Raw genomic sequence first — 47,396 nt, 5'->3', positions numbered from 1 at the left:
CGCGAGCTGTCCGGCGTTGCACCGGACCAGGCGGTGGCCGGACCTCTCATCAGCGTCTCCGACGGCACCTCCCGGGCCCGGTGACACCACCCCCCCCAGGTCATCCGTTCGACAGGGGGCAACAGTCATGCCGGGCCCGGAGGCCAGCGGCCCTCTTGCAGGACCGCGAAAAACATAACGGGGTGATCCCGATGGCCTCAAGGTTCCGCGCCTCCTGACTGGCCGGATCAAAGGGCTTCGCCGCAGTGAGAACGATCCGTGCGTTCTCGGGGGTGACCACCTCCACATCGCGGGTGTTCCAGGGAGTGTCCCGCGGACCGTCGACCGAGTCCGGGCGCAGCGCACGACAGGCCTCCACAAGGGAATCGACCTGGCTGAGCACGCACGAGAAACTGAGGCTCATCGCCGGCGCCTGCTCCGGAACGCTCGCCGCCCGGACGAGGAGTACGTCCTGGAACGCCCACCGGCGCAGATGCACAAGCCTGCCGGGGATGCTGAACAGCTCGAAGAACCCGAGCCCACGAATCCAGAAGTCCACCGACGCCGCCAGATCGGTCGTGGGGATCGTCACGAAAGCGGGCATTCCATAGATGCCACGGAACAGCTCCGGCGGAACCGCATCCGGGCCGGGAGTGGGTACGGGACTCATCTCGAACGCGTTGTAATGGTCGCTCATGCACCCCACCTTCCGGCCTCACGCAACGTGAGGGTCAAGCCGTGTGTGGTGTCGTTCATGCCGACGTCGACCCGCTGCGCGGTGATCCGCACGGGCCACCCCGCCTGGCTGGGCCGCCACACGGCAGTCTCGACCGGCCAGGGTGGTCGGCGAGGCGGCGTGGGCTGAACCGGACGCGGGGCCGTGAGCATCGGCCGACGTGGCGAGAAATCGGATGGAATCCCGCCTATATAAATTTCTGTATAGTTGTTCGCGTGGAACCACCTTGGCGAATCGAGATCGAGCCCGAGGTTCGGCAGTGGCTGGCGCTGCTTGCTGATGCTCAGTACGACAAGGCTGAACGGGCAGCGGACATGCTCGCGGCGAAGCCCACAACTCTGGGCGAGCCCTACGCCAGGCACCTTGGTGGCAAGGTGCGTGAGTTGCGCTTCATCATGGACGGCAGCGCGGTGCGCATCACCTACTGGCTCGCCCCCGAGAAGCGAATCGTGCTGCTGACGGTGTTCCGGAAGACCAAACAGCGTGAGACTGCCGAGGTCGAGCGCGCTCAGCTGGCCCAAAAGGTGTGCGAGGCGGATCATGGTGCGGCCGCGCACACATACGACCGGAGCGAGGAGGCATAGTCGTGGATCACTCCCAGTGGAAGACACGGCAGACCAGAAAGCTTCTGGGGGAGGCAGTCGAGGAGTCGCCTACCTACGTCGAGGCCGGGTACGCCTTTGCGCTGGGGCAGGCTGTCTATGACCGACGGACCGAACTCGGGTTGTCGCAGGCCGAGGTTGCCCGTCGCGCAGGGATGACGCAGCCGCAGATTTCCCATATCGAGGGCGGCGACTCTGTCCCGACCCTGGCTCTCCTGACGCGCCTGGCCAAGGCTCTGGACGCTTCACTCACCATTGATCTGGACGGCGACACCTCGGCGTTCTCCTTCACCGCGCACGAAGGCGGCGGTCCGGGTGGGATCGGAGCGGGCGGGCGCTCCTCGGCCGCCTGACGCAGCTCAGCCCCGGTACGCAGACGGCTCGGGCCCGCCGGAGCTGTTCGGGCTCCAGGCCAGATGCCCTGGTCCGGGGTACGGGCCTCGCTCGTATGCTCGGGTTCATGACCGATCCTCAGCGCGGACGCCCGACCACCAATTCCATGCGGCGCGCCCTCAAGCGGGCCCGCGACGGTGTCGCCCTCGACGTGACCGAGGCCGCCGTTCTGCTCCAGGCGCGGGGCGACGATCTGACGGATCTCGCCGCCTCGGCCGCCCGGGTCCGTGACGCCGGTCTCGAAGCCGCCGGTCGGCCGGGAGTCATCACGTACTCCCGCAAGGTCTTCATCCCGCTGACCCGGCTCTGCCGTGACAAATGCCACTACTGCACCTTTGTCACCGTCCCCGGCAAGCTCCGGCGTGCGGGCCACGGGATGTTCCTGTCGCCCGACGAGGTGCTGGCCATCGCCCGAGAGGGCGCGGCCATGGGCTGCAAGGAAGCGCTGTTCACGCTGGGCGACCGGCCCGAGGACCGCTGGCCCGAGGCGCGGGAATGGCTGGCGGCCGAGGGATACGACGACACGCTCGCGTACGTGCGTGCCATGGCGATCCGTGTCCTGGAGGAGACCGGTCTGCTGCCGCACCTCAACCCGGGCGTCCTGAGCTGGACCGATCTCCAGCGGCTCAAGCCCGTCGCGCCCTCCATGGGCATGATGCTGGAGACCACGGCCACCCGCCTGTGGTCCGAGCCGGGCGGCCCGCACCACGGCTCCCCGGACAAGGAACCGGCCGTACGCCTCCGCGTCCTCGAAGACGCGGGCCGCTCCAACGTCCCGTTCACCACCGGCATTCTGATCGGCATCGGCGAATCGTACGAGGAGCGCGCCGACTCCCTGTTCGAGCTGCGCAAGACCGCCCGCGCCTATCACGGCATCCAGGAAGTCATCGTCCAGAACTTCCGCGCCAAGCCGGACACCGCGATGCGCGGCATGCCGGACGCCGAACTGGAGGAGCTGGCCGCGGCCATCGCCGTCGCCCGGCACATCCTCGGCCCGTCCGCCCGCATCCAGGCGCCGCCGAATCTCGTCGACGCCGAGTACGCGCTGCTCATCGGCGCAGGCATCGACGACTGGGGCGGCGTCTCCCCGCTCACCCCCGACCATGTGAACCCCGAACGCCCCTGGCCCCACATCGACGAACTGGCGTCGAAGACCGCCGAGACGGGCTTCACCCTCCGCGAACGCCTCACCATCTACCCGGAGTTCATCCGGCGCGGTGAGCCCTGGCTCGACCCCCGCCTCCTCCCGCACGTCCGCGCCCTCGCCGACCCGGAGACGGGGCTGGCCCGGGAAGGAGCGGTTCCGTCCGGCCTGCCCTGGCAGGAGCCCGACGAGGAGTTCGGCGCCACCGGCCGCACCGACCTGCACCGCACCATCGACACGGAGGGCCGTACCGGCGACCGCCGCGAGGACTTCGACGAGGTGTACGGGGACTGGGAGGCGCTGCGCGAGGCAGCGGCACCCGGCATGGTGCCGTCCAGGATCGACACGGACGTCAGGTCCGCGCTCGGCCAGGCCGCCGACGACCCGACGAGGCTCACCGATGATCAGGCGCTCGCCCTGCTCCACGCGGACGGCCCGGCGCTCGACGAATTGTGCCGGATCGCGGACACCCTGCGCCGTGACGTGGTCGGCGACGACGTCACCTACATCGTCACCAGGAACATCAACTTCACCAACGTCTGCTACACGGGCTGCCGTTTCTGCGCCTTCGCCCAGCGGCGCACCGACGCCGACGCGTACACCCTCTCCCTGGACCAGGTCGCGGACCGGGCCGCGCAGGCATGGGACGTCGGCGCGGTCGAGGTCTGCATGCAGGGCGGCATCCACCCGGACCTGCCCGGCACCGCGTACTTCGACATCGCACGGGCGGTGCGGGAACGCGCTCCCGGCATACACGTACACGCCTTCTCGCCGATGGAGGTCGTCAACGGGGCGACCCGTACCGGCATGTCGATCCGCGACTGGCTGATCGCCGCGAAGGAGGCCGGGCTCGGCTCGATCCCCGGCACGGCGGCCGAGATCCTGGACGACGAGGTCCGCTGGGTCCTCACCAAGGGCAAACTGCCCACGGCGACCTGGCTGGAGGTCATCAGGACCGCCCACGAGGTGGGCCTGCGCTCCTCCTCCACGATGATGTACGGACACGTCGACCAGCCCCGCCACTGGCTCGGCCACCTGCGGACGCTGGCCGGCCTCCAGCAGGAGACGGGCGGCTTCACGGAGTTCGTCACCCTCCCGTTCATCCACACCAACGCCCCGGTCTACCTGGCGGGCATCGCCCGCCCCGGCCCGACCGACCGCGACAACCGGGCCGTCACCGCCATGGCCCGGCTGCTGCTCCACCCGCACATCACCAACATCCAGACCAGCTGGGTGAAGCTCGGCGCGGAGGGCGCCGCCGAGATGCTGCGCTCGGGCGCCAACGACCTGGGCGGCACCCTGATGGAGGAGACCATCTCCCGTATGGCGGGGTCGAGTTACGGCTCCTACCGGTCGATCCAGGACCTCGTCGCCATCGCCGACCTGGCCGGTCGCCCGGCCCGCCCGCGTACGACGCTCTACGGCGAGGTGCCGCAGGAACGGGTGGCGGCGGCCGCCGCGTCCGACGGCCACCTGCCGCAGCTGCTGCCCGTGCTGCCGGACTGAGCCGGATGCCGCCGGCCCGGCCGGGACGCCGCTCGATGCGGACCACTTCCGAAGGCACGGCCGGCCCGTCGGCGACGCCGGGGCCCGCCGTGTCTGCGTACATGCTGTACGGAGCACCGGATGTGGGACGCCCTCCCGCTCCCCCGCCGCGTCGGGCGAGCGCACCGGGGGATAGCCCTACCCGGAAGTGGGCGGGTAGCGGGATCACTTCGGGCGGCCGCACTCGGAGATGCTGGGCCGTGCACACACAGCCAATTCCCCTCGATTTTGCAGGAGTTGTTTCGTGCACGAGCAGACGTGGCAGAAGTTCCGTTCTCGCACCGGGAAGCAGAGTGTTCGGCGCAGGGTGGTGTCGGTCGCGGTGGCCGCCGGTGCCATGACGGTGGGTGTGCTGGCGCCTCCGTCGGCATCCGCGACGACCAGGCCGGACACCGTCCAGCAGAGCCTGAACGCGCTGGTGCGCAGCGACGGCATGCCTGCCGCGCTGGCGAGCGTCAAGGGCCGCGATGGCCGTACCCGTACCTACACCGCGGGGGTCGGCGACCTGGCCACCGGCTCGAAGGTGCCCAAGGACGGTCAGGTGCGGATCGGCAGCAACACCAAGACGTTCACCGCGGTGGTCATGCTGCAGCTGGTGGGTGAGGGGAAGGTCGGCCTCGACACCGCGATCGACACCTATCTGCCGGGTCTCGTACGCGGGGACGGGATAGACGGACGCCGCATCACCGTCCGCCAACTGCTCCAGCACACCAGCGGACTTCCCAATTACACCAATCATATGGACATCGCCAACCTTCAGCACCGTTACACCGAACCCCGCGAACTTCTCGACATCGCCCTCAAGCAGAAGGCCGACTTCCCCCCGGGCACGAAATGGGAGTACAGCAACACGAACTACCTGCTGGCAGGCCTGATCATCCAGAAGATCACGGGCCGTCCCGTGGGCGAGGAGATCACCCGGCGCGTCATCGACCGCGCCGGACTGCGCCACACGTACTTCCCCGCCCCCGGCGACATGACCATCCACGAGCCCCACCCCAAGGGCTACTTCAGGGATTCGGCGGACGGACCGCTGCGCGACTACACGGAAATGGACCCCTCCTGGGGCTGGGCGGCAGGCGCGATGGTCTCCACCAACACCGACCTCAACCGGTTCCACGCCGCGCTCCTCGGGGGCCGGCTCCTCCCGGCGGCTCAGCTCGCCGAGATGCGCACCACCGTCCCCGCCGACGACCTCGGCACCGGCGCCGGCTACGGACTGGGTCTGGCGAGCGTGCCGCTGTCGTGCGGCGGTGTGTACTGGGGCCACGGCGGCGACATCCCGGGATACGAGACCCGAGGCGGTACCACCGACGACGGCCGCGCCGTCAGTGTCGCGGTGACCACCCTGCCGGCCGACGAGGCAGCCGCGCAGCGGGTGCAGAAGACCGTGGACACCGCTCTGTGCCGCTGATCCGCAGGGCGGGCCGGGGGCCCGCGCTCCGGAAGCTGCCGGTGCGCCGGGCGGGCCGGGAGGCCGCCTAGGAAGGTTCAGCGGAGCCTTCCGGGCGGGCTCCCCGGCACTCGTCCGGCTGGTCCATCTCGTGGGGCTTGTGGGGCTTGTGGGGCTCGTATGACTCGTGCGGCTCGTATGAGTCGTGTGACTCATGCGGCTCGTGTGATTCAGACGATTCAGGCGATTCGTGCGGCTCATCCGGCTCACCCAGCTCACCCGGCTCACCCGGCTCGTCCGGCAGGAAGAAGTCCGTGACGTGTGGCGTGCTGTTCAGCGCGGCGTCGACCCGGCCCCGGATGTATTCGCCGGTCATCGGGCAGGCCAGGGCATCGTCGGTGCGGCAGCCGAGCATATGGCTGAGGACCGCCACGGCATGGTTCAGCTTCTCGATCCGCTGAAGCATCGCGTCCCGCTGGGCGGTGATGAGCCCGAGGCGGTCCTCGACCTTCTCGCTGCCGACGATCGCGCTCGTCTCCGCGAGGGTCAGCATGCCGTCGTCGTGCCAGAGCTGAGCGTAGGCGAGCCGGGCGAGGTCCTCGCGGCTGTAGTAGCGAACGCGTCCCCGGCGCTCGCTGTGCCGGAGGAGCCCGCGTTCCTCGTAGAACCGCAGGGCCGGGACCGTCAGCCCGAAGGCCTCGGCGACCTCGCTGATCGAGTACAGGTCCTTCACGGTCACCTCCGCAGGCACTTGCGCTCAAGCTTACTTGAGCGTGAAAGGTGACAGGGTCGCATCGCCCCGCCACCGGAAGGCTCCCGTGTCCGCTCCCGCTCCCGTTCCCGTCGCCCAGGCCCCCGCACGCACCGCCGACGCCCCGCCCGGCGGAACGGCCTCGGCCGTGATCCTGGTGACCGGCTTCGTCCTGCTCAGCCTGAACACCCGGGTGGCGTTCGGGCAGCTCGGCCCGCTCGCGCCCGTGGCGGGCTTCGGGACCGGGACCGTCACCGTGCTCGGTCTGCTGCCACCGCTCTGCATGGGCGCGTTCGCCCCGCTCGCCTCACTGGTCCGGCGCCGGTTCGGGGAGGAGCGCGGCCTGTTCGCGGCCAGTGTCCTGCTGCTCGCCGGGGCGGTCGTCCGGATGCTGGGACTGCCCGGCCTGTTCGTCGGCACGGTGCTCGTCAGCATCGCCACGGCGGTCGTGAACGTACTGATACCGGTCTTCGTCCGCAGCCGCTTCGCCCACCGCCGGGTCGGCGTCATGATGGGCGTCTACGCCCTGTCCATGGGCGCCGGTTCGGCGCTGGTCGCGGCGCTGATGGTGCCGGTGTGGCAGGCGAGCGGGCACTCGTGGGAAACCGCGATCGGCCTTGCGGTGATACCCGCGGCCCTCGCGGCGGCCGGTATCGCACCGCAGCTGCGGGGGGCCGCCGGCTCCCGGCCGGTCGACACTGCACGGACGACGCAGGAGAGGCCGGAGGCCCGGAGGGCCACGGCAGGGCAGCGGGGCCCGGCCGGTGGAGTCCTGCGCACGCCGCTGGCCTGGAGCCTGGTCGGGTTCTTCGGCTTCCAGACGCTGCTCTTCTACACCACGCTCGCCTGGCTGCCCGCGATCCTCGTCGACGCCGGTGTCTCCGGGGCGGCGGCCGGGAACATGCAGTCGCTGTTCATCGTCGGCGTCGCCGTCGGCGGCTTCACCGCCCCGGTGCTGGCGGCCGCACGCACCGATCAGCGTCCGCACATCGTCGCGGTCATTCTGACCTGCGCGGCCGGTTACGTGGGCCTGCTGACCGCACCCGCATCCGCGCCCGCCGTCTGGGCGCTGGTGCTCGGGACCGGCCTCGGCGGCGGCCAGGCGCTGGCCGGAGTCCTCTACGTCAAACGTGGCAAGGACCACGACCACGTGGCGGCCCTGTCCGCGGTGGCGCAGACCGGCGGATACCTCGTGGCCGCCACGGGCCCGGCGACCGCGTCGCTGCTCCACACGGCGACGGGGGCGTGGACCGTGCCCCTCGTCACCTTCCTGGGCGTGCTCGCGTTGAGCCTCGCGGCGAGTCTTCGTGCCGGTTACGACCGGCGCGCTGTGGGCCGCCGCTTCCGGCACGGTGGTCCACGAACCGACCACGACCGTGGAGCCGGTGGACCGGACCGGGGGCGGTGACGCCTTCAATGCGGGAGTCATCGCAGGACGGCTGTTCGGTGAGCCGCCGCCGGCATGTCTGCGCAGAGGGCTCGACGCGGCGTTGCATGTGATCACGAAGATAGGAGCTCATCCATGGCCAGGTGGCTTGGTGTCGCGCTGCTTCCGTGCGCGGACCACACGCGCTCGGCGATCCGGCTGCAGAAGAACCTGGGAGGCGACCGTCCCCTGCGGCCTCTGCTGAGCGAGGAGGGCAACCTGCCTCATCTGACGGTATTCCAGGGGCCCTTCGCCGACTCCCTCGAACCGGAGCGGGAGCTGGCCAGGATCAGTGCGTCGGTGAGCCTGCCCGACGAACTGTCTCTTGCGTCCGCCGGCATCGTTCACCAGTCGACCGGCTGGCTGTTCATGTCCGTCGAAAGGCCGGTGCTTCTCCAGAAGCTGCAGGAAACCGTGGTGGACCGTCTGGCACCCCACCTCGACCGCGAGGCATTCGACACGTCGAAGGATACGTCGAGGTTCACGGAGGCCGAGTGGGCGAGTTTCGCGCAGTACGGGTACCGCTACACCGGCGATGCCTACGCACCTCACATCACGCTGGGCCGGACAGAAGAGGACACAGCCCTGGAACTGGTTCGGACCGCGCCCGAGCGCATTCATGTCCCCGAGGAGTGGACCTTCGACCGGCTCAGTTTCTACGTGATGGGTGAATACGGTGCCCACGCGGAGAAGATCGCCGAGTTGCCGCTGGCCTCCGCGTGAACCAGCCGCACACCCTGCACCGTGCCGCTCAGGCCGTGCTGGGGGCGGCCGGGCGGGAGTTCACGCCGGGCTCATCGGTTCTGGTCGCGGGCGCGCCGTCGCTCGCCCGCGACCTGATAGCCGTTGGGGAGTCCCTCGTGGTCTGAAGCCCTGCAACGGCCCTCCCGCGGTGAACTCCGCACCGCACCCGGCAGGCCCCGCCCCGCGCGGGTGTCCGGGGCGGGTGGCGTGGGGGGCAGGGATCAGCGCCCGGCGACGAACCCCACGAAGGCGGTCCAGGCGGTGGCGGTGATGACGAGTGCGGGGCCGGTGGGGGTCTTGCTGTCGCGTACGGGGACGAGGCCGGGGTAGTTGTCGGCGACCTCGACGCAGTTCGTGCCGCCGCCATCGCTGAAGCTCGACTTGCGCCAGGCTGCGGTGGAGAGGTCAGGCGTACGCTTCATGATCGGTGCTCCTCCAAGACGCCCCGGATAAACGCCAGCGAGTCCGACGGGGACAGCGCCAGATCTCGGACTCGATCGTAGGACAGCCGATAGTCCGCAACCTTGTCAGGATCTTCGATCAACTCACCGAATTCGTTGCCCTCGACGTAGGCAACGGAACTGCCATCCGGTGCCCACAGCAGCCAGAGGTGGCTGCCCATCAGCCCATGTATGCCCGCGCTGAAGGGGAGTACTTGCAGGGTGACGGACGGGAGCTCTGCAACCTCGATCAGATGGGTCAGTTGGTCCGCCCAGACCTTCGGGTCTGTGGCCTGACGCCGAAGAGCCACCTCGTCAAGGATCACCCGCACTTGTGGAGCCGGACTGCGGTGCAATATCTCCTGACGGCCGAGGCGCGCAGCGACCTGTTCCTCGACCCACTCCGCGTTGCCGTTCGCCGCCGGGGAGGCCGACAACATCTCGCGTGCGTACTCCTCGGTCTGGAGCAGCCCTGGCACGGCCAGTTGGTACATCCACATGATGCGGGCCAGATTCTCCAGCCGCATGAACTCCTTGTACTTGTCCTTGAAGACCTCCCTCCGGGCCACCTTCCACAGCTGAACCAGCAGCCCCCCGGACTCGTAGTGCCGGTCCAGATCCTCCATAACGGCGAGCTTCGAGAGCCGCTGGCCCATCTCCAGCCGGTACAGATAGCTCTTGTCGTACCGTGTCTCCTCGGCGAGTTGGCCGAGCGATCTTCCTGACTTCTCCCGGAGATAGCGCAACGCGCGCCCCAGCGCCGCCCGCCCCGACTCCTCATCCTCTTCGCCGAGTTCAGCCATGTCAGCCCCTCCCTGTTGTCCCCTTCGCGGGCAATTGCGCGCCTCTGCCGAGCGTAGGCCGACGGGCGTGACCATGAGGGCACGAACGGTGATCACCACCCTCCTGTGGTGTTCCTTCCTTTCCCGCCCCCGCCCAACCTCCGCCGCAAGGAGCCGACATGACCGAAGAGAGCCTCCGCCTCCTCCCCTGGACGTCCCCCGAGGGCAGGCCCTGCTACCTCAGCACCGATGACCCCGGCAGCAGGCTCTCGCGGCTGGCCGACGAGATGGAGGCCGATCAACTCGACTGCGGCGAGGACGTGGCTGCCGGAGCCGCAGCCGTACTGGCGGACGAGGCGGCGGGGGAGCTCGCCCTGCGGTTCGCCCTCACCCAGGCCATCGCATCGCTGCGGGAGGTGCTTGTCGTGGCCCGTAGCCGGGGCGGACGTCTGCGCGGCTGAGCGTCGCCACGGGAGGTGCTCGTCGTGGCCGGGTGGCTGGGGTGGAGTCGTGGAGGTTCGTGCCCGCCGAGGTTCAGTGGAGGCCGACCATGCCGGGGGAGTCGATGTCTACGGTCAGGATGCCGGGGGGATAGTCGTCTTCGCGTCCGGTCAGGATGATCGACATGCCGCCGCTCTCCTGGTGAGGCGTTGCCACGTACAGCGCATGACACACGTCCGGCCCTCCCCAGCCATCACGCACCATTCCGCCGACGGTGGCCGCTGCCGCCTGGTCGAGCGGGTCGACGAACACCCCCGGGAGTGCCAGCACATCGCGTGCGAGCCCCTGCGACGCCGATTCGCCCTGCATGAGGCACAGGGCCGGGATGTGCAGCCAGTCTCCGGGTGTGTGGGTGACGTTGTCGGCGAGAAGGTGGGGGTGTGGGACGTCCCTGACCCGTCCCCGACCGGTCAAAAACGACCTGCGGGACGTCCGTCCACATACCCACGTGTACTTGATTCCGTACCTTCAACCGACGGTCCCCGTTCGATTACAGTGCTGCGCAGTCGCAGGCTGCGGGCGGTCGACGGGGGAGGGGCACGGTGAGCACAGGGACCACAGGTGTCTGGGGCCGTGCAGAGCAGCAGGACTTCCGCAGCCGGGTGCGTGGCGCTCTGCTGGGCGGGGCCATCGGTGACGCGCTCGGGGCGGGGGTCGACGGGCTGACGCTCGAAGAGATCCGGGCCGCCCACGGTGTCGACGCCGTCACCGACTTCGTGCCCGCGCACGGCGGGCGCGGCACCGTCACCGCCGTCACCCAGCTCAGTATGTTCACCGTCGACGGGCTGATCCGCGCACAGGTCCGGCGCGACACCGGCGCCTGGCACCCGCCCACCGATGTGCACCGGGCCCATCTCCGCTGGGCGGCCACCCAGCACGACTGGGGGCCCGACGAGCGACGCAAGGACAACGGCTGGCTCGCTCAGCAGGAGTGGCTCTACGACCGCCGCGCACCCACCCGGGAATGCCTTACCGGGTTCGGGGACGCCGTCATGGGCACCCTCGACCAGCCCAAGAACCCCACCGCACGGGACTCGGCGGCCCTCACCCGGTCCGCGCCGTTCGGGCTGCTCGTCGGCTGGGAGCCCCAGCTCGTCCTCCAACTCGCTGTCGAATGCGCCGCCCAGACCCACGGCCACCCCGCCGCGCTGCTCGCCGCGGGCGCCCTGGCCCTCATCGTGCACGGGCTGGCCCGCAGCGAGACCCTGGACGGTTCCGTCCAGCACGCCCTGGCCCTGCTCGCCGAGCGCCCGGGGCACGAACCGGTCACCGAGGCGCTTAAGCAGGCCCTCGGCACCGTGCGCCAGGGCATCCCGGGACCCGCCCTGATCGAGTCGCTGGGCGCCACGGGGGCGGCCGAGGAGGTCCTGGCCGTCGCCGTGTACTGCGCCCTCGTCAGCGAGGACATACGGCACGGGCTGCGGCTGGCCGTGAATCACGGCGGGCCCTCCGCGGCCACCGCGGCCCTGTGCGGGGGGCTGCTCGGCGCGCTGCACGGCGAGACCGCGCTGCCCCCGGCCTGGCTGGCGGAGCTGGAGGGCCGGGCCACTCTCCTCGAACTCGCCGACGACTTCGCGATGGAGATGACCCAGGGCCCGGCTCTGCACAGCCCGTCGGCCGCCGCGCCGGGCTGGCTGGCCCGCTATCCGCGCGGCTGAGCCCTCGCCGCAGGGGGACAGTGGGGGCAGGAAGACGGAAAGGGCGGGGTACCGGGCCGCCGCAATCCGTACCCCGCCCCTCCTCGTACAGCCGTGGGCGTCAGTCCTTCGCACCCCCCGCGACTGCGGTGTCCCCGGGGCCGGCCTGGGCCGGAACCGTCGCCCCGGTATCCGAGCCGCCGTCCCCGTCCCCGTCCGTGTTGATCTTCTCGATGACCGCGTCGCGCTCCGGGGTGTCCTCCGGCTTGATGAAGCCGATCACGACGTAGAGGACCAGCGAGATCGCCAGCGGCAGCGCCACCTGGTACTGCAGCGCGACGTCCGTCTTCACCGAACCGTCGAAGTCGTAGTTGGTGAAGTAGAACGCCAGCAGGCCCGCCGCCCAGCTGGTCAGCGCCGCCGTCGGTCCGGACCTGCGGAAGCTGCGCAGCAGGCCGAGCATGAACGGGATCGCGATCGGGCCCATCAGGCCGGCGACCCACTTGATGACGACGGAGATGATGTCTTTGAACGTCGGTGAGTTGATCTGGGTGGCCAGCGCCATCGACAGGGCGAGGAAGCCGAGGGTGGACAGCCGTGCGGCCAGCAGCCCGGCCCGGCTGCCCCAGTCGCGCGCCGCCTTCGAGAGGATGGGCGCGATGTCGCGGGTGAAGACCGCCGAGATGGCGTTGGCGTCCGAGGAGCACATGGCCATCGTGTGCGAGAAGAAGCCCACGACGACCAGGCCCAGCAGACCGTGCGGCAGCAGCTGTTCGGTCATCAGGGCGTAGCTGTCCGAGGCGTCCGGCTTCTGTGCGTGGACCAACAGCGGGGCGCACCACATCGGGAAGAACAGGACGGTCGGCCAGACCAGCCACAGCACGGCCGAGAGCCGGGCCGAGCGCTTCGCCGCGGCGGCGGACTCCGTGGCCATGTAGCGCTGGGCCTGGTTCCACATGCCGCCGTTGTACTCGAAGGTCTTGATGAAGAGGTACGCCAGCAGGAAGGTCACGGTGTACGGGCCGGCCGTCGGGTCGGTGTGGCCCTCGGGCAGCTTGTCCCAGACCGTCCACAGGGTGCTGAAGCCGTCGAGCTTCGCCATGGCGGTGACGAGCATCGCCACCCCGGCGAAGAGCTGGATGACGAACTGTCCCAGCTCTGTGAGCGCGTCCGCCCACAACCCGCCGACCGTGCAGTAGACGGCGGTGATGCAGCCGGTGATGAAAATGCCCTGGGTGATCGAGATACCGGTGAAGACGGAGAGGAGGGTGGCGATGGCCGCCCACTTGGCACCGACGTCCACGATCTTCAGCAGCAGACCGGACCAGGCGAGCGCCTGCTGGGTCGGGATGTTGTAGCGGTTCTTCAGATATTCGAGCGGGGACGCGACATGCAGCCGTGAGCGCAGCCGGTTGAGCCGGGGTGCGAAGAGCTGGGCGCCGATGCCGATGCCGATGGCGATCGGCAGCGACCAGGTGACGAAGGAGGTGACGCCGTACTGGTACGCGATACCGGCGTAACCGGTGAACATCACCGCGCTGTAGCCGGACATGTGGTGCGAGATGCCGGACAGCCACCACGGCATCCTGCCGCCGGCCGTGAAGAAGTCGCCGACGTTGTCCACACGCTTGTGGGACCAGAGCCCGATCGCGATCACCACGCCGAAGTAGCCGATGAGCACGACCCAGTCGAGACTGTTCATGTGCCCCCTCCTGGGGTCCGCCTTGTGAACGGGTACGCACTTCGTCGGTACGGCCGTTCAGCGGTGCCCCGTGCGGGAGTGGGGACTTCGGGGATTGAACCGCCTGTCCATCCCCTCGGTCAAGGTTTTCGCGATCAGAGATGTGAACGCCGATCAGCAAGTAGAACGAATTTGCTTGTTCTTGACCTGCGTGAGCGTTGTCGCGAACATGGCGGCGGTCACACGATGAGCGGGCACTTCGTCAGGCTGTGCAGAGCACCGGAAGCACCCGAGGAGCGCCGGAGGCATCCGAGGGGCACGGAAGGATGCGAGGAGCGCGGAGGGATGCGAGGAGCACGGAAGGGCCGCACGGGATGCGGGTCCCGCGCGGCCGGAGAGGGGGAGGTGAGGGGGGGAGCGAGGGGGGAGGCGAGGGGAAGTGGCTCCGCGAGGCGGTCCTACCGCATCAGCTCGCCGGCGTTCACCAGCAGGGACTGACCGGTGATCGCCCGCGCCCGGTCCGAGGCCAGGAACGCGACGGCCTCGGCCACATCGCCGTCCGTGGCCAGGTCCGGAAGTGCCATGCGCTCGGTGAGCCTGCCGAGCACCTCGGCCTCGGGTACGCCCTCGGTGTGCGCGGTGAGCTGTACGTACGCCTGCACCGGCGGCCCCCACATCCAGCCGGGCAGCACCGTGTTCACCCGGATCCGGTGCGGGCCGAACTCCCGCGCCATGGAGTACATCGCCGAGGTGAGTGCCCCCTTCGACGCCGCGTACGCCGCCTGCTGCACCTGGGACGGTGCGGCCACCGAGGACTGCGTACCGATGACGACCACCGAGCCGCCCCGTTCCTTGAGGCCGGGCAGGCAGGCGCGGGTCATCCGTAGCGTGCCGAGCAGATTGACGTCGACGACCGACTGCCAGGTGGCGAAGTCGGCGTCCTCGATTCCGCCGAAGTAGCTGTCCCAGGCGGCGACATGGACCACCGCGTCGATCCTCCCGAACCGCTCCAGCGCCAGCGCGGCGAGCGCCTCGCACCGTGCCTCGTCCGTGATGTCGGTGGCCAGATGGGCGGTACGCCGGCCCTCCGGATCGATCTCCGCGGCCGACTTGGCGAGATGTGCCGCGGTGCGCGCCCCGAGCACCGCGTTGCCGCCGTCCCGTACGACCGTTGCCGCGACCTGGTGCCCGAGCCCGGCGCCCACCCCGGACACGATGACGGTCTTCCCCGCGAGCAACATCGGCGGCCTCCCGGCTCTGGCAGTTCTGCTGACGGAGCGTCAGAGTAGGACGCCGCTGCGGAGTACGGAAGGGGAACGGCATGAGCGAGGAGACACGGGGCGACGGTGCGCGGGGTCGCGGGGCAGGCGGCGACGGGGCGCGGGGTGGCGGTGCGCGGGGCGACGGGACGCGGGGCGACAGCGCGCGGGGTGACGGGGTACGGGGCGACGGGACGCGGAGCGACACCTACGCCGAACTGGCCGCGCTGGGGCCGTACGGGGTCCATCCCGGTCACGCGCTGATCACCATGGTCGAACCGCACCCGGGCCATGAGTACGCGTACAACCGCTGGTACGAGGACGACCACTACTACGCGGGCGCGATGGCGATGCCCTGGATGTTCGCGGGACGCCGCTGGGTCGCGACCCGGGAGCTGCGGGAACTGCGCTACCCGGAGAAGTCCGCGGTCGCGCAGCCGGTCGGGGCCGGCTGCTATCTGTCGACGTACTGGGTGACGGAGGGGCGCTACGACGACCACATGAAGTGGACCGTCGGGATCAACAAACGGCTGAACCGGGACGGCCGGGTCTACCAGGACCGCACCCATGTGTTCACGTCGTTCCAGGACCATGAGGCGACGGTCTACCGGGACGGTGCCGCGGGCCCCCGGGATTTCCACGCGCTCGACCACCCGTACCGCGGACTGGTCCTCCAGGTGATCGATGCCGAAGGGGTGCGGCAACGGGCCGAGTTGCTGGAGTGGCTGCGCTCGCGGCACCTGCCGAAGCGGCTGGGCGGCTCTCCGGCGGCGATGGTGACCGTCTTCCGTCCCACGCCGCTGCCGGGCGACCGGATGAGCTATGTGAAGCAGGTCGAGGGCGTCGACACCCGGCTGACCCTGTTGTGGTTCCTCCAGGAGGATCCGCGGGACTGCTGGGCCGGGCATTTCACCGGGCTCGACGCGGTGGTCGTGGAATCCGGGCTGGGGCGGGTGGAGTTGGTGGCGCCGTTCATCCCGACCGTGCCCGGCACCGATCTCCATGTCGACCGACTGCGCTGAGTGGCCGTCCTGGCCGAGGGGGCCCGGAGAAGCATCGAGCCCCCTCGGCCAGGACGGCGGACCAGTCGAGAGGGCTACCGGCAGCACGGGAACATCGATGCTGCGATGCGAACGGTGGGAAGCGTGGATCAGGCGCCGACGGCACCCGTGCCGATGTCACGTACGAAGGCGTTCCACGCGGTGGGGACGAACGTGATCGAAGGGCCCTCGGGGGCCTTCGAGTCGCGTACGGCGATTGCCTGTGCGAGGGGCGACTTGACTTCGACGCAGGCGCCGTTGCCCCCGGAATACGAGGACTTCGTCCACTTGTCCGTAGCACCCTGACGAATGGCCATGTTCACTCCGGTTCAGAGAGTCGTGTAAGGACACCAACAGTGTTCCGGTTGGTGTGATCGACGCTACTCGCCAAGTTCCTTGAGCGAAGGGGGTGTTCACTCGACTGGATGGTATATACCAGCAAAGTCTTCCCCAGCGGGTGAGCGGCGGTGTACCTTGCCGCCGCCCCTCCCGTAACACCGCTTCATCTCCGCATACCAGACTTTTCGTGCTGTCCGCATCTATGCGCCCGAGTGCCCGGCGTAGTCCTTCGCGATGCCGCTGATGAAGTCCCGGGTCTGCTCCACATTCAACGCCTGTGCCCGCAGGTGCTCGTACATGACGCTGTACCGCTGTACGTCATTGGCCTTCTCCAGGTAGAGGTCGCTGGTGACGCCCTCGATATAGACGACACTGGAGTCCGCGGCGTCCGGGAATTCCAGAATGGCGTACTGCCCGTTGATGCCGGGGTGCGCACCCATCGCGAACGGCAGTACCTGCACCGTCACATGAGGCAGGTTCGACAGCTCGACCAGTCGCTCCAGCTGCTCGATCATCACCTGCTTGCCGCCGACCATCCGGCGCAGCGCGGACTCGTCGATCACCGCCCACAGCCGCAGCGGATGCTCCTGGGCGGTGATGCGGTCCTGGCGGCGGGCCCGGACACTGACGCGCTTGTCGATGTCGCTCGGCGGGGCCTCCGGAAGCGCGCCGTTGATCAGCGCCTCGGCGTAACCACGGGTCTGCAGCAGGCCCGGGACCACCTGGGGTTCGTACACCCGCAGCGACTCGGCATCGGTCTCCAGACCGATGTAGACGCTGTACGGGATGTCGCCGAAGGCGTGCCACCAGCCCTGCTGGCGCGAGTCCTTGGCCATCTGCATGAGTGAGTCGACGATCCGGTGATCCTCGACCTCGTACACCCCGCAGAGGTCGCGTACATCGCGCTGACTGATGGAGCGGCGGCCGTTTTCGAGGCGGCTGATCTTCGACTGCGAGACCAGCAGCCGCTCCGCGACCTCCTCGGCCGTCATGCCCTTGAGCTCGCGCAGTCGGCGCAATTCCTGGCCCAACCGGCGTCGCCTGACGGTGGGATTGACATTGGACGGCACGGAAACGGCACCTCCGGCTATGTAGCTGTGCGTATCTACTGCTGAGCAGATTGCCACCCCCGACCCCGTCCGCGCTGGGAAATGGCCACACGCGGGCGCGCGGGGCAGCCGTGAATCCGGCTGCCCCGCGCTTGGTGCGGCTCCCGAACCGGGTCTTGGGGACGACGGTGCGGTGGTATTCGGTTGGTGCTGCGGTGCTGCGGTGCTGCGGTGCTGCGGTGCGTGTGGCGGCGGGTGCGGTCCTAGTGGGCCGCGGTGTGCGCCATGCTGCCGCGGCGTGACTGCGACTGAACTTGCGGTTGCAACGGCATTCCGGCCGCCTGGTTGCGGCGCGGCTGTGCGACCGCGCCGTTCTGGACGTCCATCACGGCGTGCGCCACGAGTCCGCCCATCGGGTCGTGCCTGATCAGGTCCCGGAGCCTGGAGCGCGATGAACGCCCCTCGTTCCCGGGGTACAGGTGCTTGCCGAGTCCGACCGCGTGGGCCAGCGCGGCGAGCGCCGCGGTCCGCGGGTCCGGCGGTACGCCGGTGCGGATCGCACTGTCCAGCCTGGTTTTGATGTCCCGGCTGATCGCCGTGTCCGTCGCCTGGTAGCGAGTTGTCGGCAGTACACCGCACATCTGGCCCGCCACGGCATGCACCATGCCGCACCGCTCCAGATGGGCGAGGTAGATCTGACGCAGCCCCAGGCGGGGTCCGCCGATCCAGTGGACCGCCCGAACCGGGCTGCCGCGTCGGCGCAGCAGTTCCAGTGCGGAGTCCAGAGTCGGATCTCCTGTCGGCCGTGGCATCACCACGGCGATACGATCCCCGTCAGGGGCTATCCGTCCTGCCAGAGCCAGCTCCACTAGCTGAGCTCCGGCGAGGCCGAGGTCGAGCGACTGCGGCTGCGCTGTGGTACCCGTGGCCGGGTCCAGAGCGAGCAGCAGAAGCTCCTCCGGAATTGTTCTGCGGCTCCTGCCCATCCATGCCTCCCCGCGTGGATGAATGACAGGGTGACCCCTCTCACATTGGTCTGTCGAGAGCGCCTGGGTGCTTTGTAAGGGAACCAGTAGGTATGTCGTTCTCGTCTAGCAGCCGGGCCGGTGATTCACACGGGACACTGGTAGATGGTTCGGACAGCGCGGGGGTGTCCCCCGCGCCGCATGGAGGAGGCATCGGTGGCGGGCGAGTCCCCCGGCAAGTCGAAGCAGCAGGAGTCGTCGGGGACGGCTCGGAGTGAAAGCGATCCGCGGCTTGCCGTCTTCCGTGAACCGTCCGCCGATGGCGCGGCCGGCACCAAGACGGACACGGCCACGGCGGTCTTCCGCACGACGCCGTCCGAGAACGGCGAAGGCGCCAAGACGGACACGGCCACGGCGGCCTTCCGCGCGTCGCCGTCCGGGGGCGGCGAGAGCGGCGACAAGGGTACGGGTGGTGACGACTCGGAGCCGTCGGCGGACGCGGGCGCGGACGCGAGCGCGGAGACCGAGGCCGAGCCCGGGGTTGCGGCTGAGGCCGAAGGCTCTGACGGCGCTGTGGGCGCCGAGGAGGCCGCGGACGCCAAGGGAGCCGCGAAGGACGCCGGGCGTCCGGAGAAGGCGCCTGAGGCCTCGGAGAGCGCGGCTGCGGCTGAGCCCGCGGATGCCGCCGCGGACGAGGCGGCGGCGGAGCCCGTCGAGGGCGTCGGCAGCACCGGGGAAGGCGACGCGCGGCTGCGTGCGGCCGTTGCCGCCTGGGTGTCGAAGGACGACGACGCGGACGAGGACGCGAAGGGCGGTGCCTCGAAGGACGACGACGGCGCGAAGGGCGGTGCCTCGGAGGACGGGGCCGCGAAGGACACGGAGACGGGCGCGGCTGCGGAAGGCGGAGCTTCGGACGACGCGGCTGCGGACGCGGCGACCGCGTCGAGCGGTGCCGACGACGCGGACAAGGACGCGGGCGAGCCGTCCGGCGACAAGGCTTCCTCCGACGAGAAGAAGAAGGCCGACGACGCCGACGCCAAGGGCGCCGGCAAGGACAAGGGCGCCGACGAGGCCAAGGGTGCCGGGAAGGCCAAGGGCGCCGACGGCAAGCAGGGCGTCGATCAGCCGACCGCCATCTTCAGGTCCCCCGCCGCACCCAAGGCCGACCAGCCGACGACCGCCCTGAAGATCCCCCCGACCGAGCCAAAGGCCGGGGCGAAGCCCGAGTCCGCCGCCGAGCGGACCAGTAAGTTCGTCCCCCTGCGTGGGGACGACGTACGGCCGACGACGGCGCCCGCGCCCCGTAAGCCCGAGACGCCCGCTGCCCCTGCCTCCCCTGCCGCCGCAGAGCGGACCACGCAGCAGCCCATGCCGCCGAAGCCGCCGCTCGACCTGCTGGCCGAGCTGACGAACACGCCTCCCCCGCCGGAGACGCCGGTCCGCACCGCCGTCCGCAGGGTCAAGATCTGGACCCCGCTGGTGCTGCTCCTGCTGATCGTCTTTGCGATCGCGCAGTTGGTGCGCCCGCTTCCGGAGCCCGAGCTCCAGATGTCGGCGAAGCCGACATACACCTTTGAGGGCAGCAAGCCGTCGCTGCCCTGGCCCAATGAGGGCCAGGGCTACATGGCGGCGACCGGCCTGGGCCCGGTGGGCTCGTTCGGCGAGCAGAAGGCCGTGCCGATCGGCTCCGTGGCCAAGGCGATGACCGCGTACATCGTGCTCAAGGACCACCCGCTGAAGAAGGGCGAGGAAGGGCCGTCCATAGAGGTCGACGCCGCGGCGGAGAAGGAGGGCGGGTACGACGCGGTGGGCGAGTCGACGCTCAGCACCGTGAAGAAGGGCGACAAGCTCACCCTCAAGCAGGCGCTGTCGGCCATCATGATTCCGTCCGCCAACAACATCGCGCGGCTGCTGGCGCGCTGGGACGCGGGTTCCGAGGAGGCGTTCGTCAAGAAGATGAACGACACCGCCAAGTCGCTCGGCATGAAGAACACCACGTACACCGACCCGTCCGGCCTCAACGCGACCACGGTCAGTTCGGCCGAGGACCAGGTGAAGCTGGGCGAGAAGCTGGTGGAGATCCCGGCGCTGATGGCGATCACCGTACTGCCGTCGTGGACCGACCCCTCGGGTCACGAGTGGCGGAACTGGAACAGCCTCGTTCCGTTCAACGGCTCGCTCGGCATCAAGACCGGCTCCACCACCAAGGCCGGCGGCAACCTGCTCTTCGCCGCGCACAAGATGGTCGGCGACACCGACCAGCTGATCGTCGGCGCCGTGCTGGGCCAGCACAAGAACCCGATCATCGACACGGTCAACGCGGTCAGCAAGGACGTCATGATCGCGACGCAGGATCTGCTGAAGAACGCGAAGGTCATCAAGAAGGGCGATGTCGTCGGCACTGTCTCGGACGGCCTGGGCGGCAGCACCCCGGTGGTCGCGACCAAGGACGTGTCGGCGGTCGGATGGTCCGGTCTCACGGTCAAGCTCGAACTGAACGACGACGGCAAGACGATCCCGCACTCGGCGGCGGCCGGCACTCACGTCGGCACGCTCACCGTTGGTGAGGGAAGAAGCCAGGTGAAGGTGCCCGTCGCGCTGAAGAGCGATCTGACGGAGCCGAAGTTCGGCGACAAGCTGACCCGGCTCGGCTGACGGGGCCATGGCCGAAACGGCCTGGTAGCGGGAAGAGGGCGTCGATCCCGGCGCCCTCTTTCCGACTGCGCACGTGTTAGCGTCCCGGAGCAACTCACGGATGCCGATCCGGCGTCCTCACCGATGTATGGGGCGCGGGGCCGGCGGATATGGGAGACGGGGAGAGCCGTAGTGACCACCTCGGAGCCGAGGCCCGGCCGTGAGTCGGCGGACAACGGCGGAATGAGGGGCAGCGGTGGCGGCGGCGTGCGCACGGTCGCGCCCTTCCCGGACGCTTCCGGGCCGTCGTCCGGCACCTCGCCCGGTGGGACCCGTGGCGGGCTCCTGCGTCGGCACCCGGTCCTGCTGACGACCGTGGTCGCCGCGGTCACCCACCTGCTCTGGTTCTTCTTCTTCGCGAACAGCGGCGGCGACCTCGCGGCCCAGGACGCCTGGGCCGAGTTCGTCGGCCGGCACCCCGGTACCGCGTACAACCTCGCCTGGTACGGGGGCATGCACCCCGTCTCGTACAGCGTCGTCTCGCCGTATGTGATGTCGGTGCTCGGCGTGCGGACGACGATGATGGTCGCCGGGACCGTGTCGGCGGCGCTGACCGCGCTGATCCTGGTCCGGGTCCGGGCCGTCCGCAATCCGCTCGCCTGCTCGCTGGCCGGGGTCTTCGCGTACCTGTGCAACGCGCTGTCCGGGCGGGTGACGTTCGGGCTCGGCATGATGTTCGCGGTGGGCGCGGTGGCCGCGGTGTTCTGCTGGCCGCACCGGTGGCGGTACAAGCGCTGGGCGAAGGCGGCCGTCGCCGCACCGCTCGCCGGACTCGCGACGGCGAGCAGCCCCGTGGCCGGACTGTTCCTGGGCGTGGTGGCCGCCGCGCTCTTCCTGAACAAGCGGCGCCCCGGCGCGTACGCGCTGGGCCTGGCCCCGGTCGCGGTCGTGGCGCTGTCCGCGTGGCTGTTCCCGTTCTCCGGTACGCAGCCGATGTCGATCGCGACGCTGTCGTTGCCGTTCCTCTTCGCGGTCCTCGTCTTCGTCCTCGTACCGCGCGACTGGAAGACGGTCCGTACCGCGGCTGCCGTGTACGGCGTCGGGACGCTGCTGACTTATGTGATCGACTCGCAGATTGGCTCGAACGTCACGCGGATGGCGATGCTGTTCGCCGGTGTGGTGCTGCTTGCCGCGCTGCCGTACACGAAGCCGCGCTCCCGGCGCTGGTACGCGCTGATCGTCGCCTTCGCCGGGCTGAACTTCTGGATCGGCTTCAAGGGCGTCGACGACATCGTCCGCACCGCCCCCGCCGCCTCCTGGACGCGTGAGCTGGCCCCGCTGGTCAACCAGCTCCAGGAGGTCGGCGCGGAGCGCGGCCGGGTCGAGGTCGTGCCCGCGAGCAGCCACCGCGAGGCGTCCGCGCTCGCGCCGTACGTCAACCTGGCCCGTGGCTGGAACCGACAGGCGGACATGGAGCGCAATCCCCTCTTCTACGACGACACTCTGAACAGCGCCAACTACCGCGAGTGGCTCGACCGCTGGGCGGTGCACTACGTGGTGCTGCCCAGGGGGACGCCGGACTCCAGCGGCGCGGTGCAGGAGGCGGAGCTGATCGATGACGGGCTGCCGTATCTGAAGCTGGTCTGGTCCGACGCCAACTGGAGGCTCTTCGAGGTCGACGGCCCGGTACCGCTGGCCGATCCGCCCGCCACGGTGGACAAGGCGGGGGCGAACGAGCTGACCATCCATGTGAAGAAGGCCGGCCGGGTCCTGATCCGTATCCCGTACTCGCGCTGGCTTGCCCTGGTCGACGACAAGGGCAAGAGCGTCGAGCGGCCGCAGGAGACCGAGGAGTCCAAGCAGCGGGAGGACGAGAACACTCCCCGGACCTTCGTCAACACCAACGGCTGCCTGAGCAAGGTCGAGGAGGACGCGGCCGGCGACGAGTGGACGGAGCTGCTCGCGCCGCGGCCGGGCGTGTACCGGCTGGCCGCGCCCTACCAGCTCTCACCCGGCACACCGTGCCCGGAGGAGCTGCGCTGAGCGCTCACCGGCGAGGTGCGGGCACGGCGCGGGCACGGGGCACGTCGGCCCGAGCCGGGGTGCGACCGGAACGGTTCGGCGGGGACGGAAGCGTTGCGGACTTAGCGTCGGACCATGACGGACACGAAGTACGTACTCGCTGTTTCCGATGGCCCCGACGGCACCGCCCCCGACACCGCTGGCACCGCCCCCGACACAGCCTGACCACTGGCACGCTTCGGCGACCACCACCGCGGCCGACCTCGCCCCCTTCACCGGAGCCGACCTCGACGAGGCACGCAGTCGGCTCACCCGCCTCGCCAGGATCTGGGCGAACCGCCTGGACGCCCTGACGCCCGACGAACTCGACCGGTCGCCCGGCGCGGGGTGGACCTTCCGGCAGCTCGCCTTCCACGTGGCCGAGTCGGTCTACTACGCGGACTCCGTGGGCGACCAGCATTGAGGCGAAGGCGTCGCCCATGCCGGCGGCCGGGTACCGGGAGAGACCCGCTCTCAACCTGGCTGTGGCGCGGGTGAGTTCGGCGAAGGTGGGAACGGGTGCCCCAGCGGCGGTACGTGTGGCGGGCCGACGGAGAGAGCCCAGCAAGGGGGCAGGCTGTCCGGTCATCCGCTCCAATTGCTTGTGTAGGCTCGGCCCTTGACATGATTGGGACGTCTTGTGATCTTCCCGAGTGGAACGTCGATTGCTTGGTTGTCCGTACGGGGGAGGATTTCACCAGATGGTGTGGGACGAATGGGAGCAGCTGAAGGCCGAAGCCAGCAGTAGAAGCTCCTCGCGCATGCAATTGAACGGGGTTCCGAGCGGCACGGGCGGCGGCGGGCAGCAGGGTGACCTCAAGGTCGACCAGCAGGACCTGGCCGCAGTCGGTGACAGCGCGTTCAAACTGTTCACGGACCTCGGCCGCTACGGCCGTGACGCCTGGTCCAGCAGTCAGACCGCCGCCAAGGACCTCAAGACGCAGGAGTTCGAGCTCGGGGGCGCCCTGGACTCGGTCCAGGAACGGTGGGAGAAATCGCTGACCACCCTGCTCGATGCCTGTGCCCACATCTCCAACCACATGGACTTCACGAAGAAGGCCCACGCGGGCGACGAGTACTACATCGCGTCGACCGTCAGCAGCATCGCCACCCTTGACGAGGGTTTTGACGAGGGGACGAAGCGCTGATGGACCTCGAAGCACTGCGTCACGCCAACTTCTCGGCGCTGAAGACCGCGATCACCGACTGGGGCACGGTCGTCAAGAGCCTGACGAGGCTGGAGAAGCAGTCGCGCGACGACATGAAGGCCAAGGCCGACAAGGCCAACTGGGCGGGTCTCAATGCCACCGTCTCGCGCGAGTTCATCTCCAAGACGGCCGGTGAGTTCTCCGACGCCCTCACCCAGGCGACCTCCATCCACAACATCCTCACGGACACGTACGACGAGCTCGTCGGGTACCGGGACAAGCTCAAGCAGGCCCTGGACGACGGCTTCGAGAAGGACAAGCTCTCGGTCTACGGTGAGAAGGGCGGAGGCTTCCGTGTCATCGCCGCCGTCCACCCCGAACCTCCCGGCACCAAGGAGAAGGCCGAGGCTCTCAGGGACACGATCCAGGTATTCCTCGGCGCGGCCACGACGAGCGACTCCACCGCTGCCCGTGCCCTGAAGGCGATAGCCGAACAGGCCGACTACGGCTTCTCCGGCGCCAAGTACGCCGACCGCGACTCCGCCGCCGACGCGCTGAAGAAGGCCGACGACATGGCGAAGCTGGCGAAGGACGCCAAGAAGATGTCGCCCGAGGAACTCGCCGAGTTCCAGCGGACCATGTCCAAGTACAAGGACGACGAGCTCTTCGCCGCCCAGTTCGCCTCCAAGCTGGGGGGCAAGGAGACCCTGCAGTTCTGGAATGACCTCGCCGACGTCCACGCAGGCGCGAGAGGCGAGGAGCTCAAGCAGCTCCAGAGCATTCAGAGGGACCTGAGCATGACGCTCGCGACGGCCACGCTGTCCGATGCGGACGGCATGCAGGAGTGGAAGAAGAAGGTCCTCGACGAGGCGACCACGGCCTTCCGGTCCAACCCCTCGGACCCGCTGAGGCCGTACGGTGCCTTTGGCTACCAGGTCATGAGCAGCCTGATGCACCACGGCAAGTACGACGCCGAGTTCCTCGATGCCTACGGCAAGCAGCTCCTGAAGATGGACATGGCGCCGGCCGGAAGCCCCGGCATGGGCACCAACGACCTCTGGAAGGCCGGAAACGTCACGGACCTCGTCTTCGGCAAGGACAACGGCAGCGACCCGCTGATCGGTTACATGAAGGCCCTGTCGCACAACCCCGAGGCCGCGCTGGAGACCTTCGACGACAAGAAGGTCTTCGAGCACATGCTGGAGAGCACCCGGTACACCGACCGCGACGGTTCGGTGGCACACGCCCTGGAGGCGGCGGTGACGGGCTACGGGGACGGCGAGAAGGCGACCGACATCAGGCCGCACAGCAAGGCGCAGGTCGCCCTGATGAAGGAGGTCATGCACGCGGTCGCGCAGCCGGGGACCGGCGCCGACCTGGTGAACAAGGCCACGGGCGAGAGCTTCGGCGACATGGCGGCCGCCTACATGTCCGAGATCAGCCGGTCGGTCTCCGGTACAGGAGCCGAGTCGATCTTCTGGAGCAACAGCCAGGATCCCGGCGGGCTCGACAAGCTGGATGCCACACGGTTCCTGTACGAGACGGCCCGCGACCCCATGGGCCGCGCCGCGATCATCATCGGGGAGAGCGTCTACACGGCGAGTTCCCTGGAGGCGCACATCGCCCAGCCGGAACTTTTCGATGGAAAGACGGAGGACGCGGTCAAGGCCATCTCCACGAACGCCGGAATCATCGAGGGCATCGTCGGACACTCGGTCGCGGACGCGCAGATCGCCGGTGACCTGGAGGCCGAGAAGGACGCGAACGATGCCCTCAAGACCAAGGGCGACATGGTCAAGTCCGTCCTGTCCGCCGGGGTCGGCGTGGGTACCGTCGTCCTGGTGGGAACGGCACCGGCCGCGGCGGCGGCGGGTGCCGCGGTCAGCGGCTTCTTCGGCGGAATCGCAGGTATGGCCGTCGACCGCCTCATCGACGGGCAGCAGATCGACGGCGCCCTGGACCAGGCCCTCTACGACAGCGGGGGGCAGCTGAACGACTCCTTGGAATCGGCCAACGTGCAGACACAGGAGAGCGCCGTCAAGGCCATCGAGGAGCACGGGTCCAAGGAATTGACAGAGGACGCCACGCGGAACATGATCCGCCAGGAGATTCAAGGGGGCTGGAATGACAGCGACAACATGCTGGAGGACGCCCATGCCCGGCCGGCCGCATAACGTCTGAGTGGATGTGGGAAGCCTCATGCAGGCGCGTCGAAAGAAAAACGTCATCACCGCAGGAATAGGTTGCCTGGTGGCGATCGCGGCGGTATTCGGATACCTGGAGATCTTCACCAAGGGTATCGACCGGCTGCCGGCCCGGCCGTGCGACGGTGCGGTGGACCGAGAGACGGCGGCGCGTGCCCTGCCCTCGGCGCGTTCGGCCGAGGAGCGGGGGAAGCTTCGGCAGGACCGGTTGGAGGGGGACTACTTCTTCGCCTGTTACGTACGCACCAGCGGTGGCTCCGTCATCTCGGGAGAAGTGGAGTCCCGTGACTCGGCTTCCGGCTCGTGGCGTGACTTCTACGCGGAGAACGGGTACGCCGTCGACCCGGTTGATGTGGCGTCCGGCGACATCAGAGCCGTGGCGCACCCGGACCGCGCGTATGTGTACATCCCTTGCACCCCGCCCGGCAAGAAGCCCGGCGAGGCGCGGGAAGCCTATGCGCTGACCGTCGACGCCCGCACCATCGGCAAGACTCGTGTCCACGGGAACGAGTTGCGGCAGGTTCTCGTCGACTTTGCCTACCAGCTCGCTCGCCACACGTACGAGGCTGTCGACTGCCAGGAGCCGCGGACCTTCCCGAAGGAACTGCCCCGGCTCCCTGCGGCCTGAGGAACACCTGGGGCCCGGGCCGCTTCCGCACGGTCCGGGCCTCGGCGTACACCGGTATCCGTCACGCCGCCGCCGCGACCCGCGCCGGGACCCGCCCGGTCCCGGCGCGGCTTGTGACTTGGTCGGCCAGCCGTTGACGCAGACGTTGCCCGGCGCCGGGTCGACCGCTCCGGTGACGTTCATGGAGTTGCCGCAGGCATTGACCGGGATTTCCACGGGCCTGCACCAGATTGCCGGAAAGCAGACCGGGCGAGCCCGTCGTGGTGCCCACCGCTGCTGCCTTCCTGTTTGACGGTCAGGGCGGAAGATTTCAAGTCCAGTGAGGCGGTCATGACGCTATGAGATTTGTGGTGCGGGTTCGCGGCGCTTGACCGGGTCGTTGATCCAGGCGTTCTGCGGTATCTCGGGTGGTCGCGGGCGGCGGCCGAAGCGTGGACATCCGGGCGGGCCGCCCGGTGGCCGCTCGGGGGCCTACGTACGCGCAGGTACAGGCCCTGGCCGATCCTCTTTCTATCATTTGCAAAACGTTCGTTTCCATCATGAACGCATTACGCTCAAACGTGCAAGGTGGATCGACGGCCCGTGGGCGAGGAGAAGCGATGACGGACCACGAGAACCGTCCCGTGGAAGAGGGCGGCCCGGTGGTGGTGTGCCGACGGATTCCCGCAGGCGCCGAGGCGCGCGTCGCCGAGCTCTACTGGGACGCCTTCGGCCGCAAGCTCGGACCGGCCCTCAACCCGCCCGGGACGGCGAGGGAGTTCATCGCGGCGCATCTCCACCACGACCGCGGCGTCGCCGCGCTCATCGACGGCGAAGTGGTCGGCGTGGCCGGATACCAGCTCGGTGGGCGGGCGCTGACCGGGGGTGGTGCACGCTCCGTCCTGTCCACGTACGGAACGCTCGGCGGAATACCGAGGCTGCTGCTCCTCGCCCTGTTCTCGCGCACCCCGGCTGCCTGCGAGCTCGTGATGGACGGCATCGCGGTGAGCCCGGCACACCGTGGCCGCGGAATCGGGAGCCTGCTGCTGACGGAGATCGCTGCACTGGCCGCCGGCCACGGCTGCCGGCGCATCCGGCTGGACGTCATCGACGTCAACCCGCGGGCCCGCGCCCTCTACGAACGGCACGGCTTCACCGCGGCGCGCACCGCACGGACGCCCTGTCTGCGCGACCTGCTGGGCTTCTCGGCGGTCACGACCATGTACCGTCCGGTCACGGTGACGGACAGCCGGGAGGAACGATGAACGCCGGAAGAAGCAGGGTGGAGATTCCGACCCGTCTACTGGTGCACGCCCTCGTGCGCGAGGACGGCACGGTGGACGCCGGGGAGCTCTACACGGTCGCCGGCATGCTCGGCATGACCGACCAGCAGGTGAGGCTGTGCGTCAAACGCCTCGTGACAGAGGGCCGGTTCACCCACGAGGGCCGCGGCCGCAAGGCCGTACTGCGGGCCGTCACGGACGCCACGGGCTCCCTCGCCCCGGACGCCGACTACGTACGTCACGCCTACCGCCAGGACCGGGGACTCGCCCCATGGGACGGCACCTGGCATCTGTTCGCCTTCGCCGTTCCCGAGGCCAGACGAGCCGCCCGCGACGGCTTCCGCGACCACCTTCTCCGGCTGGGCGCCGCACCCGTCCAGGGCGGCTTCTACGCGAGCGCCAACCCCGTCGAGCAGCTCGTCGAGGCCGAGGCGCGACGCCTCGACGTCCTGGCCGCCGTCACCTTCCTCACCAGCACCGACCTGCGCATCGGCACCGTCAGTGAGCCGGGCGACCTGGCCGCGGCCCTCTGGCCGTTGAAGGAGATCGCGGAGCGGTACGAACGGCTCGCCGGCCTCGCCGAGTCCTGCCTCGCCGAGATCGGTGGCGGCCGGGCGCTGTCCGGCGCCGAGCAGCTGACCATGGCCGTCGAACTCGCGGCGGAGTTCGGCCGCGCGATGGAGCCGGATCCCCTGCTGCCGCCCGAACTGCTTCCCCGGCCCTGGCCCGGCAGTCGGGCCAGGGAACTCACCGCCACCTGCTGGACCCGCCTTCTGGAGGCCCGGCTCGAAGGGGGCGACTCCGTGCCCCTGCCGCGCCTGTTCCGCCTGTACGGGGACGTGCTGGGCTGACCCGGAGGACCGGCGCCCCCGCGCGCGGCTTCCGAGCCCTCGCCCTCGGCGGACGCCCGCGCGCAAGGCCGTCGGCCGGCACCGCTGACCTCCGGCGGTCGGTGAGGTTGTTTAGGGCCTGGCGGATCGCGGTGCGCTCAGATCATGCCGGCTCGCTCCCGGGGACACTAACGCGACTGCGCCCAGTCGTAGAGACGGTGGGCGCTGTCACCGAGGCGCGTGGCGTAGAGCGTGGGGGTCTGCCCGCCCGCGAGTTCCTCGTCGGTGGTGGTGACGCCCACGACGGTGCCGGTGCCGGTGCGGGTATCGAAGTGGGCCAGGTGAGGGCCACCGCTCGCCCCGGACGACATGTCACAGGTCTCACCCCACAGCAGGGGGGCCTTGGGACCGGGGTGGCTCGTGCCCGCGCAGTGGATCATGCGGGATCCGACGTACTTGTCCCCGGGGTCGTTGAGTCCGTACTTCGGGTACCCGAAGGCATGGACGAACTCGTCCTCGACGGGCCGGCCGAAACCGATGTGCTGGCTTCCGGTGACGTCCGCGATCCGGCGCCCCCCGGCAGCGGGGTTCGCCACGAGGAGACCCGTGTCGTAGCCGGCGGCAGCGACGTCCGACGACTCCGTGGTGCCCGGATCGGCGTCCCAGCGAGAAGAGGTGGCCATGGTCCTGACGCTGAAGCCGCCGAGCGGTTTCGTTCCGTTGCGATAGCCGGGCACGAAGTAGAAGTTGTGGTGCCAGGTGTCGTCGGCGGAAGGCGAGCCGACGCCTCTCAGGCAGTGTGCTGCCGTGATGACGGTACTGCGGTTGGCGCTGGTGACGACCGTCGCGGTGCAACTGCCGTCGTAGCCGTCGGAGAAGGTGAAGAACAGGCGGCCGACGTTCTTCACCGCCGCCCCGCCGTGTGTCCACACGGCCCCGGAGTCCGGCGTGTCCGAGGGAAGCGGCCTCGGGTCGTCCGGCGTGTTGTCGTCCTCGGGTACGGGGGTGATCTCGGGGACCAGAGCGCCTGCCAGCTTCATCCGCTCGGGGGTCCAGTAGGCGTTGATCCGGTCGCGCTCCTGTGCGGTCGTGGCGCCGGCGTGGGTGGTGGTGGTGTCCGCTCCCGCCGCGCTGCCGCTGGTGGACGACGGGTTGTACGGTGCGGCGTCGGCGGCCGGCGTGACCAGTGCGACGACGGCCGCCGACACCGCGACGGTGGCACCGATCGCGTGCCGGAGGCGCCTGCGGGTGCCGTCCTGGTGACCGAATGGGCGGTGAGAAGGTGTGCGCATGCGCGGGGACAGTAGTCACGCGATGTCAGGAACTGGTCAGAGGAATGTGTGCAGGCCGTGTCTGCACGGCGGGCCGGTGGGTCGGCGGGGCGTGCCGGACACGGACGGTTTTCGCGGGGAGCCATTGGGTCGTCAGGGCCCCCTGCTGCGGACACTGGGGCCGCGCGGCACAACCGCCGTCATGGCCGTCCTGTCCTTCGTGCTCGGCCTCAAGCTCCTCGGCGACGGCATCAGCATCCTCGCCACGTGAGATGGTCGCGCTAACCGTCGCCCTGCTCGATGTGCAGATGGACCGGCCCGCGCAGAATGGGGCTGCGCCGGTACGGTGGTGGGTCGGCGACCAGCCTGGGCCGGTCGAGGCGGCGTACCAGCCCGGTCAGTGCGATGTGCGTTTCCCTTCGGGCCAGCGGGGCGCCGAAGCACAGGTGGATGCCGCTGCCGAAGCCGAGGTGCTGGTTGTCACGCCGATCGGGGTCGAAGCGGTCGGGATCGTGGAAGTGGTCCGGATCGCGGTTGCCCGAGGCCAGCATCAGCATGATCTGCGAGCCCTTGGGGATCACGGTGCCGGCGACAGTGATGTCGCTGTACGCCGCCCGCCAGGGAATGATGTGCACGGGCGGCTCGTAGCGCAGCAGTTCCTCGACCAGCGGCACGATCAGGTCCGGTTCGTCGCGCAGTCGCTGCAGCACCTGCGGGTGGCGCAGCAGCGTCAGCATGCCGTTGGTGATGAGATTGACGGTGGTCTCGTGGCCGGCGATCAGCAGCAGATTGGCGGTGGCGACGATTTCCTCGTCGGTCATCCGCCCGTCGGGCCCGTCATCGTTGGCCAGCCGTGACAACAGGTCGTTGCCCGGTCGGCCGTGGCGTTGTTCGAGCAGCCCGCCGAGGTACTGGCGAAGGTCTTTACGGGCCTGCACGCCCTTGTCCAGTTTTTCCTTCGGGTCGGTCTTGGGGTTGTAGTCGATCGCGATGATGATGTCGTCCACCCAGAGGCGGAACCTCGGTTCGTCCTCGCGTGGCACGCCGAGCAGGCGGCAGATCACGGTGACGGGGAACGGGTAGGCGAAGTCGTCGACGATGTCGATCTGCTCCTTGCCCGCGAAGTCGTCGATCAGGCCGCTGACGATGGCGGCAAGATCGGGTTCCAAGCCGGTCACCAGTCCCGGGGTGTGCGGGGGGCCGAAATGGCGCATGGCCATACGCCGCAGGCGGTCGTGTTCGGGCGGGTCGAGGTTGATGAACGGCGGCGTGGTCTCATCCGCGGCTCCCGCCGTAGGACAGGACAGATTCCGCCTGTCCGAACTCAGGTGCGGGTTGTGCAGGATGTCCGTGATCTCGCCATAGGTGCTGATGACGTAGCTGCCGTCGTCCTGCAGGGACACCGGCGTCCTGCGCAGTTCGGTGTACAGCGGGTACGGGTCGGCTCGGGAGGAGTAGTCGAGGATCCGGCGCAGCATGCCGGGCGTCTCGGTCGTGGTCATCTCGCTGTCCCTCCTGGTCTTACCTAGGCCTGCCTGGTCCTATCGGTTCTGGTGCACGGCCGTGACGCGTCGCTCACTCGGATCGTGGCCGGTGACGACCACAGTGGCGCCCTGGGCGAGGAGGAGGGGGCCGGGGAAGTCGACGGGCACCGGTTTCATGTCGGCGGGCTGGTCGGGCATGGGGCAGGGGGGCGGGAAGGGCGCGGCCGTCTCGATGAGCTTCCGGTAGTGGTCCAGCCACTTGGCGTTGTTGAAACTCACTGCCGCGGTGACGCGGCCCCGGTAGCCGTATGCGGCGACGAAGCGGTGGTCGGGCACCGATCCCTGGGTGATGACCACCTCGTCGGCGAAGGTCGGCACGCCGACGGACTTGATGTTGACCCCGAACTGGATCGACCAGAACAGCGGGATGGACAGGTGGGGCCAGCGGTCCGCCTGGCCGCTGACCATGTTGTGTGCCGCTACCTCGGCCTGCTCCACGGCGTTGGCCCAGTGCTCCAGCGAGATGAGCCGGTACTCGTAGATCGGGTTCGGGCAGCGTGCCACGTCTCCGGCGGCGAAGACATCGTCGGTGACCAGGCCGTTGAGGTCGAGGGCGCGGCAGCCGGTGTCGCAGGCGATCCCCCAGACACCCGCCGCAAGTCCTGAGCCCCGCAGCCACTCGGTATTGCGGATGCCACCGAGTGCCACCACCGCCACGTCGGCGTCGACCGTGGTGCCGTCGTCGAAGTGAGCGCGGCGAAGCCGCCCCTGCGCGTCGCCCTCCAGCCGGGTCACCTTGACACCGCAGCGCAGGTCGACACCGTGGGCGCGCTGCATGTCCGCCGCGACCCCACCGACCATGGCGCCGAGCGCCCCGACCAGTGGGGCCGGCGCGAGTTCGGCTACGGTCACCGGGATGTCCCGTTCGCGACAGACGGAGGCGATCTCGGAGCCGGTGAATCCCGCACCGATGACCAGTACGCGGGAGGGCCCGGCGGCGAGGGCTCGCCGGAGGCCCTCGGCGTGTTCGCGCGTACGTACGACAAAGACCCCGTCCAGTGCCGCCTCGCTCTCGACGAACCAGGGCCGGGCCCGGACCCCGGTGGAGATCAGCACCCGGTCGAAGGGGACCTCGCGCCCGTCGGCGAGACGCACTTGGTTGGTCGCCAGGTCCAGTCCGCCGGCGGGTACGCCCAGCAGCCACTCCGCATCGATGTCACGACGGCGTGGCAGCTTGGTGTTTTCGGCCGGCACCCATCCGGTCAGTACCTGCTTGGACAGGGGAGGCCGGTCGTAGGGCTCGCCCAGCTCGTCGCCGATCATGGTCAGCGATCCGGTGAAACCCGCGTTGCGCAGTGCCTCCGCGGCCCGCAGTCCCGCCAGCGACGCCCCGACGACCACGATGCGGCCGTCACGCTTGAACGCTTGCAGATTGTCGGCGCTGGTCATGACGGCGACGCCTCCGCCGGTGCGTCCGGTCCCGCCGGCCGGTCGACTTCCTCCAGCCGGTCGACCAGAATCGCTTGGACCGGGCAGGCCGCCGCGGCGCGCAGCACCTGATCGCGCTGGGCGTCGTCGGCGTTCGGGTCGTACATCAGAGCTTCCTCGCCGTGCATCCGGAACGCGTCCGGGGCCAGGAAGGCGCACTGCGCATACCCTTCACATCGGGAAAGATCAACGACAACTCTCATCCCGGCCTCCACAGGGACTACAAGCTGCGGGCCCGGAGCCGGCGCCACTCGGTGCGCAGGGTGCGCAAGGCGCGCAAGGAGTGAGACGGCGAGAGAGAAGGGATGTAGCCGTTGCCCAGCTCCGCGGACGCCAGGTGAAGCACCGCGCTCGTCGGGTCGCCGCAGAAGGAATTGGTTATCGCGTACAAGGCGACCGGCGGATAAAACCGCCCAGAGATCCTGACCTTCCTGTCAAACAGCGTATCCCGCCCGTGCATTGCCCGCACTCCGGGAAGGCTGTTCGGCCGATCGGCGCCGGAGTCCCCTGTCCCCGGAGCCCGGTCGCGTCTGGCCGATCGGCCGATCGGCGCAATCTGCCCGTGCCCGGCGTGTGGCCCGGGTTCTCGGATGATTCGGTGTCGACAGGAGCCGACCAGCCCCACATGAGGCCGTGAGGTCGTGAGGTCGGCCAGTCGAGGAGGAGAGCCGGCGTGAGCGTGACTCAGGGAGCCCCCCGGGGTGCTGTTCCCCCGCATCTGCTGAAGGGCCAGAAGGCACTCGTCACCGGGGCGAACTCGGGCATCGGCAAGGCGACGGCCATCGGCCTGGGGCGTGCCGGAGCCGACGTGGTCGTGAACTACGTCGCCGGGCGCGAGGAGGCCGAGCAGGTGGTCGAGGAGATCTCCGGGTTCGGCGTGCGCGCTATGGCGTACGAGGCCGATGTGTCCCAGGAGGACCAGGTCGCCGCGATGACCGAACGGATGGTGCAGGAGTTCGGAACCATCGACATCCTCGTGGCCAACGCCGGGCTGCAGCGCGACGCTCCGTTCACCGAGATGACGACGGCCCAGTGGCAGAAGGTGCTGGACGTCAATCTCACCGGCCAGTTCCTGTGCGCCCGGGAGGCGACGAAGGAGTTCTTGCGCAGGGGAGTCGTCCCCGAGGTGTCGCGAGCGGCCGGAAAGATCATCTGTATGAGCTCGGTGCACCAGCTCATCCCTTGGGCCGGTCACGTCAACTACGCCGCTTCCAAGGGCGGCGTACAGATGATGATGGAGACGCTCGCCCAGGAACTCGCGCCCCACAGGATCAGGGTCAACGCAATTGCTCCGGGAGCCATCAGGACTCCCATCAATCGCAGCGCCTGGGACACCCCCGACGCCGAAAAGGACCTGTTGCGTCTGATTCCCTACGGGCGCGTCGGCGATCCGGAGGACATCGCCCACGCGGCCGTCGGGCTCGCCTCGGACCTCATGGACTACGTGGTGGGCACCACGCTCTACGTGGACGGCGGCATGACCCTCTTTCCCGGTTTCGCCACCGGCGGCTGAACCGCTGCGCGGCCTCGACCGGCAGACTGAACTGCTGCGCGGCCTCGACCGGCAGACTGAACTGCTGCGCGGCCTCGACCGGCAGGCGGGACCCTCGTTCTCGACCGGCAGGCGGGGCCCTCGTTCTCAGTCCTGCTGTTGGTCGAGGGCGTCGTCCAGGGTGGTGGCGGCCATGATCAGCGACAGGTGCGTGAAAGCCTGCGGGAAATTGCCCAACTGCTCGCCACTGGGGCCGATCTCCTCAGCGAACAGGCCGACGTGGTTGGCATAGGTCTGCATCTTCTCGAAGGCATACCGCGCCGGACGTATCCGCCCGGCGCGGGCAAGAGCGTCCACATAGAGGAAGGTGCAGAGGCTGAAGGTGCCTTCGGAGCCCCGCAGACCGTCCGGGGAGGCCGCAGGGTCATAGCGGTAGACGAGGCTGTCCGACACCAGCGTGCGTTCCATCGCGTCCAGGGTCGACAGCCAGCTCATCGTCCTGGGCGCCAGGAACCCGACGCGCGGAATGAGCAGCAGCGAAGCGTCGAGGACATCGCTTCCGTAGTGCTGGACGAGGGCCTGTTCCTTCTCGTTCCAGCCCCGCTCCATCACCTGTTCGAGAATCGCGTCGCGCGCCGCGGTCCACCGAGGAGCGTCGGCGGGACGGCTGTGCTCTCTTGCCAGACGCAGCCCCCGGTCGAAGGCCGTCCATGCCATCACCCGGCTGAAGGTGAAGTCCTGGCTCCCGCCACGTGTCTCCCAGATGCCTTCGTCGGGGCGATCCCAGGAATCGGCCAGCCAGTCCAGCGTGCGCGCGAGGTTCTTCCAGCCGTGGTAGCTGCCTCCCATGGCGACCTCCTGCCCCTCCGACAAGGCGTAGAGCGCCTCCCCGTAGATGTCCAGCTGCAGCTGATCGGCCGCCGCGTTCCCCAGCCGCACCGGATGCGAACCCCGATAGCCCTCGAAGTGCGCGAGGATCTCTTCCGGCACCTCGGGGTCTCCGTCGACGCGGTACATGATCTGCAGCGGCTCGCCATCGACGCCCTCCCGGGCCTGGAGGCGGTCGCCCATCCAGTGCGTGAACTGTGCGGCCTCCTCGGCGAACCCCAGATCGAGCAGGGCGCGTACGGACAGAGAGCCGTCACGGACCCAGGTGTAGCGGTAGTCCCAGTTGCGTTCACCCCCGATCTGCTCGGGCAAGCCCATGGTGGCGGCGGCGACGGGAGCACCTGTGGGTGCGTAGGTGAGCAGCTTGAGCGTGATGGCCGAGCGGTGCACCACCCCCGGCCACCGGCCGCGGTACCGGGAGGAGCGCACCCAGCGCTGCCAGAAGTCCACCGTGTTCCAGAACCGCTCCATCGCCCGGTCCAGGGTGAGCGGCGGCGGTGGGTCACCATTGGGACCGCAGACGGTGAACACCGCTGCGGCCACCTCACCCGCCCGCAAGGTCACCGCACCCCGTACGTCCGTGCCGTCCTGCTGCAGGGGAAAGGTGCTTTGCAGACAGGCGGTGTCGTTCGGTGCCCGGAACGTGGCGGTACCGTCCTGCAAATCGAGACCGTGGGTGGCCCGGCCGTAGTCGAAGCGCGGACGGCATTCCAGAGCGAAGCGCACCGTTCCGCGTACCGCACGCACGCCGCGCAGCAGTACATGCCTGTCCGTGGGGGTGCCGGTGCGATCCGGTGGCATGCAGTCGAAAACCTCGCCGACCCCGTCCGGCGACATGAACCGCGTGACCAGGACTGCGGTGTCGGGGTAGTAGAGCTGCTTGCAGGTGGTGGTCCTGGTTTCCGGCGCGAACAGGAAGTAGCCGCCGCGGTCGTGGTCGAGCAGGGCGGCGAAGACACTGGGCGAGTCGAACCGGGGAGCAGCGAACCAGTCGACGACCCCTTGGGAGGACACCAGAGCAGCGGTCTGCAGGTCGCCGACGAGGCCGTGGTCGGCAATGGGCGGGTAACGGTCCATGATCGTCTCGCTTCCCTGAAGCCCCTGAAGCCCCTGAAGCCCCCGAGGCCCCTGATTCCACTGTCCGCCCTGTGCGACGAGGCTGCCACGGGATGCGGCGCAAGGGGCGAGCGGCGCGCAAGGGGCGAGCGGCGCGACGGCCGGTGTCAGGAGGCGAGGGTGCCGATGCCGTCTCCGACCCGCTTCAGACCGATCACAAGAGCGCGCTCCGGGCCGCACCGGCCCGGGCGGCCACGGCGTCCTCGGGCACCGGCGTCTCGTAAACGTACGCGAGGGCCGTGTCGAGGAGGTGGCGCAGCAGGGCCGGTGTCGGGGCGACGGCGGTGGCGACCAGGGCCTGGGTGTCGGCGAGGGGGGTCAGTACCGCGTGTCCCTTCGCCGGTTCGTCGCCGATGACGCGCGGCCCCTGGTGGGCGCCCGGCTCCGGGCCGACCAGGAGGAGTTGCCCGGTCGCGCGGTGGCTGCCCAGGACAGCGGGGCCGTCCCATGCCGGTGCCGGGTCGCCGTAGGAGGTGTGCTGATCGAGGAGCGGCCGTCCGTCGCGGCGTACGGTCAGGCGGGTGGTGAGGTGGCCCGGCGGTTCCCCGGAACGGCCCAGGAGCTGTTCCTCCCGCATGAGCAGACGGGAGGTGGCGGCGAGGTCCACGTCGAACGTCTGGTGCAGGGTGCTGCCCCGTGTGCTGATCAGCGGTTCGGGCAGCCAGTGCAGGGACGCGTGCTCGCCCACACCGATCCGTACGTCGTAGGTGGCGGGGGCGGTGGTGGAGCCGCGCAGGGCGATGGTGGCGGCTGCGGTGGTCACCTCCAGCCGGGCGCGTGTCCCGGCGGTGATGTCGAGCGTGAGCCGGTCTCCGCCGAGCGGCGCGCTCATCGCGCCGAGCACGCAGACTCGCGCCTGCTCTCCGCGGGCCCGCAGCCGACGCAGGTGGAAGGGGCCGTCGTTGTGCAGGAGGGGGACCGTTGTGGTGCGGCCGTTGTGGGTGGCCCGGATGCGGGCGGTCGCGTCGACTCCGCATGGGTGCGCCGGGGCGGGCTCGGCGGTGGGCGACGCCTTGGGCGGGCCGGGCTCGGCGGACCCCCGGTTGGTCGTTCCACCGCCGGCGCGAGGCAGTTCGCCGGTCGGCGCCTGGATTGTGGCCGGCGCCTGTGCGGCGGCGCCGTTCACCGGGTGGATCCGGCGTGCCACGCGGCGAGGCAGCCGGTGACCCAGTCGGCGACCGGTTGGACGCCGTCGGTGCTGGTGAGGCTGGTGAAGACGTACGGCCGTTCATTGCGCTGCTTGCGGGTGTCGGCGGCCATGGTGTCCAGGTCGACGCCGACGTAGGGCGCCAGGTCGGTCTTGTTGACCACGAGGAGGTCGGCGGTGGTGATGCCGGGGCCGCCCTTGCGGGGGATGTCGTCGCCGCTGGCCACGTCGATGACGAAGACCTGGGTGTCGACGAGTCCGCGGGAGAAGGTCGCGGTGAGGTTGTCCCCGCCGGACTCGATGAAGACCAGGTCCAGCGGGGTCAGGGTCTGTTCGAGGTGCTCGACCGCTTCGAGGTTGGCGGAGATGTCGTCGCGGATGGCGGTGTGCGGGCAGGCTCCGGTTTCGACGGCGGTGATCCGCTCCGGTGGCAGTACGGCTTCGCGGCGCAGGAAGGCGGCGTCCTCCTGGGTGTAGATGTCGTTCGTGACCACGGCGATGGACAGCCGGTCGCGCAGGGTGCGGCACAGCGCGGCGACGGTCGCGGTCTTGCCCGAGCCGACGGGTCCGCCGAAGCCGATGCGCAGGGCCCGGCGGCTGCCGTCGGCGAGCAGCGGGTCGGCGCTGTGGGTGTGGCGGTGCGGCATGGTCACGGGGTGGTCGAGATGCACGAGGGTGCTCCAGGTCGGTCAGGTCGGTCAGGGGTGGTCAGGGGTGGTCAGGAGGCGAAGAGGCGGACGGTCCAGGCGGCGTGCTGCTCACCGGTGATGTCCAGCAAGGGGGCGGAGGCGGCAGGCAGGACGGCGACGCCCTCCGTTGCCACGCGTCCCGCCGCTTCGGCCGCGGTGTCGGCGACGGCGTCGAGTTCGTCGGCGAGCCGCGCCAGTACGGCGGTGGCGTCGAACGGGTCGAGGCTCAGCAGGCGTACGGCCGCGGTCGCCGGACCGCCGACGCTCTCGTAGACGGCGGCATGGGCGGCATCGAGCGGAGTGAGTCCTGCGGCGCGGGCGGCGACGCCGAGGACGACCGGCTGGTGGGCCCCCTGGGGCCGGTGGCGGGCGAGCTGGTCGAGGTCGGTGCTGGGCCAGGTGGCCCGGGCCGCGCGCATCATCTGACGGCCCAGGCGGCGGGCGATGTCCCGCAGGGCCGGTGCGGGGGTGCGGGTGTCGGCGGCCTCGTCCAGGGCGAGGGCGTCGTGTCCGGCGGCGGCCGCGGCGGCGAGGCCGGCCGCGGTCGATCCGGCGGTGTGCAGCCGTCCCCGGCAGAACGCTTCCAGGCTCGCGGCGTCGTGTACCCGGCCGGAGGCGACGGCCGCCTCCATCCCGCCGGAGTGGGCGTGCCCGCCGGCGGGGAAGCGGCCGTCGGCCAGGATGAGCAGGGCAGTGCGGCTCATGGGGTGGCGGAACCGCCTTTCACAGGACGGCGGAACCGGGCGCGTCGGTGCGCCCGGTTCCGCTGGGATTGCGGGGTCAGAACAGGAAGTACCGCTGGGCCATGGGCAGTTCGGTGGCGTAGTTCCGCCCGACCTCCTGCCCGTCGACCCTGGTGCGGACGTCGGAGGTGGTGGCGCCGCCGATGGTGACGTCGAAGGTGTCGGGGTCGATGTCGATGTCCGGGACACCGTTGTTGTGGACCATGTCGGCCTTGGTGATCTCCCGGGTGGACCGGATCGCGCGCAGGGGCTTGAGCAGCCCGGCCCGGGAGAGTCCGCCGCCGAGGGCGGCCTCGGCGACGAAGTTGAGGGAGTTCGCGGCCGGGGAGCGGCCCTGGAAGCCCCAGACCGGGCGCGGCAGATAGGGCTGCGGGGTGGGGATGGAGGCGTTGGCGTCGCCGATCTGGGCGTAGGCGATCTGGCCGCCCTTGATGACCATGTGAGGTTTGACGCCGAAGAACTTCGGCTCCCACAGGACCAGGTCGGCGAGTTTGCCGGTCTCGACGGAACCGACCTCGTGGTCGATGCCGTGTGTGATGGCCGGGTTGATCGTGTACTTGGCGATGTAGCGCCTGGCCCGGAAGTTGTCCGCGTGCGCGTCGTCCTCGCGCAGGTGGCCGTAGCGGGACTTCATGACGTGCGCGGTCTGCCAGGTCCGCATGATCATCTCGCCGATGCGGCCCATGGCCTGGGCATCGGAGGACATCATCGAGATGGCGCCCATGTCGTGCAGCAGGTCCTCGGCGGCCATGGTGGAGGGCCTGATCCGGGAGTCGGCGAACGCCATGTCCGCGTCGACCTCCGGATTGAGGTGGTGGCACACGATCATCATGTCGACGTGCTCCTTGACGGTGTTGACCGTGAAGGGCCGAGTCGGGTTCGTGGACGCCGGCAGCACGTTCGGCTTGCTCACGAGGCTGATCATGTCGGGGGCGTGGCCGCCGCCGGCACCCTCGATGTGGAAGATGTGCAGACCGCGATACCTGGCGTCCTTGGTCCTGCGGTCCTTCTTGGTCGCGGCGAAGGTGTGGTGCACGAAGCCGGACTCGTTCAGTGAGTCGGCGTGCAGCGCGACCTGGACACCGGTCTCCTCGCAGACGGTCAGGGCCGCGTCGATCACCGCCGGGGTGGCGCCCCAGTCCTCGTGGATCTTGAAGCCGAGGGCACCCGCCGCGACCTGGTCGCGCAGTGCCTTCTTCGAGACGGTGCTGCCCTTGGCGAGCAGGCCGACATTGACCGGAAAGGCGTCGAGCGCCTCGAACATGCGCTGGATGTGCCATTCCCCGGGCGTCACGGTGGTGGCCGTGCTGCCTTCGGCGGGGCCGGTGCCGCCGCCGATCAGCGTGGTCACGCCCGACGCGACCGCCTCGTGGATCTGGTTCGGGCACAGGAAGTGCACGTGGGTGTCGACGCCGCCCGCGGTCAGGATGCGGCCCTTGCCGGAGATCACCTCCGTCTCCGGCCCCACGACGAAGTCGGACGCGCGCGGGTCGTCGTTGGGCTGTGGCGTCATGGTTTCGGGGTTGTACGCCTTGCCGATCGCCCTGATACGGCCGTCACGGAGTCCGACGTCAGCCTTGACCACGCCCCAGTGGTCCAGGATCAGGGCGCCGGTGATCACGGTGTCCACCGGCTCGCGGGGGTCGTCACGGGGGACGTGCGACTGCCCCATGGACTCGCGGATCACCTTGCCGCCGCCGAAGACCATCTCGTCGCCGCTGCGTCCCGGGCCGCCGCACCAGTCCGCATCGATGCGCAGGACGAGACCGGTATCGGCGAGCCGGACCCGGTCGTCGACGGTCGGCCCGTACAGGTCGGCGTAACGGGAACGCAGCAGCGGTTCCCAGGGCCTCTCAGTCCTGTCCGGCATCGAGGTGCTTCTCCTCTTCGCTCTTGTCGGCCTGGAGTCCGTGGACGATCCGCTCGCCGGCGATGGGCACCAGCATCACCGTGCGCTCATCGCAGGGTTCGAATCGCTCGGACGTGCCGGAGGCGATGTGCAGCCGCATCCCGTGGGCCGCCTCACGGGGAAACTTCAGACCCTCGTTGGCCTCGGCAAAGTGGAAGTGGGAGCCCACCTGGATCGGCCGGTCCTTGGGATTGGACACCACCAGCGGCACGGGCATCGCGCCCTCGTTGAACGGCACCCGGTGCTCGTCCTCGTCCGGCAGCAGTTCCAGCTTGCCCGGATGGACGTCCACTTCGGTGGCCGCCTCGTCGAACGGGTTGTGGACAGTCACCAGCTTCGTGCCGTCCGGGAACGTCGCCTCGACCTGAATGTTGTCGATCATCTCCGGCACGCCGTCCATGACCTCGCTGCGCCGCAGCACATGACGGCCGGACTCCATCACCGCGTCGACCGTCGCCCCGGCCCTTGCCTCCTCATAGACATGTGCCGTCAGCAGCGCCATCACCTCGGGATAGTTCAGCAGCAATCCGCGCTCACGGCGCCGACGGGCGACATCCGCCGCCACGTGGACCAACAAACGCTCCTGCTCATGCGGAGTCAGATGCACGCCGGTCCCCCTCTCCTGCTCGTCTGTTCGTCGCTTCACCCGCGCAGCAAGCACCCATCGAAGTGACGCCAAGGGCTGTAACCGCTGGGGCCGCCGCAAACCGATCATGGAGGGAATGGGGGGAAAATCCATGCAAACCGGTCCTGTTGACCCTGATGGGATGAACTGGAATCACGGGTTGTACGCGGGGCGCATCGGCAGATTTCACGACGCAACGCCCGCGCAGAGGGTGAACAACCACCGGCACGGCGCTTTCAGGCCCGGGCAGGTAGCTTGCTGCGCGTCTTCGCAGTTCCCGAAGGCTTGCATCAGTGAGCAGACGCCACGAAGCCCTGGCTTACCGCTCAGGTCCACCTCAAGCGCGCACCGCGACTTGGACAGCCGCGTTCTCTACGTCCGCCAGCAGACCCAGCGCCGTCGGGGTGTCCTGTACGACGACGATCCCAAGAGCCGCCGTCGCCGGGTCGTCCCGCTGCCCGCCCTCTGCATCGCGCCCCTGCGCTGGCACCGGATGCGGCAGGCAGTTGCTCGTGCCAAGGCGGGGGAGCGGTGGCAGGAGTCCGGCTACGTCTTCACCACCCGCACCGGCCGCCAGGTCGAGCCGCGGAACGTCTACCGTTCCTTCACCCGCGTCGCCCAGTCCACCGGCCTCCGCGTGATCCGACTGCACGACGCCCGACACGGCACGGCCACGCTCCTCACGGCGGCCGGAGTCGCACCGCGTGTCGTGATGGAGATCCTCGGCCACTCTCAGATCAGCATCACCATGGACGTCTACACCCACGTCGTCCAGGACACGCAGCGCGAGGCCATGAGCCACATGGATCGGCTGCTCAGGAAGAGGCGCCCCGATTGTGGGTGACCGCCCGCGTTGATGTCAGACGTGGATGTCACGGACCTAGGAACGTTCCCATGTCATGACGAAGGCCTGCTAGGAAGGTGCTCCTAGCAGGCCTTTTCTTTGTGCCCCCGGCAGGATTCGAACCTGCGACACCCGCTTTAGGAGAGCGGTGCTCTATCCCCTGAGCTACGAAGGCGGGGGCTTGTAGAAAACCTTGGGGAAAACCCAGCGAGTGGATCTTCGACGAGGCTTACAAGCCCGCTGGTCGGACGGGGTGCGGCGCCCTCTGCGATCTTGCTCGGGCAGACAGCGGGACGCACTGACGACTGACCAGGGACAGCCTAGCGGATCTGTGCCGGTGAGGGGCCTCCGTATCGGGGTAGCTCAGCGAAAGCGGATGCGGCATGCCTCTGACCTGCTGATTTCGTGTAGGGGGTGATGGTCGAGGGGTGGCGGAGTGCGGTGGGGGAAGGCGAATTTTCCGTTCCGTTCCGTGCGTGAGCTCTTGAGGCGATGCGGGTGTGATCTTGAGAGGCGCTGACGTGTCTGCGGGCGCCCTTGCAGGGCGGCAGCCAGGGCTGGTGGTGATCGACCGGTGCTTCTGATTTGTATCCGGCAGTGGGCCTGCGCTGGGCTATTTGGTCAGATGTGCGGGAGTGGCGTGGCTTCGGGCGTGGGAGGCATCGCGCGGAGTGAGATCAGGCACGACGCTGCGGAGACGATGGTGAGCGTGGCGAAGAGGCGAGGGTAGCCGCCGAGTGGCGAGGCTAAGGGCTGTCCCGTAATCCCCGGCGGGCGCACGACGACAGCTACGGCACCTCGCCGCGTTGTCGGAACGCCCGAATACATCCAGTATGCGGACGTCCCTCCGCCTTGCGATGCACCGCATCTGACGCCGCGCGCTGATCCACCAGGGATTACGGGACAGCCCTTAGGCCGTTTCCTCCGGATCACCTTGCGGACCAGATGAGGATGCCTGCCCGGTGGAGGGCGGCTAATGGTGGAGTCGGGTATTGGAACTCCCGGAATGCCTCTGGCTGAAAGGGGCATAGGCCCCGAAAAAAGAGGGCTGAGCCGAAGTCTCTCGACCTACGATGCGGCCCATGATGATCACGTATGCGTGGCGCGGCGACTTCGACAACGCTGCCGTCAACGCGCTCCACGCGGAGGCGTTCGGTCACGTCCAGATGCCCATCGATTGGCAGGCACAAGTGCACCGCCACAGCCTCGGCTGGGTCTGTGCCCGGGAAGGCGGCAGGCTCGTAGGGTTTGTCAACGTTGCCTGGGACGGTGGCGTCCATGCCTTCGTTCTCGACACGATGGTCGCTCAGGACATGCGTAAGACCGGTGTCGGGACCGGACTCGTGACGACCGCTGTGCAAGGCGCCCATGCAGCGGACTGTGAATGGCTCCACGTTGACTTTGAAGAGCATCTGCGTCCCTTCTACTTCGACGCGTGCGGCTTCGGACCCACGGACGCAGGGCTCATCGCCCTGCGCTAGTTCACGCTTGCTCCGCAGTCGTCCGGCGGCTGATCTCGGCTGCGTAGGCGGCCCAGTCTCCGGCGGCGGCTTGCTGCCACTTGACGGCGACGGTGATGTCGATGCCGAGGGTGCGGGCGAGGACCGCGGCGGGCAGCTCGGTGGCCAGCTGGAACAGGACCGTCGAGCGGGTTTCCGCGAGCCGGATGCCGAGTTTGCGGAGCCGTTCGCCCATGGCCCAGGGGCGGATCGGGCGGCCGGGCTGGCCTCCGGGGAAGAGCCAGGGTGAGTCTGTGCGGCCGAGGACGGCATGGCTGCGGCGGACCGCGACTTGTCGGAGGGCCAGTTCAGCGATGGGTGCGGGAAGCTCGACGGGGACGGCGCCGAGACGGATGCGGACCGCTCCCTCTATCTCCTCGATGTGGTCGACGGTGAGCCGGGAGATCGCCGCGGGCCACTGGGCATAGAGGAGCAATAGCAGGCCGGCGAGGCGGTCATCGGGTTTGAGGGTGTCGTCGTGCAGCAGGCGTCGGGCGGTGGCCCAGCGGGCTTCGTCGTCCATCGCCTGGCAGGGGCCGTTCCATCGCTCGGCAGGGAAGCTGAGATCGCGGGCGATCTTCTGGGAAAGGGCCCAGCGCACGAAGTGGCCTGCCTCCCGGCGGTGGCGGGCGTCGTCGCTGGTCATCCAGCGTTCAAGGTCGGCCTGGCGGCAGGTGGCCAGGGTGAGGTTATGTTCTTCGAGCCAGTCCAGGAGGTGGACTGCCGCCCGCAGATGCCGGCGGGCGACCGTGAGCTGGTAGTGCGTGATGTCCTTGCCGCGGCTGCGTCGGCGGAGCCGGCGCAGGAGATGCCAGGTCGCGTACCTGTGCAGGATTTTCCGGCCCTCGGCCGTCGCGTGGGAGGAGACGAGGTCCTTCACGTGCCGTTCGAGACGGACCATCTGCTCATCTCGCTGGGGCAGGACTCCGGTGGCGACGAGGACGCTGCGGATGTGCTCGACGACCTTGCCTTCAGGGAGCTCGTCCAGGGCCTTGTGAGTGAGAGGCCGGCGGCCGGAGCCGAGATCGGACAGGACGGTGGAGACGATGCCCTTGGAGAGCCAGCGCATCGCGGTGCCGGCCCGCTCGGTGTCGGCCAGGGCGTCGTGAAGGAGCTGTAGCTTCGGGTTGATGGAGCCGGTGCCATCGGCGAGGAGTTCGTGGAGCCGCTGCTTGAGGCTGCAGCGGGGGCACGGTCCCGGTGCGTGAACGACTCGTATCTGCCGAGGCAACGGCCCCCGCTGTTCCGGTCAGATGGGCCGCAGCACCTGATCAGGCTCTCCGGAAGGAGCCCCGGCGTACTCTGTGAAGTCCACGTTGCCGAGCGCCAGGTCGGCCTGGATGCCGTGCACCGCGGCGGGCACGGCTCGAAACTCCCTGGGCTCCGGCGACTCGATGAGTTCCTGGTAGTAGACGGGGTCAAGGTCGCTCTCGTCCTCCCAGACGGTCGACAGAGCCAGCAACGCCCGCGCTGGCGCGGGCCGACTCGCCGCCGCCGTTGCCGAGTCGACTGCGGGTCCGGAGATCGACCAAACGCCCGACCGCTGTGAACAAGAGTGATGAATAACCGAGCTCAACACGGAGGTTGTTCGCTGCTCATTGCGACGTTTCGGTACGGCAGAGACTGCGTGTCAGCGCGGCGAGCATGGCCAGGAAGACCACGGCCCACACCGCTGCTGCCAGCCATGCCTCGCCCTCCCCGAGCGTGGTGAGCCAGGAGACCCCGACTGCGCTTCCCAGCTGCCGGGTCGCGACTCCGTACATACCGACGGGGAAAACCAGGCTCCACAGACTCGACGCGAAGCGCAGCGGAACATGCCGGGCCAGGTATCGCCAGGCACCGAGTGCGATCAGCAGCGGGACGAGCCAGGTGGCGAAGGACCAGAGCACGAAGCAGAGCGCGGAGGTGACCTCTGCCGGCAGCAGGCGATCGGCCGCCGGCAACCGGAGCAGAGCGGTACCCGCCAGCACGCTGATGGCGCCGGCGCCCATGAACACCCAGTAGGCGGGAATCAGTTCCTCCGGCGCCATCGGCCGCACGAGCATCCGGGACAGGACCAGCGGGGCCACCAGAACGTATTGCATCAGCCCGATCGCCCAGCACACCGAGGCGAACTCGGGCAGGAAGCCATGGGCTGCGGGCGTCAGCCGGTCAAGCGCCACTGCTGCGACGGCGACCGACTGGGTGGCGACCACCCAGAGGAACCAGGTGCCGTTCACCTGGTCCAGCGAGGGGCGTCGTCGGGCGGCTGCGACCAGCGCGAGCGGGATTCCGTACCCCAGCAGCAGCCAGCCCAGCACTCCGACGGCCAGCAGTACGGCAGCAGCCGTCCGATGCCCATCGGCCGCCATGCGGTCGGCCAGGATGTTGGAGGCCGCGACCGCGGTGAGAAACGCGAACCCGCTCGGCCCGACCGCGTCCGCGAGCAGTCGTCGTCGCCAGCACAGCAGCCGCCAGCCGTTGCCGAGCAGCAGAACCCCGTATCCGCTCAGGCCGATCACCAGCAGCGCCGCCGAGGCGCCGCGGGTGCCGTCCCGGTCGAGCGCACTGGACACGATGCCGGTTGCCATCACGAACGCAAAGGCCCCGGGGTCCAGGTTCCGCACCGCTGTGCGCACGGCTCGCCGGAGGCGACGCTGCGGGAGAGGGGTGGGCGCGGCCAAGGCCATTCACCCTCCGCCCGCAGACCTGGCCTGGGAACCGACCGGCCATTCGACGAGGACGGCGAGCCGACCGCGATCCGCTCCCCGAGTCCCGCTGAGCAGCGTCGGGCAGTCGAGGGCGTCGAACTCTCGCCGCGGGCGCACTACCGCATGGTGCCCCGACCGCGCCCCTTGGCGGTGCTCGTAGAGGCGGCCCGGCCCGCAGGCGTGCCGGCAGCGCGGTCGCACGGCAGGGGCGACGGCATGCAGCCCTTCGGCGCGGTGCATTCCTGGTGGCATGCTGTCAGATGGGCATTCGGTAGCCGTAGAACTCATGGTCCTCGTTGTAGCCGCCCTGCCCCGCGCCGAGGTGGGAGAAGCTCTCG

Annotated in this window: 45 protein-coding genes, 1 tRNA gene and 2 pseudogenes; 23 read left to right on the top strand and 25 right to left on the bottom strand. The window is 69.3% G+C overall.

The window, feature by feature from the left end:
- Positions 1-100: 100 nt before the first annotated feature.
- Positions 101-676 (bottom strand): VOC family protein, encoded by a 576-nt coding sequence (locus tag ACF08M_RS37290; protein ID WP_392189742.1) that lies wholly within the window; start codon positions 674-676, stop codon positions 101-103.
- A gap of 254 nt (positions 677-930) precedes the next feature.
- Between ACF08M_RS37290 and ACF08M_RS37285 the strand changes: the two genes are divergently transcribed.
- The 4 genes from ACF08M_RS37285 to ACF08M_RS37270 all read left to right on the top strand — a co-directional run bounded on the left by ACF08M_RS37285 (position 931) and on the right by ACF08M_RS37270 (position 5,813).
- Positions 931-1,299, top strand: a complete 369-nt coding sequence (locus tag ACF08M_RS37285; protein ID WP_392189741.1) for a type II toxin-antitoxin system RelE/ParE family toxin — start codon at positions 931-933, stop codon at positions 1,297-1,299.
- Between the two features lie 2 nt (positions 1,300-1,301).
- Positions 1,302-1,670, top strand: coding sequence for a helix-turn-helix domain-containing protein (locus ACF08M_RS37280; RefSeq protein WP_392189740.1), 369 nt, complete (start codon positions 1,302-1,304; stop codon positions 1,668-1,670).
- Between the two features lie 107 nt (positions 1,671-1,777).
- On the top strand, positions 1,778-4,360 hold the full coding sequence (locus tag ACF08M_RS37275; RefSeq protein ID WP_392189739.1) for a bifunctional FO biosynthesis protein CofGH: 2,583 nt from the start codon (positions 1,778-1,780) through the stop codon (positions 4,358-4,360).
- A gap of 283 nt (positions 4,361-4,643) precedes the next feature.
- A complete protein-coding gene (locus ACF08M_RS37270) occupies positions 4,644-5,813 on the top strand; it encodes a serine hydrolase domain-containing protein (RefSeq protein ID WP_392189738.1) in 1,170 nt (389 codons plus the stop codon).
- Positions 5,814-5,880: 67 nt separating this feature from the next.
- Here ACF08M_RS37270 and ACF08M_RS37265 read toward each other — a convergent pair whose 3' ends face one another.
- On the bottom strand, positions 5,881-6,543 hold the full coding sequence (locus ACF08M_RS37265; protein WP_392189737.1) for a MerR family transcriptional regulator: 663 nt from the start codon (positions 6,541-6,543) through the stop codon (positions 5,881-5,883).
- Between the two features lie 67 nt (positions 6,544-6,610).
- Between ACF08M_RS37265 and ACF08M_RS37260 the strand changes: the two genes are divergently transcribed.
- The 4 genes from ACF08M_RS37260 to ACF08M_RS37245 are packed head-to-tail and all read left to right on the top strand — an operon-like array spanning position 6,611 to position 8,838.
- The gene (locus ACF08M_RS37260; protein ID WP_392189736.1) at positions 6,611-7,951 is read left to right on the top strand and encodes an MFS transporter; all 1,341 of its coding nucleotides are present in this window, start codon (positions 6,611-6,613) and stop codon (positions 7,949-7,951) included.
- Positions 7,851-8,174: a PfkB family carbohydrate kinase gene (locus ACF08M_RS37255; RefSeq protein WP_392189735.1), complete on the top strand. Its 324-nt coding sequence runs from the start codon at positions 7,851-7,853 to the stop codon at positions 8,172-8,174. The genes ACF08M_RS37260 and ACF08M_RS37255 overlap by 101 nt, the downstream gene beginning before the upstream one ends.
- Positions 8,066-8,692, top strand: a complete 627-nt coding sequence (locus ACF08M_RS37250; RefSeq protein WP_392189734.1) for a 2'-5' RNA ligase family protein — start codon at positions 8,066-8,068, stop codon at positions 8,690-8,692. Before ACF08M_RS37255 ends, ACF08M_RS37250 begins: the two co-directional genes overlap by 109 nt.
- Positions 8,689-8,838: a hypothetical protein gene (locus tag ACF08M_RS37245; protein WP_392189733.1), complete on the top strand. Its 150-nt coding sequence runs from the start codon at positions 8,689-8,691 to the stop codon at positions 8,836-8,838. Before ACF08M_RS37250 ends, ACF08M_RS37245 begins: the two co-directional genes overlap by 4 nt.
- A 96-nt stretch (positions 8,839-8,934) precedes the next feature.
- On the opposite strand, the gene ACF08M_RS37240 is transcribed toward ACF08M_RS37245, so the two are convergent.
- On the bottom strand, positions 8,935-9,135 hold the full coding sequence (locus ACF08M_RS37240) for a DUF397 domain-containing protein (RefSeq protein ID WP_392189732.1): 201 nt from the start codon (positions 9,133-9,135) through the stop codon (positions 8,935-8,937).
- Positions 9,132-9,956, bottom strand: a complete 825-nt coding sequence (locus ACF08M_RS37235; protein WP_392189731.1) for a helix-turn-helix domain-containing protein — start codon at positions 9,954-9,956, stop codon at positions 9,132-9,134. The genes ACF08M_RS37240 and ACF08M_RS37235 overlap by 4 nt, the downstream gene beginning before the upstream one ends.
- Positions 9,957-10,114: 158 nt before the next feature.
- On the opposite strand from ACF08M_RS37235, the gene ACF08M_RS37230 reads away from it, so the two are divergent.
- The gene (locus ACF08M_RS37230; protein WP_392189730.1) at positions 10,115-10,396 is read left to right on the top strand and encodes a sulfatase; all 282 of its coding nucleotides are present in this window, start codon (positions 10,115-10,117) and stop codon (positions 10,394-10,396) included.
- A 73-nt stretch (positions 10,397-10,469) separates the two neighbouring features.
- On the opposite strand, the gene ACF08M_RS37225 is transcribed toward ACF08M_RS37230, so the two are convergent.
- The gene (locus ACF08M_RS37225; RefSeq protein ID WP_392189729.1) at positions 10,470-10,745 is read right to left on the bottom strand and encodes a hypothetical protein; all 276 of its coding nucleotides are present in this window, start codon (positions 10,743-10,745) and stop codon (positions 10,470-10,472) included.
- Positions 10,746-10,978: 233 nt separating this feature from the next.
- On the opposite strand from ACF08M_RS37225, the gene ACF08M_RS37220 reads away from it, so the two are divergent.
- Complete coding sequence (locus ACF08M_RS37220) at positions 10,979-12,094, top strand: ADP-ribosylglycohydrolase family protein (protein ID WP_392189728.1); 1,116 nt, start codon at positions 10,979-10,981, stop codon at positions 12,092-12,094.
- A gap of 100 nt (positions 12,095-12,194) precedes the next feature.
- Here the strand turns inward: ACF08M_RS37220 and ACF08M_RS37215 are convergent, their stop codons facing one another.
- Complete coding sequence (locus ACF08M_RS37215; protein WP_392189727.1) at positions 12,195-13,775, bottom strand: sodium:solute symporter family protein; 1,581 nt, start codon at positions 13,773-13,775, stop codon at positions 12,195-12,197.
- A 437-nt stretch (positions 13,776-14,212) separates the two neighbouring features.
- Complete coding sequence (locus ACF08M_RS37210; RefSeq protein ID WP_392189726.1) at positions 14,213-14,995, bottom strand: SDR family oxidoreductase; 783 nt, start codon at positions 14,993-14,995, stop codon at positions 14,213-14,215.
- A gap of 80 nt (positions 14,996-15,075) precedes the next feature.
- On the opposite strand from ACF08M_RS37210, the gene ACF08M_RS37205 reads away from it, so the two are divergent.
- A complete protein-coding gene (locus ACF08M_RS37205; RefSeq protein ID WP_392189725.1) occupies positions 15,076-16,035 on the top strand; it encodes a hypothetical protein in 960 nt (319 codons plus the stop codon).
- 128 nt (positions 16,036-16,163) lie between these two features.
- Here the strand turns inward: ACF08M_RS37205 and ACF08M_RS37200 are convergent, their stop codons facing one another.
- The 3 genes from ACF08M_RS37200 to ACF08M_RS37190 form a co-directional block, all read right to left on the bottom strand.
- Entirely contained in the window at positions 16,164-16,370 is a 207-nt protein-coding gene (locus ACF08M_RS37200) for a DUF397 domain-containing protein (RefSeq protein ID WP_392189724.1), read from the bottom strand.
- Positions 16,371-16,592: 222 nt separating this feature from the next.
- On the bottom strand, positions 16,593-17,462 hold the full coding sequence (locus ACF08M_RS37195; protein WP_392189723.1) for a helix-turn-helix domain-containing protein: 870 nt from the start codon (positions 17,460-17,462) through the stop codon (positions 16,593-16,595).
- A gap of 242 nt (positions 17,463-17,704) precedes the next feature.
- Complete coding sequence (locus tag ACF08M_RS37190; RefSeq protein ID WP_392189722.1) at positions 17,705-18,427, bottom strand: GPP34 family phosphoprotein; 723 nt, start codon at positions 18,425-18,427, stop codon at positions 17,705-17,707.
- A gap of 180 nt (positions 18,428-18,607) precedes the next feature.
- Here ACF08M_RS37190 and ACF08M_RS37185 point away from each other — a divergent pair, with 180 nt between their 5' ends.
- The 6 genes from ACF08M_RS37185 to ACF08M_RS37160 all read left to right on the top strand — a co-directional run bounded on the left by ACF08M_RS37185 (position 18,608) and on the right by ACF08M_RS37160 (position 27,081).
- A complete protein-coding gene (locus tag ACF08M_RS37185; protein WP_392189721.1) occupies positions 18,608-21,061 on the top strand; it encodes a serine hydrolase in 2,454 nt (817 codons plus the stop codon).
- 171 nt (positions 21,062-21,232) lie between these two features.
- Positions 21,233-23,083 carry an MFS transporter gene (locus tag ACF08M_RS37180; RefSeq protein ID WP_392189720.1) on the top strand — a complete coding sequence of 617 codons (1,851 nt, stop codon included), beginning with the start codon at positions 21,233-21,235 and terminating at the stop codon, positions 23,081-23,083.
- 148 nt (positions 23,084-23,231) lie between these two features.
- Positions 23,232-23,525: a hypothetical protein gene (locus ACF08M_RS37175; RefSeq protein WP_392189719.1), complete on the top strand. Its 294-nt coding sequence runs from the start codon at positions 23,232-23,234 to the stop codon at positions 23,523-23,525.
- A gap of 277 nt (positions 23,526-23,802) precedes the next feature.
- Entirely contained in the window at positions 23,803-24,249 is a 447-nt protein-coding gene (locus ACF08M_RS37170; RefSeq protein ID WP_392189718.1) for a hypothetical protein, read from the top strand.
- Positions 24,249-26,423: a hypothetical protein gene (locus ACF08M_RS37165; RefSeq protein WP_392189717.1), complete on the top strand. Its 2,175-nt coding sequence runs from the start codon at positions 24,249-24,251 to the stop codon at positions 26,421-26,423. The genes ACF08M_RS37170 and ACF08M_RS37165 overlap by 1 nt, the downstream gene beginning before the upstream one ends.
- A 25-nt stretch (positions 26,424-26,448) precedes the next feature.
- Positions 26,449-27,081, top strand: coding sequence for a hypothetical protein (locus tag ACF08M_RS37160; protein ID WP_392189716.1), 633 nt, complete (start codon positions 26,449-26,451; stop codon positions 27,079-27,081).
- A gap of 144 nt (positions 27,082-27,225) precedes the next feature.
- On the opposite strand, the pseudogene ACF08M_RS37155 reads toward ACF08M_RS37160, so the two are convergent.
- Positions 27,226-27,355, bottom strand: a pseudogene (locus ACF08M_RS37155) (chaplin); the annotation flags it as partial.
- Positions 27,356-27,680: 325 nt separating this feature from the next.
- Between ACF08M_RS37155 and ACF08M_RS37150 the strand changes: the two are divergent.
- Together ACF08M_RS37150 and ACF08M_RS37145 are read left to right on the top strand one after the other, a co-directional pair.
- The gene (locus ACF08M_RS37150; RefSeq protein ID WP_392189715.1) at positions 27,681-28,325 is read left to right on the top strand and encodes a GNAT family N-acetyltransferase; all 645 of its coding nucleotides are present in this window, start codon (positions 27,681-27,683) and stop codon (positions 28,323-28,325) included.
- The gene (locus ACF08M_RS37145; protein ID WP_392189714.1) at positions 28,322-29,194 is read left to right on the top strand and encodes a PaaX family transcriptional regulator C-terminal domain-containing protein; all 873 of its coding nucleotides are present in this window, start codon (positions 28,322-28,324) and stop codon (positions 29,192-29,194) included. The genes ACF08M_RS37150 and ACF08M_RS37145 overlap by 4 nt, the downstream gene beginning before the upstream one ends.
- A gap of 167 nt (positions 29,195-29,361) precedes the next feature.
- Here ACF08M_RS37145 and ACF08M_RS37140 read toward each other — a convergent pair whose 3' ends face one another.
- On the bottom strand, positions 29,362-30,465 hold the full coding sequence (locus tag ACF08M_RS37140; protein WP_392189713.1) for a trypsin-like serine peptidase: 1,104 nt from the start codon (positions 30,463-30,465) through the stop codon (positions 29,362-29,364).
- Between the two features lie 124 nt (positions 30,466-30,589).
- On the opposite strand from ACF08M_RS37140, the gene ACF08M_RS37135 reads away from it, so the two are divergent.
- The gene (locus tag ACF08M_RS37135; protein ID WP_392189712.1) at positions 30,590-30,715 is read left to right on the top strand and encodes a hypothetical protein; all 126 of its coding nucleotides are present in this window, start codon (positions 30,590-30,592) and stop codon (positions 30,713-30,715) included.
- 10 nt (positions 30,716-30,725) lie between these two features.
- Here ACF08M_RS37135 and ACF08M_RS37130 read toward each other — a convergent pair whose 3' ends face one another.
- Genes ACF08M_RS37130 through ACF08M_RS37120 form a run of 3 tightly spaced genes read right to left on the bottom strand, consistent with a single transcriptional unit; the run spans position 30,726 to position 33,619 of the window.
- Positions 30,726-31,946, bottom strand: a complete 1,221-nt coding sequence (locus ACF08M_RS37130; protein WP_392189711.1) for a cytochrome P450 — start codon at positions 31,944-31,946, stop codon at positions 30,726-30,728.
- Between the two features lie 39 nt (positions 31,947-31,985).
- Positions 31,986-33,377, bottom strand: a complete 1,392-nt coding sequence (locus tag ACF08M_RS37125; RefSeq protein WP_392189710.1) for an NAD(P)/FAD-dependent oxidoreductase — start codon at positions 33,375-33,377, stop codon at positions 31,986-31,988.
- The gene (locus ACF08M_RS37120; RefSeq protein ID WP_392189709.1) at positions 33,374-33,619 is read right to left on the bottom strand and encodes a ferredoxin; all 246 of its coding nucleotides are present in this window, start codon (positions 33,617-33,619) and stop codon (positions 33,374-33,376) included. The genes ACF08M_RS37125 and ACF08M_RS37120 overlap by 4 nt, the downstream gene beginning before the upstream one ends.
- Positions 33,620-34,089: 470 nt before the next feature.
- Between ACF08M_RS37120 and ACF08M_RS37115 the strand changes: the two genes are divergently transcribed.
- Positions 34,090-34,929: an SDR family oxidoreductase gene (locus tag ACF08M_RS37115; RefSeq protein ID WP_392189708.1), complete on the top strand. Its 840-nt coding sequence runs from the start codon at positions 34,090-34,092 to the stop codon at positions 34,927-34,929.
- A gap of 126 nt (positions 34,930-35,055) precedes the next feature.
- On the opposite strand, the gene ACF08M_RS37110 is transcribed toward ACF08M_RS37115, so the two are convergent.
- The 6 genes from ACF08M_RS37110 to ACF08M_RS37085 form a co-directional block, all read right to left on the bottom strand.
- Complete coding sequence (locus ACF08M_RS37110) at positions 35,056-36,873, bottom strand: glycoside hydrolase family 15 protein (RefSeq protein WP_392189707.1); 1,818 nt, start codon at positions 36,871-36,873, stop codon at positions 35,056-35,058.
- Between the two features lie 193 nt (positions 36,874-37,066).
- A complete protein-coding gene (locus tag ACF08M_RS37105) occupies positions 37,067-38,059 on the bottom strand; it encodes an urease accessory protein UreD (RefSeq protein ID WP_392189706.1) in 993 nt (330 codons plus the stop codon).
- Entirely contained in the window at positions 38,035-38,730 is a 696-nt protein-coding gene (ureG, locus tag ACF08M_RS37100; RefSeq protein WP_392189705.1) for an urease accessory protein UreG, read from the bottom strand. Before ureG ends, ACF08M_RS37105 begins: the two co-directional genes overlap by 25 nt.
- Positions 38,731-38,777: 47 nt before the next feature.
- Positions 38,778-39,452 (bottom strand): urease accessory protein UreF, encoded by a 675-nt coding sequence (locus tag ACF08M_RS37095; protein WP_392189704.1) that lies wholly within the window; start codon positions 39,450-39,452, stop codon positions 38,778-38,780.
- Positions 39,453-39,528: 76 nt separating this feature from the next.
- Complete coding sequence (locus ACF08M_RS37090; RefSeq protein ID WP_392189703.1) at positions 39,529-41,361, bottom strand: urease subunit alpha; 1,833 nt, start codon at positions 41,359-41,361, stop codon at positions 39,529-39,531.
- Positions 41,345-42,007 (bottom strand): urease subunit gamma, encoded by a 663-nt coding sequence (locus ACF08M_RS37085; protein ID WP_392189743.1) that lies wholly within the window; start codon positions 42,005-42,007, stop codon positions 41,345-41,347. The genes ACF08M_RS37090 and ACF08M_RS37085 overlap by 17 nt, the downstream gene beginning before the upstream one ends.
- 370 nt (positions 42,008-42,377) lie before the next feature.
- On the opposite strand from ACF08M_RS37085, the pseudogene ACF08M_RS37080 reads away from it, so the two are divergent.
- Positions 42,378-42,869: pseudogene (locus ACF08M_RS37080) on the top strand (tyrosine-type recombinase/integrase); the annotation flags it as partial.
- 102 nt (positions 42,870-42,971) lie between these two features.
- Here the strand turns inward: ACF08M_RS37080 and ACF08M_RS37075 are convergent.
- Positions 42,972-43,044 (bottom strand) — tRNA-Arg (locus ACF08M_RS37075).
- A 907-nt stretch (positions 43,045-43,951) separates the two neighbouring features.
- On the opposite strand from ACF08M_RS37075, the gene ACF08M_RS37070 reads away from it, so the two are divergent.
- The gene (locus ACF08M_RS37070; RefSeq protein WP_392189702.1) at positions 43,952-44,350 is read left to right on the top strand and encodes a GNAT family N-acetyltransferase; all 399 of its coding nucleotides are present in this window, start codon (positions 43,952-43,954) and stop codon (positions 44,348-44,350) included.
- A 1-nt stretch (position 44,351) separates the two neighbouring features.
- Here ACF08M_RS37070 and ACF08M_RS37065 read toward each other — a convergent pair whose 3' ends face one another.
- The 3 genes from ACF08M_RS37065 to ACF08M_RS37055 form a co-directional block, all read right to left on the bottom strand.
- A complete protein-coding gene (locus ACF08M_RS37065; RefSeq protein WP_392189701.1) occupies positions 44,352-45,599 on the bottom strand; it encodes a hypothetical protein in 1,248 nt (415 codons plus the stop codon).
- Positions 45,600-45,617: 18 nt separating this feature from the next.
- The gene (locus tag ACF08M_RS37060; protein ID WP_392189700.1) at positions 45,618-45,830 is read right to left on the bottom strand and encodes a DUF6924 domain-containing protein; all 213 of its coding nucleotides are present in this window, start codon (positions 45,828-45,830) and stop codon (positions 45,618-45,620) included.
- Between the two features lie 133 nt (positions 45,831-45,963).
- The gene (locus tag ACF08M_RS37055; RefSeq protein ID WP_392189699.1) at positions 45,964-47,037 is read right to left on the bottom strand and encodes a tellurite resistance/C4-dicarboxylate transporter family protein; all 1,074 of its coding nucleotides are present in this window, start codon (positions 47,035-47,037) and stop codon (positions 45,964-45,966) included.
- Positions 47,038-47,396: the final 359 nt, after the last annotated feature.

This window comes from Streptomyces sp. NPDC015032 (assembly GCF_043080425.1).
Lineage (GTDB): Bacteria > Actinomycetota > Actinomycetes > Streptomycetales > Streptomycetaceae > Streptomyces.
Note: the sequence above shows the minus strand (reverse complement) of the source record. Positions and strands in the feature narration are given on the sequence as shown.

Excerpts from the sequence above, each read along its gene's own strand:
- ACF08M_RS37290 (WP_392189742.1), bottom strand. The coding sequence starts at position 676 with ATGAGCGACCATTACAACGCGTTCGAGATGAGTCCCGTACCCACTCCC.
- ACF08M_RS37275 (WP_392189739.1), top strand. The coding sequence starts at position 1,778 with ATGACCGATCCTCAGCGCGGACGCCCGACCACCAATTCCATGCGGCGC.
- ACF08M_RS37250 (WP_392189734.1), top strand. The coding sequence starts at position 8,066 with ATGGCCAGGTGGCTTGGTGTCGCGCTGCTTCCGTGCGCGGACCACACG.
- ACF08M_RS37240 (WP_392189732.1), bottom strand. The coding sequence starts at position 9,135 with ATGAAGCGTACGCCTGACCTCTCCACCGCAGCCTGGCGCAAGTCGAGC.
- ACF08M_RS37235 (WP_392189731.1), bottom strand. The coding sequence starts at position 9,956 with ATGGCTGAACTCGGCGAAGAGGATGAGGAGTCGGGGCGGGCGGCGCTG.
- ACF08M_RS37230 (WP_392189730.1), top strand. The coding sequence starts at position 10,115 with ATGACCGAAGAGAGCCTCCGCCTCCTCCCCTGGACGTCCCCCGAGGGC.
- ACF08M_RS37225 (WP_392189729.1), bottom strand. The coding sequence starts at position 10,745 with ATGCAGGGCGAATCGGCGTCGCAGGGGCTCGCACGCGATGTGCTGGCA.
- ACF08M_RS37215 (WP_392189727.1), bottom strand. The coding sequence starts at position 13,775 with ATGAACAGTCTCGACTGGGTCGTGCTCATCGGCTACTTCGGCGTGGTG.
- ACF08M_RS37210 (WP_392189726.1), bottom strand. The coding sequence starts at position 14,995 with ATGTTGCTCGCGGGGAAGACCGTCATCGTGTCCGGGGTGGGCGCCGGG.
- ACF08M_RS37205 (WP_392189725.1), top strand. The coding sequence starts at position 15,076 with ATGAGCGAGGAGACACGGGGCGACGGTGCGCGGGGTCGCGGGGCAGGC.
- ACF08M_RS37200 (WP_392189724.1), bottom strand. The coding sequence starts at position 16,370 with ATGGCCATTCGTCAGGGTGCTACGGACAAGTGGACGAAGTCCTCGTAT.
- ACF08M_RS37190 (WP_392189722.1), bottom strand. The coding sequence starts at position 18,427 with ATGGGCAGGAGCCGCAGAACAATTCCGGAGGAGCTTCTGCTGCTCGCT.
- ACF08M_RS37185 (WP_392189721.1), top strand. The coding sequence starts at position 18,608 with ATGGAGGAGGCATCGGTGGCGGGCGAGTCCCCCGGCAAGTCGAAGCAG.
- ACF08M_RS37175 (WP_392189719.1), top strand. The coding sequence starts at position 23,232 with ATGGCCCCGACGGCACCGCCCCCGACACCGCTGGCACCGCCCCCGACA.
- ACF08M_RS37170 (WP_392189718.1), top strand. The coding sequence starts at position 23,803 with ATGGTGTGGGACGAATGGGAGCAGCTGAAGGCCGAAGCCAGCAGTAGA.
- ACF08M_RS37165 (WP_392189717.1), top strand. The coding sequence starts at position 24,249 with ATGGACCTCGAAGCACTGCGTCACGCCAACTTCTCGGCGCTGAAGACC.
- ACF08M_RS37160 (WP_392189716.1), top strand. The coding sequence starts at position 26,449 with ATGCAGGCGCGTCGAAAGAAAAACGTCATCACCGCAGGAATAGGTTGC.
- ACF08M_RS37150 (WP_392189715.1), top strand. The coding sequence starts at position 27,681 with ATGACGGACCACGAGAACCGTCCCGTGGAAGAGGGCGGCCCGGTGGTG.
- ACF08M_RS37145 (WP_392189714.1), top strand. The coding sequence starts at position 28,322 with ATGAACGCCGGAAGAAGCAGGGTGGAGATTCCGACCCGTCTACTGGTG.
- ACF08M_RS37140 (WP_392189713.1), bottom strand. The coding sequence starts at position 30,465 with ATGCGCACACCTTCTCACCGCCCATTCGGTCACCAGGACGGCACCCGC.
- ACF08M_RS37130 (WP_392189711.1), bottom strand. The coding sequence starts at position 31,946 with ATGACCACGACCGAGACGCCCGGCATGCTGCGCCGGATCCTCGACTAC.
- ACF08M_RS37125 (WP_392189710.1), bottom strand. The coding sequence starts at position 33,377 with ATGACCAGCGCCGACAATCTGCAAGCGTTCAAGCGTGACGGCCGCATC.
- ACF08M_RS37120 (WP_392189709.1), bottom strand. The coding sequence starts at position 33,619 with ATGAGAGTTGTCGTTGATCTTTCCCGATGTGAAGGGTATGCGCAGTGC.
- ACF08M_RS37110 (WP_392189707.1), bottom strand. The coding sequence starts at position 36,873 with ATGGACCGTTACCCGCCCATTGCCGACCACGGCCTCGTCGGCGACCTG.
- ACF08M_RS37095 (WP_392189704.1), bottom strand. The coding sequence starts at position 39,452 with ATGAGCCGCACTGCCCTGCTCATCCTGGCCGACGGCCGCTTCCCCGCC.
- ACF08M_RS37090 (WP_392189703.1), bottom strand. The coding sequence starts at position 41,361 with ATGCCGGACAGGACTGAGAGGCCCTGGGAACCGCTGCTGCGTTCCCGT.
- ACF08M_RS37070 (WP_392189702.1), top strand. The coding sequence starts at position 43,952 with ATGATGATCACGTATGCGTGGCGCGGCGACTTCGACAACGCTGCCGTC.
- ACF08M_RS37055 (WP_392189699.1), bottom strand. The coding sequence starts at position 47,037 with ATGGCCTTGGCCGCGCCCACCCCTCTCCCGCAGCGTCGCCTCCGGCGA.